We start from the raw sequence: 56,658 nt of genomic DNA, 5'->3' as shown, positions 1-56,658 counted from the left end.
ATCAAGGAGGCTGCAGCCGATCTGGATGAGGCCTCCGAGGCGGATCCGCATAACGCGCAGGTCTGGACCACGCGCGGACAGGCCTATGAACGGCTGGGCGACAAGGCCAAGGCGGCGGCCTCCTACACCAGGGCCGTCGCGCTTCGGCCACGCGACGACACCGCACGCAGCGGCCTTGCCCGCGTCGGCGGTTGACGGCTCGGGCGCAGCGCAGGCGCTGTCTCAGTCGGGGGTGGCGCTCTTCGGCAGAACGGAGTGGAACATCGACTTCATGCCCGACAGCATCTCGTCGGCCACATTCGTCTTCTTCGGCCGCGGCAGGGCGGCGCCGGCATCGGCGCGCAGATCGAGCGGCGGCGCGATCACCGGCACGGGAATGTCCGCCGGCGGCGTGATCCGATTCGGGTCGTCGTTGCCGACCGAGGCCGTATAGGACGGCGAGGAACCGCCATTGCCATAGCTCTCGGGCGAGGGCGTGGACACCGTGATCGGCGGTGGCAGCGGCCTGACCGCCGAGGGCTCCGTCGCGATGACGCGCGGGGCCTCGGGAACGCGGGTAGCTTCGCGCACCGCTGGCTCCGGAGTCCGCTCGACCGGCTTGGTCTCAGCAGACTTGATCTCGGCTGATTTGGCTTCGGCAGCTTTGCCCTCAGGCGACTTGCGCAGGCGCTCGATGGCGGCGCGCGCCAGGTCGTTGGCATCGGGAGTCGCAGCCTGGGACGCTCCGGCCGGCGCGGCATTGGCCTCCGCGACCGGGACAGCGGCTGGCGGGGTCGCCTTCGCGGCGGCTTTCTCGCGCGCGGGGGGACGGCCATGCGCAGGGGCGTCGGCAGGCGCGACGTCTGCAGCCTTGGCCTCATGCTTGTCGGCGGGCTTCTCGGCCGCAGCCTTGTCCGCCACAGCCTTGTCCGTCGCACCCTTGTCGGAAATGCTCTTCTCCGAGATGCCCCTGGCCTTGACGCCGGGCGCAGGAAGGTTGGCAGTGTCCGCCGGCTTGCCGTCGTTGCCGGCCTGGGAAGGGGCTACCACGGCCGCAGGGGCATCAGCCGCCGGCTTGGCGTTGATGTAGTGGTTAACGATGTACGCCCCGATGATCGTCGCGAGCACCGAGGGGAAAATATCCATCGAAATTTTAGCGAGGTATTTCAGCATTCCGGCCACTCCCCGCGCGATCTGATGCGGGAACTTTGGGGCATTGTAAGGGATCAACTGCGACGGATCGATGGCAAGTGTTAAGGCCGGACTTACGGCTTGAGCTCGATCTCAAGGAACACGATCTCAGTTGAGGTTTCGTTAAGTACGTCGTGTTGGACGCCCGCCTTGCGGAAATAGGATTTCCCGGCCGCAAGCTGCGCCTTGGACCGCTCGCCGTTGGGCGCCACGATGGTCATTTCGCCGGCGACCACGGGAACAATCACGTAATCCATGCCGTGGGTGTGATGCCCGGTGGCGCTGCCCGGATCGAGCCGCCATTCGGTCACCCGCACCTGTTCGTTATCGACCTGAACCTCGGATCTGGCGGCAAGCATCGGGACTCTCCTGGGACGCGGTCCGGCCCGTGAGGGCGGCGGATGCGCAAATGGGTTCAGGGCACGAAAACCATGAAGACGTAGACGGCAAATACCACCATATGGACCAGCCCGAACAGGACGTTTGTTCTGCCCGTGCCGAAGGTCAGCATGCTCAGGAAGAAGGTCAGGAGCAGGAGCACGCTACCCTGGGCACTGAGGCCGAGCTCGAGCTCCTTGTCGAGCGCGTAGGTGGCAATGCCGACGGCCGGGATCGTCAGCCCGATGGTGGCAAGCGAGGAGCCCAGTGCGAGGTTGATGCTCTTCTGGAGGTCGTTCTTGCGGGCCGCGGAGACGGCCGCAAGACCTTCCGGCATCAGAATCAGCAGCGCGACCAGAAGTCCGGTGAAGGCCGGCGGCGCGCCGATCCTGGCTGCGACGGCGTCGACGACCAGCGAGAATTTCTTTGCGAGCAGCACGACCGCCAGCAGCGCGACCAGCAGCAGCACGACGCTGAGCGCCAGCATCCTGCCCGACAGATGCGCCTCGCCGCTGCCGCCGTCTCCCCGATCATGGACGAAGTAGTCCTTGTGCAGCACCGTCTGGGTGTAGAGAAATACCCCGTACAGCGCGAGCGTGACGACGTCGACGAAACCGAGCTGAGCTGCCGAATAGACCGGCCCCGGCGTGCTGGTCGTGTAGTTGGGCAGGATCAGCGTGATGGTCGCGAGCGCGAACAGGACGCTGAGATAGACGTTGGCGCCGGAGAGCTGAAAACCCTGCTCGCGATAGCGCAGGCCGCCGATGAAGATGCAGAGCCCGACGAGGCCGTTGCAGACGATCATGACCACGGCGAACACGGTGTCGCGCGCCAGCGCCGGCGCGGGCTTGTCGCCGAGCATGATCGTGGTGATCAGCGCCACCTCGATGATGGTCACCGAAAGCGTCAGCACCAGCGTGCCATAGGGCTCGCCGACCCGTTCGGCGATCACTTCGGCATGATGAACCGCGGCGAACACCGTCCCGAACAGGATGATGAGCAGCACGGTCGCGAAGACGAGCCCGCCCAGCGACAGCGTGAACACGTAGTCCGTCGCGCTGACGGCTGCGAACAACAGCACGGCCAGCGCCGGAAAGATCCAGGCCGACCGGGGCATCGGGTTATGCGCGCTCATCCACCAATTCCATCTGCTCGGATGAGCAGTAGCAAATCAGGCACGAGATTCAATGCCAGTGCAGGATCGGCGAGACCGGCAGCAGCGTCAGCAGCACGAACAGCGGGATCAACACTGCGCCGGCGCGCAAGAAATAGCCGAAGAAGCTCGGCATCTTGATGCCGTTCTCGCTGGCGATGCTGCTCACCATGAAGTTCGGTGCATTGCCGATATAGGTGAGCGCACCCATGTAGACCGCGCCCATGGAGATCGAGGCGAGCGTGCCCGAGAGCTGATTCATCAGCACCTGCGGGTCGCCGCCGGCGAGCTGGAAGAACAACAGATAGGTCGGCGCATTGTCGAGGAACGCGGACATCAGGCCGGTGAACCAGAAATAAGCGACCTCGCGCGGCGCTCCATCCGGCCCCGTTACGGCCGACAACAGCCACGCGAAGGCGCCACGATGGCCGGCGTTGAGCATGGCGATGACCGGGATGATGGCGACGAAGATGCCCGCGAACAGCTTTGCGACCTCGCGGATCGGCTCCCAGGTGAAGCCGTTGGCCAGCCTGTGCTCGTCCGGCGTCAGCCACACCGACAGGGCCGCAATGGCGAGCAGCGCCGAATTGCGCGCGAGATCCTCCAGCTCGACCTTCGTTCCGAGAACGTCGAAGGCAATGCCGGGCTTCCACATCGCCGACATCAGCAGGCAGGCGACGATGGCAGCTATCAGGACGAGATTGACGAGGCCGCGGATGCGGACCGGCTCGGCGGAAACGGCCTCCTCGCGCAAAGGCTCGCTGCGGAACCACCAGACGTCGATGGCGACGAAAATCGCGAGCAGCAATCCGGCGACGAGCGCGGTCTGCAGCCAGATGGTCCGTGTGGTCCAGAAGAAGTCGACGCCGTGCAGGAAGCCGACGAACAGCGGCGGATCGCCGAGCGGGCTCAACGCGCCGCCGACATTGGCGACCAGGATGATGAAGAAGACGATGACGTGAGCGTTGTGGCGCCGCGGCCGGTTGGCTCGGATCAGCGGACGGATCAGGATCATCGCGGCGCCCGTGGTGCCGACGATGCTCGCCCCCAGCGTGCCGAGCGCGAGGATGCCGGCATTCATCGCCGGCGTGGCCTTGATGTCGCCGGTGATGAGAATGCCGCCGGCCACGACATAGAGCGAGAACAGCAGCACGATGAAGCCGAGATATTCGGTGAGCATGGCGTGCACGAGCGCCGCCAGCGTCGCCGTGCTGCCGGCAAAGATCACGAGCGAGACGAGCGCCAGGAGCGACCAGGCGGCGGTGATCTTGCCGTAATGATGATGCCAGACTTTCGGATACAGCAGCGGTCCGAGCGCGATCGACAGCAACAGACCGGCAAAGGGCAGCGCATAGGGCCAGCGCATCGCCGCACCATCGAGCCCGGTTGCGGCCCAGGCCGGCTGCGGCAACAAGGTGAGGATGGCGAGGAGGAATGCGCCCCTGAGCCGCGTGACGGATCGTTCAATATCCAATGAAGCGCCTTGCCGTTTCGAGCGCACCGAAACTGTCGAGATTGTCATGTCCGCCGCCCGCAAAGCGCACGAACCGCTTCGGTTCATGCGCGAGCGCGAACAGACGCTCCCCGAACAGGATCGAAATGGCAAGGTCATTGGTGCCATGCATCACCAACAGCGGCACCGTGACGCGCGCGATCCGTTCGTCGGAGCGAAACTGGTCGCGCATGAGCAGGCGCACCGGCACGTACCGGAAGGCCAATGCTGCAACGTCGGCCGTGGACGTATAGGGAGCCTCCAGGATCAACTTTCCGATGGCGTGTTCGGAGGCGAGCGCCACCGCCACGCCCGTCCCGAGCGAAAAGCCCCAGGCGACGATTCGTTCCGCCCCATAGCGCGCGCTGGTGAAAGCGTAGGCGGTGGCCGCGTCGCGCAGCAGGCCCTGCTCGCTCGGCGCGCCGCTCGAGCCGGCATAGCCGCGATAGGACAGCGCGACGAGACCGGTGCCGTCGGCAATCATGGCTTTGAAGCGATCGGTGCGGCCCGCGAGGAAATCGCCGTTGCCAGGGAAATACAGGATCACGGGCCGACCGGGCCTCGCCGGCACGTGCCAGACGATGATCTTCTCGCCATCCGGGGTGGTCAGGACATGCTCTTCTGCCTCGGGCAGACCTGCCGCACCGGGTGCAGCGCGACCGACCGGCGGGATCGGAAACAGCATCTCGCGCTGCCGGACATACAGCACGACGAGCCCGGCGAGATAGACGGTCACGAGCAGGATGACAGTCCACTTGGCGATGGCGATCATGGCGCGTCCGGCCCCGGTTTGAACTCAGGGCTTGCGACGGCTCCGCAGCGATTTCATGGCGTCGGGCCGAAGGCTTGCCGGTACGTCGCGACAGCCGCACGCCGCCTTGTGGGCGGCGTGCCACTTGACGCGCTGCTCGCGCGTGGCCTTGGGCGGCATGCGATGGGACCGGTGCCATTCCTTGTTGATGGCCACGGTCCGCTTCCTTCGCGCGGCTACATCGCCTTGACGATATTCTCGGTGACCTTCTTGGCGTCGCCGAGCAGCATCATGGTGTTGTCGCGGTAGAACAGCGGATTGTCGATGCCGGCGTAGCCGGAGGCCAGCGAGCGCTTGATGAACATCACGGTGCCGGCCTTCCAGACCTGCAGCACCGGCATGCCGTAGATCGGCGAGGTCTTGTCCTCTTCGGCCGCCGGGTTGGTGACGTCGTTGGCGCCGATCACGAAGGCGATGTCGGCCTGCGCGAATTCGGAGTTGATGTCCTCGAGCTCGAACACCTCGTCATAGGGCACGTTGGCTTCGGCGAGCAGCACGTTCATGTGGCCGGGCATACGGCCTGCCACCGGGTGAATGGCGTATTTCACCTCGACGCCTTCCTTCTTAAGGATGTCGCCCATCTCGCGCAGCGCGTGCTGGGCCTGCGCCACCGCCATGCCGTAGCCGGGCACGATGATGACCTTCTGCGCGTTCTTCATGATGAAGGCCGCATCGTCCGCCGAGCCGAGCTTGGCGGGCTTCTGCTCGCCCGTCCCGCCGCCGGCTGCGGCGGTCTCGCCGCCGAAGCCGCCGAGGATGACCGAGATGAAGGACCGGTTCATCGCGTGGCACATGATGTAGGACAGGATCGCGCCGGATGAGCCGACCAGCGCGCCGGTGATGATCAGCGCGGAATTGCCCAGCGTGAAGCCGATGCCGGCCGCAGCCCAGCCCGAGTAGGAGTTCAGCATCGAGATCACGACCGGCATGTCGGCGCCGCCGATCGGGATGATCATGAGCACGCCGAGCGCCAGCGCCAGGATCGTGATCATCCAGAAGTCGAACGCCCCGCCGGTGAGGACGAGACGGACGATGAAGAACACCAGTGCCACCGCGAGCGCGATGTTGATGATGTGGCGGCCGGGCAGGATGATCGGCGCACCGCTCATGCGCGCGGACAGCTTCAGGAACGCAATCACCGAGCCGGTGAAGGTCAGTGCGCCGATGGCGACGCCGAGCGACATCTCGACCAGGCTCGATGCATGAATGGCGCCGGGCTTGCCGATGTCGAACGCCTCGGGCGCATAGAACGCGCCGGCGGCAACCAGCACCGCGGCCATGCCGACCAGCGAGTGGAAGGCGGCAACCAGCTCCGGCATCGAGGTCATCGGTACGCGGCGGGCGATCACCGCACCAATGCCGCCACCAATGGCGATACCAAGGATCACCAGGATCCAGGCGACGCCGTCCGCCGGCGGATGACTGGCGAGCGTGGTCGCGACCGCGATGCCCATGCCGATCATGCCGAACAAATTGCCCTGGCGCGACGTCGCCGGGCTCGACAGCCCGCGCAGCGACAGGATGAACAGCACCCCCGCCACGAGATACAAGAATGCAGAGAGATTGGCGCTCATCTCAGGTCCCCATTGATCCCTTCAGCCCGAGGTGGCCGCTTACTTGGCTTTCTTCTTGTACATCGCCAGCATGCGCTGGGTGACAAGGAAGCCGCCAAAGATGTTGACGCAGGCGAAGATGAGCGCGACGAAGCCGAAGCCGCGCGCCCAACCCGAACCGCTCGAAACCATGCCGACGCCGACCGCGAGCAGCGCGCCGACCACGATCACCGAGGAGATCGCGTTGGTCACGCTCATCAGCGGGGTGTGCAGCGCCGGGGTCACCGACCACACCACGAAATAACCGACGAAGACGGCGAGGACGAAGATCGACAGCCGGAAGACGAAGGGGTCGACGACCTGTGCAACATGCTCCATGGCGATCTCTCCTTATGCCTTCGGCTGGAAGTTCGGGTGGATGACGGCGCCGTCTTTCGTGAGCGCGGTCGCCTTGACCAACTCGTCGTCCCAGTTGACGGCGAGCTTCTTCTCTTTCTTGTCGACCATGGTCTCGATGAAGGAGAACAAATTGCGCGCGTAGAGGCTGGAGGCCGAGGCCGCGACGCGGCCGGCGACGTTGGTGTAGCCGACGATCTTGATGCCATCGAGGTCGACGACCTCGCCCGGCTTCGCGCCCTCGACATTGCCGCCGCGCTCGACGGCGAGATCGACCAGCACCGAGCCCGGCTTCATCGACTTCACCATCTCGGCACTGACCAGCTTCGGCGCCGGCCGGCCCGGGATCAGCGCGGTGGTGATCACGATGTCCTGCTTCTTGATGTGCTCGGCGGTGAGCGCGGCCTGCTTGGCCTGATATTCCTTGGACATTTCCTTGGCGTAGCCGCCGGCGGTCTGCGCGTTCTTGAACTCCTCGTCCTCGACGGCGAGGAATTTTGCGCCGAGCGATTCGACCTGTTCCTTCGTGGCGGGACGCACGTCGGTCGCGGTCACGACGGCACCCAGGCGGCGCGCGGTCGCGATGGCCTGAAGGCCGGCGACGCCGACACCCATCACGAACACCTTGGCCGCGGGCACGGTGCCGGCCGCCGTCATCATCATCGGGAAGGCACGGCCGAAGGCCTCGGCGCCCTCGATCACGGCGCGATAACCGGCAAGGTTCGCCTGCGAGGACAACACGTCCATCACCTGTGCGCGGGTGATGCGCGGCATCAGCTCCATTGCGAAGGCGGAGACGCCGGCATCGGCAATCGTCTTCAGCGCGGCCTCGTTGCCGTAGGGATCCATGATGGCGATGACGAGCGCACCGCGCTTGTACTGCGACAGCTCCGAGGCCTCGGGGCGCTTCACCTTGATGATGATGTCGGCATCTTTCAGCGCGTCGGCGCTGACAATGGCACCTGCGGCGGTGAATTCGGAATCCGGCAGGCCCGATTTGAGGCCGGCGCCCGGCTCGACGGCGATCTCTGCGCCTAACGCCTTGAACTTCTTCACCGTATCAGGCGAAGCGGCGACACGCGGCTCCGATGGATCGATTTCCTTGGCAACGGCGATCTTCATAGGTCCTCCGGCGGCGCGGGACAGCGCGCGCACAAACTTGAGCGTTACTCCCGCGGCGTTCGATACCGGTTTTGGCACCGGCTTGAATGCAAATATTCTGGGCAGCTGCTGCCGCTGGCGTATGCAGCCGCCGATCGGTCAGGTCAGGAAGATCGCCATCAGGATCACGATGAGCGCGACCGAGGCCGTGCCGTACTTCACCAGCTTGATGAAGCCCTCGTAGGTCTGCTCGTGAGCAACGTAGTCGTTGCCGTCGGCGGTGCTGTACGCCACTTCGCTATGGTCAGCCATGGAATGTCCCCAGTCGAAAGTTCAATTCTCGGGCTGGGATACCTTAAAGAATTGGACAGGGCAACGGCACCGAGGCGGGGTTTTCCCGCAAATCGGGTCATTTGGAATTCCAATTGTCCCGAATCCAGCGCGTCAGACTCTCCTCACTGACTTCGCCGGCGGCGAGAGACAGGATGATGGCCGCCGCTTCCGCTTCAGGTACGACGAAGTCGACGCCATTCATGCCGAGAAACGTGTACAACGCCAGCAGGGAGGTGCGTTTATTGCCATCGACGAACGGATGATTACGCGCAATGCCGAAAGCGTATGCCGCCGCCAGTTCGGCAAGATCGGCGCTCTCATAGGCCCATTTGTTTCTAGGTCGATCTAGCGCGGACTCGAGCATGCTTTCGTCTCGAAGCCCGCTTGCGCCGCCATGGATCGCCAGCTGTTCATCGTGGACCGCAATGATGATCCGACGCGTCAGCCAGAACGGCTCATTCACTTGGCAAGCTCAGCGAGGGCATTGTGATAGCGCTTCATGCCTCGCCGCGCGACTTCCATCGCTTTCTCGAAATCGGGATCTCGCGGCGTTAGCAAGACTCCACCGTCAGATTGCTCGACCGGAAACAGCTTGTCGCCCTCTTTGAGATTCAGGCGGGCCGCGAGCTCCTTCGGCAAGATAACGCCGATCGAATTGCCTATCTTGCGCACCTGAAGCACGGTGGAGTCGGTCTTCAATTCCTTCGGGTCAGCGTTCTCGTTCATGGCCTCACCTCGTTATACGTTTGTATAACATGAAACGAGAATCCGTTCAACAAATGTTTTACGGTCGCCACCCCTGCCTCAGCCCATCGCCTCCAGCTCGTCGATCATCCCGGCGATGACCGAGAGGCCGCCATCCCAGAATTTGGGATCCTTGGCATCGAGCCCGAACGGTCGCAGCAGCTCGGAATAATGCTTGGTGCCGCCGGCGGCGAGCATGTCGAGGTAGCGCTCAGCAAAGCCCTCGGCCGCGTTCTCGTAGACGGCATAGAGCGAGTTCACGAGGCAATCGCCGAAGGCATATGCGTAGACGTAGAACGGCGAGTGGATGAAGTGCGGGATGTACATCCAGTAGTTCTCGTAGCCCGCCTTGATCTCGATCGCCGGCCCGAGGCTCTCGCCCTGCACCGACAGCCAGATTTCGCCGAGCCGCGTCGCGGTGAGCTCGCCGTTCTTGCGCTCGGTGTGGACCGCGCGCTCGAAGGAATAGAACGCGATCTGCCGCACCACGGTGTTGATCATGTCCTCGACCTTGCCGGCGAGCAGCGCCTGGCGCTGCTTGGCGCTCTTGGTCTGCGCCAGCAGCCGCCGGAAGGTCAGCATCTCGCCGAACACGCTTGCGGTCTCCGCCAGCGTCAGCGGCGTCGGCGCCATCAGCGCTCCGTTCTTCGCGGCCAGCACCTGATGCACGCCGTGGCCGAGTTCGTGGGCGAGCGTCATCACGTCGCGCGGCTTGCCCTGGTAGTTCATGAGCACGTAGGGGTGCGCGGACGGCGTGGTCGGATGCGAGAACGCACCCGGCGCCTTGCCCGGCCGCACCGGCGCGTCGATCCAGCGATCGGTGAAGAAGCGCTCGGCGATGTCAGCCATTTTTGGCGAGAAGCCGCGATAGGCCGTCAGCACCATGCTTCGCGCCTCCGGCCAGGCGATGACGTCGGTCGCGGCGAACGGCAGCGGCGCATTGCGGTCCCAATAGGCCAGCCGCTTCTTGCCGAACCACTTCGCCTTCAGCGCATAATAGCGATGCGACAGCTTCGGATAGGCCGCGCGCACCGAGGCGACCAGCGCGTCCACCACCTCGCGCTCGACCCGGTTGTTGAGGTGCCGGGAATCCGCGACGTCCTTGAAACCGCGCCAGCGATCGGAGATGTCCTTGTCCTTGGCGAGCGTGTTGGTGATCAGCGCAAAGGTGCGCTCATTGGCCTTGAACGTCTTCGCCAGCGCTTCCGCCGCGCCCTTGCGCTTTGCGCCATCGCGGTCCTGCAGCAGATTCAGCGTCGGCTCGATCGCGAGCTCCTTGGACCCGACCTTGAACCGCAGGCCGGAGATGGTCTGGTCGAACAGCCGGTTGAAGGCGGAATAGCCGGTCTGGGCTTTCTCCAGAAAAAGCTGCTCCAGCTTGTCGTCGAGCTGATACGGCTTCTCCTTGCGCAGATCCTCGATCCACGGACGGTAGTAAGCGAGCTCGGGAGCCTGCATGGCGCGGTTCAAAATATCGTCATCGACGCGATTGAGCTCGAGCGCAAAGAACAGAAGATGCGTCGATGCCGCCGTCAGCCGCTCGGAGACATCGCCGTAAAACTTTGAAATCTCAGGGTCCACGCTGTCGCCGGCATGGACGAGACCGGCATAGGAGCCGAGCCGGCCGGCGAGATCATCGATCGCCTCATAGCGTCGCACGGCCTCCGCGAGCCACTTTCCGCCATCTTCGTTTGCTGTCCCTGTCGCCAGCTTGCCCTTGTAGTCGGTCTCGAACGCGACGCAGTCGGCAGCCATCTTTTCGAGATCGCGCGTCACTTCCGGCGCATCGATCCCGGAATAGAGATCGGCCAGGTTCCACTCCGGAAGCTTGCCGGTCTTGCTCGCGGGCTTTGCGCGTGACGTCTTGGAGGGCTTTGCCTTGGCGACGGACTTCTTGGCGGATTTCTTGACGGCAGATGTCTTGGCGGCAGGCTTGCGGAGAGCAGACTTCTTGAGAGCAGAGTTGGAGCGCGAATTCATTGTGTGGGAAACCTGTGTTCAACAATCGCGGCGGCGGGCGGGGGCATCAAGGTTTAAGAGTGCGTTAATCGGCTTCGGCCAGAGTGCCCCGATTCGAGACAGATAGTAGTAGCGTGCGGGGAACACCATGGCTGCCAGTATTTTGATCGCCGACGACGACGCCGTAGCCCGCCGGCTGGTCGAGAACATGGTGCAGAAATGCGGCTATGAGACGGTCGTCGTGGATTCCGGCGATGCCGCGATCGCCGCCCTCACCGCTCCCGATGCTCCGGCCATCGACGGCGTCATCCTCGATCTCGTGATGCCCGGCCTCGACGGCATGGGCGTGCTGGCCAAGATGCGTGAAGCGGGCCTCAGCGTCCCCGTCATCGTGCAGACTGCGCATGGCGGCATCGACAACGTGATCTCGGCGATGCGCGCTGGTGCGGCCGACTTCGTGGTCAAGCCGGTCGGCCTGGAGCGACTTCAGGTTTCGCTGCGCAACGCTCTCAACGTCTCCGCGCTCAAGGGCGAATTGCAGCGCATCCGGCACAGCCGCGAGGGCCGGCTGACCTTCTCCGATATCATCACCCGCGCCGAGGCGATGGCCCCGGTCATGCGCGCCGCGCAGAAGGCGGCGAACTCCTCCATCCCCGTTCTGATCGAAGGCGAGTCCGGCGTCGGCAAGGAGATGTTCGCGCGCGCCATCCATGGCAGCGGCGAGCGCAAGGCAAAGCCGTTCGTCGCCGTCAATTGCGGCGCCATTCCCGACAACCTCGTCGAATCCATCCTGTTCGGCCATGAGAAGGGGGCCTTCACCGGCGCCACCGAGCGGCACATGGGCAAGTTCGTCGAGGCCCATGGCGGTACGCTGTTTCTGGACGAGGTCAGCGAGCTGCCGCTGACCGCTCAGGTCAAGCTCTTGCGCGCGCTCCAGGAGGGTGCCGTCGAGGCGGTCGGCGGCCGCAAGCCGGTCAAGGTCGACGTCCGCATCGTCTCGGCCACCAATCGCAAGCTGCTGGAGCGGGTGAAGCAGGGACACTTCCGGGAAGACCTGTTCTATCGTCTGCACGTGCTGCCGCTGACGATCCCCTCGCTCCGGGCCCGGCGCGAGGACATCCCGCATCTGCTCCGGCATTTCCTGGCGCGCTTCGCTGCCGAGGAGAATCGCCAGATCGCCGGCATCAGCGGCGAGGCGATGGCGCATCTGGCCCAGCTCGACTGGCCCGGCAACATCCGCCAGCTCGAGAACGCGGTCTACCGTGCCGTGGTGATGAGCGACGGCGACCAGCTCGGCCTCAGCGATTTCCCCCTGCTCGCTTCGCAGCCGCAGCCCATCACGGAGATTCCGACCGCCCCGCTGATGCTCGAGCCGGCGGCCACTCCTTCTGTCGTGTCGGGCAATGAAATACCAATCGCGCCGCTTCCGGCCGCCGGAACTCTCGCCATGCTGACCCCGACGGGCGAGGTCCGCCCGCTCGAGGACATGGAGAACGAGATCATCCGCTTCGCGATCTCGCATTATCGCGGCCAGATGTCCGAGGTGGCCCGCCGCCTCAAAATCGGTCGGTCCACCCTCTACCGCAAACTCGACGAAGCCGGGGTTCCCGGCCATGGCGGGAAAAGCGGCGAGGAGACGCACTGAGCTTCGCTGGGCAATGCGAGGGGCGGCTGTAAGCCGTTCCCACGACGACAGAATTCGACTGCTTGTTGAACCGTGACTTGGAAGTGACAGACACAGGGAAAAGCGCGTGGGGCCAGCGCACAATCCGTTGCCAAGAGGCTGCCTTGAAGTCAGTTTGGCGTGAATTGTCCCGGGTAGCGCTGGCTGCAAAACCGGGGCCTGTATATCGTCTGCGTGGGAATCGTTGCGTGCAGGCGTGCAACTTTCGAGAGGCCGGCGCGATTTAGCCGAAGCTCAATAGGCGATAACGAAGCTGTTCCATGAGGGACAGTTCACCCGAGGGGTGCGACACAATGCGGAACTGTTTGAACCACCGTGCGGGCTTTGACCGCGTCTTGATGACGGTCGCGGCCACCTTCCTCACGGTGTCGGCCAGCTCGGCCCTGGCGCAGGACCAGGCGCGCAGCACCGCGGCCGAGCTCGCGATCGAAGCCGCGATCCCGCGGCCCGAGCCGGCCAACGTCCCGCCCCCGACCGCAGCTGACATCAAGCTCGACACCACCGCCACCGTTCAGGATTCCGCCAAGGAGCCGAAGGAGCCGGTGAAGGCTGACGTCGCCCCCGCGCCGGACAAGGTCGAGACCAAGCCTTCCGAGCTCGCCAACTCGCCCGCCACCGCAACGCCGGCTGCTCCTGCGGCACCCGCTGCGGCTCCGGCCGCCGAACCGGTCAAGGCCGCGAGCAACGTTCCCGCCGCCGACCAGCCGGTCGCCGACAGGCTCAAGGATATCATCGGCGCCAAGACCTCGCGGCACTTTGACCGCAAGAACGAGCGCGCCGCGGTCGAGAAGTTCTACGGCGCACGCGATTTCGCGCCGGTCTGGACTCAAGGCGGCACTCTCACCGCTGCGGCCAAGGGCGTGATCGCGCGGCTCAAGGACGCCGCCTCCGACGGTCTCAATCCCGCCGATTATCCGGCGCCGGATTTTGCGGCCGCCACCACGCCCGATGCGCTGGCCGATGCCGAGCTCAAGCTCACCGCCAGCATGTTCGACTATGCGCGCCATGCCCAGAGCGGCCGCATGCACTGGTCGCAGGTCAGCGGCGACATTCTTTATCCCGAGCATCCGGTCGACCCCAACGAGGTGCTCGCCAAGGTCACGACCGCGGCGGACGCTTCCGCAGCGCTCGACAGCTACAACCCGCCGCACAAGCTCTACAAGGAGCTGAAGGCCAAGCTCGCCGAGCTTCGCGGTCAGGGCAACGGCCCGGCGATCGAGATCGCCGATGGTCCGGCGCTGAAGTATACGGCGGCCAGCAAGAAGCAGGCCGAGATTGTCGTGGAAGATCCGCGCGTGCCGCAGCTGCGCGCCAAGCTCGGCCTCGCCGAGAACGGCAGCGACACCCGCTATGACGCCGCCGTCGCCGACGCGGTGCGCAAATTCCAGAGCAGCGCCGAGTTGAAGCCGACCGGCATTCTCGACGACAAGACCGTCAACGCGCTCAACACCCCGAAGCGCGACAAGCAGATCGACGTGGTGCTGGTGAACATGGAGCGCTGGCGCTGGTTGCCGCGCGACCTCGGCGCACCCGCGCTGGGCGATGCCTATGTCATCCTCAACATTCCCGATTTCACGCTGAAGGTGATGCAGCGCGGCCAGCAAGTCTGGACCACGCGCGTCGTCACCGGCAAGCCGGGCAAGCATGCCACGCCGCTGCTGACCGAGACGATGAAGTACATCACGGTCAATCCGACCTGGAACGTGCCTCCGTCGATCGTCTACAACGAATACCTGCCGGCCTTGCAGCAGGACCCGACCGTGCTTCAGCGCATGGGCCTCAGGCTCGAGCAGAACCGCGACGGCTCGGTGCACATCTCGCAGCCGCCCGGTGAAGCCAATGCGCTCGGCCGTGTCCGCTTCAACTTCCCGAACAAGTTCCTGGTCTATCAGCACGACACGCCGGACAAGCATTTGTTCGCCAAGGAGGAGCGCGCCTTCAGCCATGGCTGCATGCGGGTGCAGAATCCGGATCAGTACGCCTCCGTGCTGCTCAACATCGTCATGCCGAACGAGAAGTACACGCCCGAGCGCATCCGCAGCATGTACGGCAAGAGCGAGATCGACCTGAAATTCCCGACCCCGATCCCGGTGAACATCACCTATCAGACCGCGTTCGTGGATGACGCCGGCAAGCTGCAATTCCGCAAGGACATCTATGGCCGCGACGCGGCCATGATCAACGTCCTGAAGAACAACCGCGGCAAGGACCTCGAGGCCGTCGTGGCCCATTCCCAGCCCAGCTATTCGCGCCCGGCGACGACGCTGCCCTCGGGCGTGGCGGTGGCCAACAATGGCGGGGGCTTCGGCTCGTCCGGGCCGAATTTCTTCGAGCGGCTGTTCGGGGCGCCGACCCAGGCCGTGCCGCCGGCGCCGGTCGGGCGCCGGCCCCAGCAGCAGCGGGTGTTCACCCGCTAAGCCCGTTTCGGCGGCCATTTTTCGAATCCTGCAACGATATCAACGGCCCCGTCCCAGCGACGGGGCCGTTTAACGTTAACCATTCTCCACCTGCATTCTGGCAGCGGGCGTTTTTTTGCCACAGTCAACCGGTTAGGATCGTATTCTGACTTGGTTTGGGGGCGGGAAGGTCAACCTCGAATTAACCTTCTCGCTTTAAGAAAGCGTTCATCCTCTTTCGCACTGCTAACGGGGTTGGCGGGAGAGTCCATTGAACGCTGGTCGACTGGGTGGGCTCATACGTGCTGACTGGTCTCGCACGCCAATTCGTTGTGCTGTCGTTGTCCCATGCGGGAGTGAAGGCCGGTTCGCGGATCGGCCTCACTGCCGCATTGCTGCTTGCGGGCGCAGGCTCGGTTCATGACGCCGCTGCGCTGAACGAGACCAAGACGCTCTCCTTCCACCACACCCATTCCGGCGAAGACCTCACCGTCACCTTCAAGCGTGACGGGCGCTACGACGAAGCCGCGCTGAAGCAGCTCAACCACTTCCTGCGCGACTGGCGCACGCAGGAGGCGACGGTCATGGACCGTCGCCTGTTCGACATCCTCTGGGAGGTCTATCGCGACGTCGACGGCAAGCAGCCGATCCAGATCATCTCCTCCTATCGCTCGCCCGCCACCAACGCCATGCTCCGCCGCCGCTCCTCCGGCGTGGCGCGCTCCAGCCAGCATATGCTGGGACATGCGATGGACTTCTACATCCCAGGCGTGCCGCTGGAGCAGATCCGCTTCGCCGGCCTGCGCCTGCAGCGCGGCGGCGTCGGCTTCTATCCGACCTCCGGCTCGCCCTTCGTGCATCTGGACACCGGCAGCGTCCGGCACTGGCCGCGCATGACGCATGACCAGCTCGCCCGCGTCTTCCCGGACGGCAAGACCGTGCATCTGCCGACCGACGGCGTGCCGCTGAAGGGTTATGAGGTCGCCAAGGCCGAGATCGAGCGCCGCGGCAGCGGCGACGATTCCGGCAGCAAGCCGAGCTTCTTCGCCGCGCTGTTCAAGGGCAAGTCGGCAGCTCCGGCCGCCAGCGACGAGGATGACGAGGGCGCACCCACCCCGGCCGCGAAGCCGGCGGCACCGACCGTCGTCGCAGCCGCAGCCAAGCCCGCCGAGCCGGTGCCGACGCCGCGCGCGAAGCCGCAAATGGCCATGATCCAGCTCGCCTCGGCCGATGCGCAGCTCGTTGCGCCCCCCAAGCCGAAGCCCGCGCCGGTGGCTGACAAGCCCGCTGCCGCCAAATCCGTCGACGGCAAGCCGGAGACCCCGGCCGACATCATCAATGCCCGCGGCTTCTGGGATGATATCCCGGCCACGCCGCAGCAGGCGACGCCGGCCCAGGTCGCCGCACTGAAGGCCCGCCAGGCTCTTGCCGCCGCCACCGATCCGCAACCAACCGCGAGCCTGCCCAACACAGCTCTTCAGGCACTGGCTTACGCGCCGGCCGCCTCCCCGGTCGACCGCGCCAATGTCGTCGCCGCCTCCGCGCCGATCCCGCGTTCGGCCCGCCCCGCATCGCGCAGCCTTGCTCAAGCGACGGAAATCAACACGGTGGTCGGCAAGAGCATCGACGGCATGGTCGCGACCGCGACGCGCCTCTCCGCCGCCAAGGGCGAGAGCGTCTGGCTCAAGGTCGTGATGCTGTCGCCGAGCGCCAGCCATGCGATGTCGGTGACGCTGATGGGCGAGCTCGATACCGCGGCGCTGCGCGCCTATTTCGTCAAGCCACGCGTCGTGATCGCGATGGGCTTTGCCGAGGATCCGATGCAGGGCCTGTCCTGCGATACGTTCTCCGGCAGCGCCACCGCGAAGCTCCAGACGACGTCATTCGTCGTGCGCACCGCCGCGCTGCGCTGATCGAGCCCACGGTTTCCAGAAGCTCAGTTTCGTAAGCTTGGATGAGCGAAGCGACATCCGGGAAATCGGCGCGCGCCAAGACATCCCCGGATATCGCTTCGCTCATCCGGGCCACGGCAGCAATGATTGGGGCGACACGCCTCAGATCATGCCGAGCGCCTGCATGTAGGTCTCGAGGATCGTCTCGGCCTCGGCGCGCTCGTTGGGGTCCTGCTTGCGCAGGCGCACGATGGTGCGCAACGCCTTGACGTCGTAGCCGTTGCCCTTGCTCTCGGCATAGACGTCGCGGATGTCGTCGGAGATCGCCTTCTTCTCTTCCTCCAGCCGCTCGATGCGCTCGATGATGGACTTGAGCTGGTCCTTGGCAAATTTCGTCGCGGGCTCGTCGTCGCGGACGGCGGCGGAGGTGGCCATCTAGGTACTCCCAATGGAACTGGCAAAACGAGGTGACGCCGGCATCCTCACCGCGCGTGCTGGCTAGAACCCTTAGGGTCGGTGCCGACTGCGTTCAAGGCAGCATCGCGCTCGTCCACAGCGCGCCCACACCTTCCTGCTGCGTGGCGCAGAAAGCTGTTGTGTGGTGCGACTCAGGTGTTTCGCGAACTCAGTGGCCGTGCGGATGGACCTTCTTCATCGTCTCGAGCTGCTGCGGCGTCGCCGTGCCCTGGTATTTCGCTTTCCAGGTCTCGTAGGGCATGCCGTAGACCGCCTCCCGGCTCTCGTCCTTGCTCAAGGCGACGCCCTGGGCGTCGGCGGCTTCCTTGAGCCAGTTGGACAGGCAGTTGCGGCAGAAGCCCGCCAGATTCATCAGGTCGATGTTCTGAACATCCGTCCGCGTCTTCAAGTGATCGACCAGGCGCCGGAAAGCGGCCGCCTCGAGCTCGGTCCTAGTTTTGTCGTCGATTGCCATGGCTGTATCCCCTTGGGCCTGCCCCGATCGGGTCACCCTTACGGGATCAGGTGGGCGCTGTCACAGATTTTGCCATATCCCGGCGCAAACCGGCCCGAAGCTGGCCTGCCGCTCTTTGGGGCCGTTCCCGGCCCTACGCCAAATCGTCAATGATCTGGTATAGCTACCGCGACAATGATTGCCGAATCTCCCCGCTCCCCGCTTCGCCTGCTCGCCCGGTTGGTCCCGGTGCTGATGGTCGCCTGGCTGTGCCTTTGCGCCAGCCCGGCCGCCGCCGATTTCCGCCTCTGCAACAACACGTCGAGCCGGGTCGGCATTGCGCTCGGCTACAAGGACGCCGAGGGCTGGACCACCGAGGGCTGGTGGAACATCTCCTCCCGCTCCTGCGAGACCCTGCTGCGCGGAACGCTGGTGGCCCGTTACTATTACATCTACGCGATCGACTATGATCGCGGCGGCGAGTGGTCGGGGCAGGCCTTCATGTGCTCGCGCGACAAGGAGTTCACCATCCGCGGCACCGAGGATTGCCTCGCGCGCGGTTACGACCGGACCGGCTATTTCGAGGTCGACACCGGAGAGCAGCGGGCCTGGACGGTGCAGCTGACCGACGCCAACGAACAGCCGGCGCAACAGCGCGTGCCCGGCCTGCCCGGCCCGGTCGGCCCGGGCGGGGTTCCCGGTTTGCCCAATGGCCCTCCCGGTGCTACGCCCCCCGGCTCGCCCGGCCTGCCACCCCCGTCTGGAAATAAGCCATGAGGCGTCTTCGCCGTATCAAGATTCTTGCGACCCTCGGACCGGCGTCGTCAGACCTCGCCATGATCCGCCGCCTGTTCGAGGCCGGCGCCGACCTGTTTCGCATCAACATGAGCCACACCCCGCATGACAAGATGCGCGAGCTGGTGGCGACGATCCGCAACGTCGAGTCGAGCTACGGCCGGCCGATCGGCATCCTGGTCGATCTCCAGGGCCCGAAGCTCAGACTGGGCGCCTTCGCCGAAGGCTCGGTCCAGCTCCAGAACGGCCAGACCTTCACGCTGGATTCCGACAAGACGCCAGGCGATGCCACGCGCGTCCACTTGCCCCATCCCGAGATCCTGGCCGCGCTCAGGCCCGGCCACGCGCTGCTGCTCGACGACGGCAAGGTGCGCCTGATCGCGGAGGAGACCTCGAAGGAGCATGCGGTGACGCGTGTCGTGGTCGGCGGCAAGATGAGCGACCGCAAGGGTGTCAGCCTGCCCGACACCGACCTGCCGGTCTCGGCGATGACGCCGAAGGACCGCGCCGACCTCGAGGCCGCCCTCGTCACCGGCGTCGACTGGATCGCGCTGTCCTTCGTGCAGCGCGCCGACGACGTGCTCGAAGCCAAGAAGATGATCCGCGGCCGCGCCGCCGTGATGGCCAAGATCGAGAAGCCGCAGGCGATCGACCGCCTCGCCGACATCATCGAGGCCTCCGATGCGCTGATGGTGGCGCGCGGCGACCTCGGCGTCGAGCTGCCGCTGGAGCGCGTGCCGAGCCTGCAGAAGCAGATGACGCGCATGGCGCGCCGCGCCGGCAAGCCGGTGGTGATCGCGACCCAGATGCTGGAATCGATGATCCAGTCGCCGGTCCCGACCCGCGCCGAAGTCTCCGACGTCGCCACCGCCGTCTATGAAGGCGCCGACGCCATCATGCTGTCGGCGGAATCGGCCGCCGGAAAATTCCCGGTCGAAGCGGTCTCGACCATGAACCGCATCGGCGAGGAGGTCGAGCGCGACCCGACCTACCGGTCGGTGATCATGGCCCAGCGCCCGGCGCCGGAAGCCACCGCGGGCGATGCCATCGCCGATGCCGCGCGGCAGATCGCCGAGACGCTCGACCTGCCCGCCTTGATCTGCTGGACCTCGTCGGGCTCGACCGCGGTTCGCGTGGCGCGCGAGCGGCCGAAGCCGCCGATCGTGGCGATCACCCCGAACATCACCGCCGGGCGCCGGCTCGCGGTGGTCTGGGGCGTGCACTGCGTGGTGGCCGAGGACGCGCGCGATCAGGACGACATGGTCGCCCGCGCCGGCCAGATCGCGTTCCGCGACGGCTTCGTCCGCGCCGGCCAGCGCGTGATCATCGTCGCCGGCGTGCCGCTCGGCATCCCCGGCACCACCAACATGGTGCGCATCGCCTCGGTCGGCCCCGAGGGCGACGCGAATATGTAGGCCCGCTTGGGCCCGCCAAGCAAAAAATCGAAAAACAACCCCATGCACAGTAGCCGGAGCGTTCGGCGCGCCTGCTGCGGTTTTGCGAAAAGGCTCGCCACGTCAGCGGCTTGAGCGGAATCAGGCGCCGCCTGCCTCACGCGGCGATTTTACGCGCCCACCAGCGCCTTCGTCGTCGGAAGCAGCGTCTGCTGCACCACCAGGCCGCGGGCGCGGGCGTCCATGACGCCGACCGCGCGCAGCGCCAGCAGCGTCACGGTCTGCACCGCATCGCGCATCTTGACGGGATCATCGAGATTGTCGGGCGCCAGCGGGCCGACCAGCGCCTCATGCAGCGCGCCGAGCAAAGCGGTGGCGGCGAGCGCGGTGTCCTGCGCCGGCAGGTGACCGGCCCGCACTGCGGCGTCGATCCGGGCGGCCATCTCGCCCGCGATCTCGCGCCGGCTCGCCAGGCGCGAGGCGCTGACATCGACATCGACGGGCTCGGCCAGGATGCCCCAGGCCAGCCGGCGCTGCGACAGGGTGTGGACCGCCACGGTCGTCACGGCCGCGGCCAGCGCCGAGGACGGGCCCGGGGCGGCGTCGGCCGCCCGCCGGATCGCCGCGAGCTCGTCGCGGGAGACCTCGGCAATGAGTTCAGAGATCAGCTCGGCCTTGGACGGGAAGTAGCGGTAGACCGTCCCGGCCGCGACATTGGCCCGGATCGCGACCGGCGCTATCTGCACCGCCGCCATCCCGCCTTCAGCCGCCGTCTCCCGCGCCGCCGCCAATATCGCACTGCGCCGCGCCGCGAGGCGCTTCACCACTTGATGCGTCCGCCGATAAACCATGGCGCGCTTCCTGTCCCACACGCCAGCCGCACGCCCCGCGGCCGAACGCGTCGTCACGTCAAAGATGCAAATCGTCCCGCAAGGACTGAACAACTATTCAGGGGAGATGACAAGATGGGAAATGCGTGGAGCGTCGGGGCGAGCGGACTGGAGCGCCAGCCCTGAAGGCGAAGGCTGATCAGGTCTTGCTCGCTCTACCTCGCTGCGAATCCTGCTTCCCGAAAGTAGCCAAGATGCAGCCCGCGGGCTCCCTGGGATTCGCAGGACGAGATGCCTGGCGCGACGGTCCGAAACAAACGCGTGGGACGCTCCCCAAGCGGCCGCCGCAAACACATAAAAGGCCTGTGCAGGGTTGTCAGATCGATAACTGCACTCGTTACCGAGCTCATGAAGCGGGCTCGCAACAGTGCGCAGGCCATGCAACTGGCAGGCCCGACGCACAGTCCCGCCAAAAAGGAAGGAGCCCCGTCAAGGACAGGGCTCTCCGAAATTCCGAGGTCGTCCGGCTTTACTTGAGGCCGGTCGAGATCGCGGTGAACTTGGTGTTCAGCGTGCTGCCGAGATTGTTGACGACGGTGATAATCGCCAGCGCGATGCCGGCGGCGATCAGGCCGTATTCAATGGCGGTGGCGCCGGATTCATCCTTCACGAAACGCGCAACGAGGTTCTTCATGGAGTGCTCCAAATGAGTACACGAGGCTTACAACTGATCTGGTCTTTCCGGCTTCCCAGCGCCGCCGACCATGAAACCGAACGTAGAGGCAAAGAATTGCGCCGCAGTTAATTCGACTGCGTAAACACCGGGCGGATTGCGTGTGTCGGCCGATGGTAAAATCAAATCTAAAACAATCTGTTAAATTGTCGGGACCTGAAACCGGCATGGCGCCGCGGATTTACCCGAAGTTATGACCGCCGTGATCCAATGCCACCCGCTCGAACTGAAGCGCGACGAGCCGAATCCTTCGTCGCGTTTCACCGTCGTTGCTCGGGCGTGATCTCTCGGAAAGCCGCACCACACTTTGCGCGAACGCGGCGCTGCGGGTCCGGATCATGCTCGACCGACAAGGACAACAGGACGACGAGGCGGCATGTCCCTTTCCTTTGCCGACGGCATCGCGGTGCAGAGCCGCGCGAGGGCTCTCGTGCCGCTGTGCGCCGGTGCCGGCGCCTATCTGCTCTTCCTCTATCTCGGCGACACGCGGCTGCAGGATTCCGACACGTTCTGGCAGATCAAGATCGGGCAATGGATCCTCGATCACCGCGCCATGCCCACCATCGACCTCTATTCCTTCACGCGGACGGGCGCGCCGTGGATCTCGACGTCGTGGCTGTCGCAGGTGCTGTTCGCCTCCTCCTATGCGCAATGGGACTGGGCAGGTCCCGTCATCCTCACGGCGCTGGGCGTCGCGCTCGCGGTAGCGATCTTCGTCCATCTGCTCGGCACGCAGATCGAGGCCCCACGCGCCGTGCTGTTCGCGATGCTGGCGCTGCTGCTGTCGGCCCACCACGTGCTGGCGCGTCCGCATATCCTGGCGCTGCCCGTCATGGTGGCGTGGATCGGCCTGCTGATGGCGGCCGCCGACCGCAGGAGCGCGCCGTCCTGGTACTGGCTGCCGCTGATGGCACTCTGGGCCAATCTGCACGGCGGTTTCGTGCTGGGCCTGGCGCTGATCGGCCCGATCTCGCTCGAGGCGGTCGAGCATGCCGAGAAGGGACGACGGCTTCGCCTGTTCATGCGCTGGGTGCTGTTCGGAATCGGCGCGCTGATCGCGAGCTGCTGCACGCCCTACGGCTGGCGGACGCTCCAGGGCGCGACCAGCATCCTCGGCCTCGGCGAGCTGCTGTCGCTGATCTTCGAATGGATGCCGGCGAACTTCGCCACCTTCACCCCGTTCGAAGGCGCCCTGCTCGGCCTGATCGCATTCGGCTATTATCGCGGTCTCGTGCTGTCGGCGCCCCGGATCTTCCTGATCCTGTTCCTGACCTGGAGCGCGCTGACCCATGTCAGGAGCATCGAGGCATTTGCGTTCCTAGTGCCGCTGGTGCTGGCAAAGCCGCTCGGCGAGATGTTCCCGCGCACGGCGGCTGACGGCGCGGGTGCCGATCGCTGGCCGGCCCGCTATGTCACCGCGGCAGGCGCGCTGATGATCGTGGCGGCCAGCTGGACCTCGACGTCGCTCTACATGGCGCACCACCGCTTCAGCTTCACGATGACGCACACCCCGGTTGCGGCGGTCGACCTGCTCGAGCAACGCAAGGTGCAGCGCATCTTCAATGCCTATCAGTTCGGCGGCTATCTGATCTCCCGCGATATTCCGGTCTTCGTCGACGGCCGCGCCGAGCTCTACGGCGAGAAATTCGTGGTGGACTTCTTCAAGGCGACGGAAGGCAAGAAGCCCGAATTGCTGCCGCGCCTGCTCGACGAGTACAAGATCGACGCCACGCTCCTGGTCGCCGGTGCGCCGGGCCCGCAGATCCTCGACCAGCTCAAGGGCTGGAAGCGCATCTATGCGGACGACATTGCCGTCATTCATGTCCGAGACCATGCCGAGGGCGCAACCGCTGCGCCTCCGAATCCGACAGGCCGGCCTTGACCATTCCGGCTGCTCCCGGCTCGGACCGATCGGTGGCGATTGCCGTGCTAGCCATGCTGGCGGCCGTCTCGTTTCTTCCAGTGCTGCTGACCCCCATTCCCGCGATGGTCGATTATCCCAATCACCTCGCCCGCATGTACATTCTGAGCCAGAGCGGCACCCCCGATGCCAATCCGCATTACGAGGTGGCCTGGGCATTCTATCCCAACCTCGGCATGGATCTGCTGGTCCCGCAGATGGCGCGGCTGATCGGCGTCGAGAACGCCACACGGCTGTTTCTGCTGCTGAGCCAGGTGCTGATCGTTTCCGGCGCGCTGCTGCTCGAATGGGTCCGGAAGGGACGGGTGCAGCTTGCCGGCTTCGCTGCGCTGGCTTTCCTCTACTGCCTGCCGTTCAGCTGGGGCTTCGTGAACTTCGAGTTCGGCCTCGGCCTCGCGCTCTGGGGCATCGCCGTCTATCTGCTGCTGGCGGAAGGCCCATGGCCGGCGCGTTTTGTCGCCAATTTGATCTTCGTCGCTGCGCTCTATGTGGCGCATTTCTTTTCGCTCGGCATCTACGGCGCGACGCTTGGCCTTTTCGAGCTGTCGCGCATGCGCCAGCGGCAGGTCGCTTATCCCGTCGCGGCCGCGCGGCTTGGCGCGTTGGCGCTCCCGGCGCTGGCGCTGCTTGCGATCATGCACCTCACTGCAGGTTCGGTCGGAAGCGAAGGCACGAGCTGGTTCCTGGCATTCAAGCCGGTCTGGCCGCTCCGCATCATGAACGGCTACAATTTGACGACGGCGGCAGCGACCGGGCTGGCGCTGGCGATCGGCGTGTTTGTCGCCGCAAGACGCGGCGTCCTCAGGCTCGAGCCATCAGGCATCTGGCTCGCGGTCGGCTTTGCGCTGCTTTATTTCGTCATTCCTTCGAAGCTGTTCGGAACATCGTTCGTCGATCTTCGCATGATTCCCGCCGCGGCTCTGATCCTGCCCGCCTTCTGCTCGCTGTTGCTGCCGAGCCGTGCCTGGCGGATGGCCGCGCTCGCCGGGATCAGCGGCATCATCCTGCTCAATCTCGCCGTCGTTCTTTCGGTGTGGCTGCCTTACCGCGCCGATTACGCGGCGATCATCGCCTCGTTCCAGAAGATCGATCGCGGCTCGCGCATCCTGGTCGGCAGCGCGGACGATCATGGAGACCCGCCCTTCGCCGACCTTACCTCGTATCCGATGTATTATGCGCCGACGCTGGCCGTGCACTACGCAGGCGCGTTCGTGCCCAACCTGTTCACCGAGGTCGGCAAGCAGCCCGTGCGGCCGCGTGAGGCCGTGCGCAATATATCCATTCCCTATGGAGGGCCGGTGCCGGCAGGCCTGCTGGCCGCGATCGCGACGGGCCAGCCACCTGCGGACGTTCCGCCATTTGTCCGCACCTGGTACCGGGATTTCGACTACCTCTATGTGCTGGGATCGCCGGCCGCCAATCCGCTGCCGGAGCGGCTGGAGCTGCTGGAGAGCTCGCAGCGATTTGCTCTCTACAGGATCCGCCGCAAATCCTAGAGCCGAGCCGGCGCCCCCCAAGCGTGGTTAACCGGCTTCCGGCTCTCGGTCCGTCCTCCGCCGATGTCCAGGGCGCTAGACCCTTAACATTTGCGGCAAGGCGACCTTAACCACCGGCTTATAGACTCCCGCCGCTGCAACCCAGTCGGAATCCCTCGCATGGCGGCCAATTCCAGATCGATCCGCTACAGCCTCGTCATCCCCGTGTTCAACGAGGAAGCCGTGCTGCCGGTCCTGCTGCGCCGGCTCGACCAGGTCATGTTCCGGCTCGACGGGCCGGCAGAAGCGATCTTCGTCGACGATGGCAGCAGCGATTCCAGCTCGATCGTGCTGCGGGCGCTCGCCGCGCGCGACTCGCGCTTTCGCTACATCGGCCTGTCCAGGAACTTCGGCCATCAGATCGCGATCACCGCCGGCATGGACGCCGCGCAAGGTGACGCGATCATCGTCATGGATGCCGATCTGCAGGATCCGCCCGAAGTGATCGAGCAATTGATCGCGAAGTGGAAGGAAGGCAACGACATCGTCCACGCCCGCCGCCTGTCGCGCGAGGGCGAAAGCCGCTTCAAGCGTGCGACCGCGCATCTGTTCTACCGGCTGCTCGGCAGGATGTCCTCGGTCGGCATCCCCGCCGATGTCGGCGACTTCCGCCTGATCGATCGCAAGGTGCTGGAGGCGCTTCGGCAGATGCCGGAGCAGGATCGCTTCGTGCGCGGTATGATCGCCTGGCTAGGTTTCCGCCAGGCCGAGGTGGCCTTCCATCGCCTCGAGCGCGCCGCCGGCGAAACCAAATACCCGCTGTTCAAGATGGTCCGGCTGGCGGTGAACGCCGCGCTCGGCTTTTCGGATCTGCCCTTGCGGCTTGCCATCTGGTGCGGATTGACGGTGTCCGGGCTCGCGCTGCTCTACGGCGGCTGGGTTGTGCTGTTGTGGCTGGGCAAGGACAGTCATCTCGTGACCGGCTGGTCCTCGACGATCGTCGTCGTCTCGCTGCTGTGCGGCATCAACATGCTGATGACGGGCATCGTGGGACTCTATGTCGGCCGCATCCATGCCGAGGTGAAACGCCGCCCGCTCTACGTGGTGCAGGCACGAATCGGCTTCGATCGCGACGAGACGGCAGCAACGCCGGCGATCCACGCCGTCAACGAGTAATCCAGCACATGACCGAGCTCTTCGACGGCTATCACGACAATTACCGTGACGTGGTCCAGTCCTCGATCGACTTCTCGGGTCTGCCGCATGATTTCTTCATGCGCGCAAAGGCCGACCTGCTGCGCGATCTGATCACAGGGCGGCTGGACGTCGAGAAGCCCGACATGCTGGACGTCGGCTGCGGCGTCGGCAGCCTTCACCCGCTGCTGCACGGCATGGTCGGCCGCCTCAGCGGCATCGACGTCTCCTCGGCCAGCCTGGCGCAGGCGCGCGCCCGCAATGGCGGGGTCGACTACCGCGAGTTTGACGGCCGCACTTTTCCGTTTGCCGATGCCAGCTTCGATCTGGTCACGACCGTCTGCGTGATGCACCACATCGTGCCGGCGCAATGGGCGCAGTTCATCGCCGAGATGCGCCGCGTGACACGTCCCGGGGGACTCGTCTGCGTGATCGAGCACAATCCGTACAACCCGCTGACGCGGCTTGCCGTCGCGCGCTGTGAGTTCGACCGGGACGCCGTCTTGCTCGGGGCCGGCACGACCCGGAAGCTGATGGCAGCCAGCGGCCTGCGCGAGATCGGCGCGCGGCACTTCCTGCTGCTGCCCTGGGACAGCAAGCCGGCACGGCGCCTCGAAGACGCGCTCAGCGGCGTCTGGCTCGGAGGCCAATACGCCGCCTTCGGGACTGCTTGAACCTAGCGCTGCGGCGTATCCCGCCGCTTGTGCACGACCGCCACATCGTCGCTGTAGACGCGCTGCCACTGCGGCAGCCGGTCGAGCAGCGCGACCGCTGGTGTACGCGGTGCGAGCAGCGTCGCGCCGATCTTGTACTCGTCGAGCAGCTTCAGAAGGTCGTTGAGGTCGATCAGCGCCAGGGCACGATTGTAGCGGTTGATGAACGGCCCGCCGTATAGCTCGCCGCGACCGTCGATGAAGGTGGGAATGCCGGCAAAGATCAGATAGCCGCCGAAGGAATAATCGTTGAGCACGTGTCCCGCCTCGGCGAGGTTGGCCTGGGCGACCGCGGCCTCGGGGGTGATGGCCGGAGCCGGCCGGACGTCGCGCGCCAAGGCCAATCCGCTGACCGCGATCAACACGCCGAGCCCAACCCAGTTCAGGCCGCGCGGCGCGACCGTTGCACCATCCTCGGCCGCTCCGCCGAACCTGCGCCCCAGCGGCGCCGCCAGATAGAGCGGCGCCAGCATGGCCAGCAGATCCGCATTGCGGATTTGCGCCAGCGCGAAATGCAGCAGGCCGATCACCACCAAGGTCCGCACGACCGGCAGCGTGACGCCGCGCGAGAGCGCAAAGATGCCGGCGAGCAGCAGCAGTTCGAAGCCACTGACGTGGCTGAAGTCCTGCGGCCGCCATTCTCCGATCCAGGCGAGCGCGGAGCCGAGGCCGAGCGTCGTCAGCGGCATCAGCAGCGGTTCCGGCCCATGCGGCGTCAGGCAGGACGCGGCGACGGCAAGGGCCACAAACGGCAGCCACCGCAGCAGCACGCGCGGCCATTGGGCGCGCTCTTCGCGCAGCAATGCCTCGAGCACCGCCGGTCCGATCAGGCCGAGCGCCAGCACCACGCTGCCGTGCAGATTGCTCCACAGCACCAGAAGCGGCAGGGCCCAATATGGCGGAGGGCCGCAGCGGTCCATGCAGCGGACCAGCGCAGCCGCCCAGGTCACCATCAACGGCAGCACGAGCACATGTGGCCGCGCCAGCATGTGCGGCGCCAGCAGGACGACGGCCGCGATCACCATGAGCAGCGTCAGGGCTGGCGAAAGCTCGCGCAGCAGGAAGAACGTGAGAAGGGCGAAGGCGAGCGCGATCGCCGCGGCCGCGATGGCGACGACGCCTGGCCAGCCGGACAGCGCGTATATCCCGGCATAGATGACCTCGGAAAGCCATTCGAACGTGATCCAGGGCGCGCCATGCCTGGAAAACGAAAACGGGTCGCTCGTCGGCAGGGTGCCGTGTGCGATGATCCACCGCCCGAGCTCAATGTGAGAATAGCTGTCGGGATCACCGAGCAGCCGCGGCCCGGCGACCAGCAACACAGCATAAACGGCGAGCCCCACGACCCAAGGGAGCGCCGCACGTGCCGAAAGCGGTTGAACCGCGCTGTGAACGACCTGGTCAGTCATGGCGGGCCAAAGTAGGCCGCAAGCGTTAAGTTCTTCTTTAGTGTTTCAGGCATTGCTCCAGCGCGCGGTCAGGAGCGCCGCGTCTACCCCCCGCTTCAGTCGCCGCGTACTTCGTTCGCCGAACCCAAGCGCGCACTATGCGAGGAGATCGATCAGGAGCAATGCGCCGCTTGTGAACAGTCCTGCAATCGGCACCCAGATGGGCACGAGGAACACGCCGGAGGGAGGCTTGGATTCTCTCGTCTTGATGCGCAGGAGCGCCAGGTTGACCAGGACGAAAGCCCCGAGGGTCAGACGTGAGGTCCATTCGGCCAATCCGGTCAGGGGAATGCCGAGGGCGAGGATCAGGATGGCGCCCACGCCGAACAGGGTTGCAACCACCGGGGAGCCGCTTCTGGCGTTCACCCTGGCGAGAAAGGCGGGAAGGCTGCCTTGGTCCGCAAGCCCGTACAGCACGCGTCCGATCATCAGCATGTGAACGATGATTCCGTTGACCGTCGCAACGATCGCAATGACGCTCAACACCGAGAGCGGAAGACCGGTCAACCGCTGAAAGACCAGTGCAAGCGGAGCCGAGGAGTGCGCGAGCTCGGCCGGAGGCACCGCGACCACCGCAACCCAGGCGACGGTCATGTAGAGGAACGCCGTCACGCCCAAGGTAATGAAGAGCGCCCAAGGCAGCGTCCGGGACGGATTCTTCATTTCCTCGGAGATGTTCACGAGGTGCTCGAACCCGATGAATGCAAACACGGCGAGCAGCGACGTCTGTGCGATCCCGGACCACGCCGCTTTATCGCTCAGGGGAGCCAACAGTTCGGGCAGCCGGGAGACCAGGGCGTCGCCCTGAAACAGCCCGGCGCCGACAATGAGCACCAATCCTCCGATCTCCACGACCGTCATCAAGCCGGCGAAGCTGATGGACTGAACCGCGGACAGGCAGGCGACCGCTCCCATCGCAAGCACGACGCCGGCGATGATCCAGCTGGCGGGCAGCGGCACGAACACGCTGATGTAGCCGGCGCTGCCAACGGTGATGGTCGCGCCGGAGATCGTCGCTGCCGCCACCACGAGCAGCCCCGTGGCACCGCTGAGCCATTTTCGGTGAAACGCGGCCTGGACATAGGCGGCCTCGCTCGCCGCAACCGGCAGTCGCGTGCCGAGTTCGGCAAAGCTCCCGGCCGTCACGCCCATCACGACCGCCGCAGCAAGGAACGCCAGAGGTGCATGCATTCCGCTCCGGGCGGCGGCCGCTCCCACCAGGACGTAGATTCCGGCACCGATCGTCACGCCGAGCCCGTACAGCACCGCGTGCGTCAGCGTCAGCGATCTGATCAGTCTTGTAGACCCGGGCGGCGCCACCTCCTGCATGTCCAATCGTCAATGCGAGAACAGAATCGGGATCGGCGGCTTGGACAGCAGGCCCCTGGTCGCGCCGCCGAGCACGAATTCCCGCCATCTCGGCGTTCCGTACGCGCCCATCACGAGGACGTCGATGCCGTGGGATAGCACGTAAGACGTCAGGACCTCGTCGATCGGCTTGCCCTCGGCATCGATCTCGTCGCACACGACCTCGATGCCGTGACGAGCGAGGTTCTTCGCCAGCTCTTCGCCCGAATGTTTGGAATCCAGGGCCTTTTCGTTCGTGACGGTCACGACGCGCACACGTCCTGCGTTCTCGAGCAAAGGAAGCGCATCGGAAACCGCTCGCGCAGCGGTGCGGCTGAAGTCCCAGGCCACGCAAACGGCATCGAGCTGGAATGGACGCGATCGGGGAGCGGCGGGCAGGATCAGCGTCGGCCTTCCGGATTCGAAGATCACCTCTTCTGCGTACCATCGATCATGGGAGTCCGGCACCGCCATGATCGTGAGATCGCGGAGCCTTGCATAATCTGCCAGCAGTGCGGCCTCGCCGGCGGATGCACATTGCTCGAAGATGGTCTCGTGCCGAACGCCGGACTTCGCCGCCGAGGCTTCGAATGCCGCGAGCAGCGCTTGCGCATTCTCGCGGCTCTTGGTTGCCTCGCGCGCAACAAGCGCGGGTATGTCCAGGATGACATCCCCGAGCAGGCTTGCGCGCACTTCCGCATGGACTTCGCAGGAAATGGCTGCGAGGTGCGCATCCAGGACGGCGGCCACCGAAACGGCATCGTCGATCACCGAAACCGGCGTCGGTTCCGGATAGCTCGCCAGGGTCAGCAGAATATCCTTGAAAGCCATGTGTCCCTCCTTTGACGAGTCGGAGCCTAACGCCCAGGCGGGGCTCGTTATTGATCGACCGCAGCGATTCGGCCGGGATGGCTGTGGCAAAACGGCCTAGGCGCGGACGGCGCCGACCGGAACAGAGCGCCCTGGTTCGGCGGTGCTCGCTTTGCCGGAAGCAGCCAGGATGCCGGCTCGCGATCGCGCGCTTGGAGGACAGAAAAAACGCGGCGTTTCCGCCGCGTTCTTCAATTCGGTGTGCCGCTGCTCGATTACGCCTGCGGCTGCGGCTCCAGGCCGGGATCCGCATCGGGCCGCGGGCGCGGCGACTTGCCGGCCGGAGGCACCGCGGAGGCGCGCGGCGTGGTCGGCTCGAGCACAGATTCGCGGTTCGGCTTCTTGCCCTTGAGCAGATCGACGATCTCGTCGCCGCTCAGCGTCTCGAACTCGAGCAGACCCTTGGCCAGCGCCTCGAGGTCGGCATGCTTCTCGGTGAGGATGCGGGTCGCTTCCTTGTAGCCTTCCTCGACCAGACGGCGGATCTCGGAGTCGATCTTCTGCACCGTCGCCTCGGAGGCGTTCTGGGTCCGCGACACCGACATGCCCAGAAACACTTCGTCCTGGTTCTCGCCGTAGGAGACCGTGCCGAGCTCTTCCGACAGGCCCCAGCGCGTCACCATCATGCGAGCCAGCCGCGTGGCCTGCTCGATGTCGGAGGCGGCGCCCGAGGTCACCTTCTCGCGGCCGAAGATCAGCTCTTCGGCGACGCGGCCGCCCATCATGATGGCGAGGCGCGAGGTCATCTGCTCCAGAGACATCGACAGCTTGTCGCGCTCGGGCAACTGCATGACCATGCCGAGCGCGCGGCCGCGCGGGATGATGGTCGCCTTGTGGATCGGATCGGTCGCGGGCACGTTGAGGCCGACGATGGCGTGGCCGCCCTCGTGATAGGCCGTCAAGAGCTTCTCTTCCTCGGTCATGACGAGCGACTTGCGCTCGGCGCCCATCATCACCTTGTCCTTGGCCTCCTCGAACTCGGCCTGCGTCACCATCCGCTTGTTGCGGCGGGCGGCGGTGAGCGCAGCCTCGTTGACGAGGTTCATCAGGTCGGCGCCGGAGAAGCCCGGGGTGCCGCGCGCGATGGTCTTGAGGTTGATATCCGGCGCCAAGGGCACCTTGCGGACGTGAACCTTGAGGATCTGCTCGCGGCCGACGACGTCAGGATTGGGCACCACGACCTGACGGTCGAAGCGGCCCGGACGCAGCAGCGCGGGATCGAGCACGTCGGGGCGGTTGGTCGCTGCGATCAGGATCACGCCCTCATTGGCCTCGAAGCCGTCCATCTCGACCAGCAGCTGGTTCAGCGTCTGCTCGCGCTCGTCATTGCCGCCGCCGAGGCCGGCACCGCGGTGACGGCCGACGGCGTCGATTTCGTCGATGAAGATGATGCAGGGCGCGTTCTTCTTGGCCTGCTCGAACATGTCGCGCACACGAGAGGCGCCGACGCCGACGAACATCTCGACGAAGTCCGAACCGGAGATGGTGAAGAACGGCACGTTGGCTTCGCCCGCGACCGCACGCGCGATCAAGGTCTTACCGGTGCCGGGAGGGCCGACCAGCAGCACGCCGCGCGGAATGCGGCCGCCGAGGCGCTGGAATTTGCCGGGATCGCGCAGGAATTCGACGATCTCCTGCAGGTCCTGCTTGGCCTCGTCGACGCCGGCGACGTCCTCGAAGGTGACGCGGCCATGCGCTTCAGTCAGCATCTTGGCGCGCGACTTGCCGAAGCCCATCGCCTTGCCGGCGCCGCCCTGCATCTGCCGCGACAGGAAGATCCACACGCCGATCAGCGCGATGAAGGGCAGCCAGGAGACCAGCAGCGAGACGAACCACGGCACGTTGTCGCCCGGCGGCTTCGCGGTGATCTGCACCTTGCTGTCGTACAGGCGCTTCACCAGCGTCGGGTCGTTCGGCGCATAGGTCTGGAAGCTGGAGCCGTTGGTGAAGGTGCCATGAATGTCCGGGCCCTGGATCACGACGTCGCGCACATTGCCGCGGTCAACCTCGCTCAGGAGTTGCGAGAACGCGATGTCCTGCGAGGAGGCTCGCTGCCCCGGATTCTGGAAGAGCGTGAACAACGCCAACAGCAGCAAAACAATGATGACCCAGAGGGCGAAATTGCGCAGATTGGCGTTCATCGATCTTCCTTCGTGGTCGCGCGGATCGCGGCCTGGTCCTTCAGGAGTTACTTGGGCGAGCTAGAGAAAATCCCCAAGGAATCCTCTCGGTTACGCATACAATCTAGGTGCCGCCCGGGTCGCTGCCAAGGGAATGAGATGGGACTATTTAGCCCATCTTAGAGCGATTCCCGCTGAAAAAATGGCGCCCGGAGCGGGGTTCTTCGTGCCTGGTTAAGGTGTCCTGACGGTGCGGGGCCGAAATGGCTGGTGTCATGATCCGCCCTCGCCCACGCCTATCCGCCCTTGCGGCGCCGGGCCGGCGCCGGTGCGATGTGGATACGCCCGCCGGCAAGGCTGATCAAGGCTCCCGCAAGGGTCTGCTTCAGGACCGGCTGGCGACCGGCGCGGGCGCGGAGACTTGCCGCAATAGCCTGATCCAGCACGGACATCAGGGTTTCGACCTTGCCGAGTTCCGCAGGCCCTTCATGCCCCAGCGCGTTGATGGCCCGCAGCAAGAGCCGCAGCCGGACCTCATCCGGCAGGGCGGCAAAGGCCGCAGCCTCGAAGCTTCGCGCTCCCGACTGCGGCGCTTCGCCGCGATCCCGCAAACGGAGGAAGCGCTCGGCGCCGTCGGCCAGCACCTCGACCGCCGCATTGGCCCGCGCCAGCCTGGCCGCAAGCCGCGCCAGATTCCTGCTGTCGCCGCCCTCGGCCGCGAGAAGCGGCAGCAGCGCGCGCAGCCGCGGCCGGGTGAAGGCGGTGTCGCGGTTGGTGGGGTCGTCGGCAAAGCCGATCTTGGCCCGCTTCAAGGTCGCGACCAGCTGCGACTTCGGGACGTCGAGCAGCGGCCGCGCCAGCACGATGCCGTCGCGCTCGCTGAGAGGGGCCATGGCCGACAGTCCCGCAAGTCCACTGCCGCGCAACAGGCGCATCAACAACGTCTCGGCCTGGTCGTCGCGGGTATGGGCGGTCAGCACGTGGCTCGCGCCGACGGCACGGGCGGCGTCTGCGAGCAGACGGTAGCGCGCCTCGCGCGCGGCCGCCGGCAGCCCCGTCTTCGGCTTGGCGCCACGCCAGCGCAGGGTCCGGTGCGGCAGTCCGAGCTCGGCGGCGAGCCGCTTGACCTCGCGCGCCTCGCGCCCCGCCTCTTGCCGCAGGCCGTGATCGACCGTGACGACGGTGAGCAGCGGCGCGCGCGGAAGGCTGCGCTGCCAGCGCGCCGCAAGCCACATCAGCGCGACCGAATCGGGGCCGCCGGAGACGGCGAGCACCAGCGCCGGCGCGCTCTTCAGGCCGGCGAAGAGGCGGCTCGCCTCGCGGGTGGAGATCGGAGAATTGTCATCGTCTGACATGGCGCTGCCCGGCAATCGCCAGCGAATGGCGGGCGCAATCTAGCGCAGCGCCATCCGCTTTGTCAGCGATCCGCGCGGTGGATCAGCACTTCACCCGCTTCTGCTCGCGGTCCACCGCCGCTTTGACGCCGGCGGAGGCGCGCGGATATTTGCGGCCGACCTCGCCGAAGGCGGCGCAGGCGGCCTCCTTCTCCTTTAGGGCGCCGAGCGACTGGCCGAGCCGGAGCAGCGCATCCGGGGCCTTGGCCGATTTTTCGTACTTGGTGGTGACGGCGAGGAAGGCTTCCGCGGAATCGCGGTATTGCTGGCGCTGGAAGTAGCTCTCGCCGAGCCAATATTGCGCGTCTCCGAGCAGCGGATCGCTCGGATATTTCTGCGCAAAATTCTTCATGGTCTGCTCGGCGAGGGCATAGTCCTTGCGCTGCATGTAGCCGATGCCGAGGTCGAACTCGTCGCGCGGCGTGGCCGAGGGCGGCAGCGTGGTCAAACCGGGGGCGCCTGCAGGCGCCGGATAACCGGGCTGGGCCGCCGGGGGTGCTCCCGGCGACTGATAGCGAGGGCTGGTGTTGGCGAGATCAAGCGGCTCGCCGGCGCCGCGACCGCCGGGCGAGCCGATCTGGCCGCCGGGCGAGCCAATCTGGCCGCCGGGCGAGCCGACCTGACTGCCTGCCGACATCGGTTGCTGCCCGCCGCCGAGCGCGCGCGGCGCGCCGGGGGCATTCGGGTTCTGGTTGGGATCGAAGGCATCGCCGCGGCGGCGTGTGCCGGGGGCGCCGGGCGCCGGCTGCTCCTGAACGATCGGCGCGGGAGATGCGATCTGCGGCTGCTCGTAATGCGGCTGTACGGCCTGCTGCTGCGGCTGGCGATAGCCCGGCGCGACCTGACTTGGTGCGATCTGGGCGGGCGGCATCGCCGCGGCACTGGGCGCCTGTCCGGGCGCGGCCTGCGCGCCGCCCTCGAGCGCCCGCAGCCGCTCCTCGAGCTGGCGGTTGCGGTATTGCAGCTCTTCGTTCTGGCCGGTGAGCTGGCGCAGCTGGTTCTCCAGCCGCTCGATCCGCATCTCGGGATCGGCATCATCCGATTGCGCGAAGATCGATTGCGCGAGTGCGGGCGAGCACAAAGAGAGCAGCGCGGCGGTCGCCACGGTGCCGGTAATTGCCTTGAATTTCGATGACATCTTGCCCTGACGACGAAAGCGACGTGGCGCGCGGCGGACCATTCGCCGCGCCACACAATGAGAAAGGGAGTACGCCAAAACTGTGACTGCCACCAAGAGGTTTTAGGTCACGGATTGCTGATACGAAACCGGCGCCCGAGAGGGCGCCGGCATAATCGGTTTCTGAAGATGAACGGCGCCTGACCGAACGTCAGGATCTCGGCGTCAGGAGCTCGCGTTCAGCACGGTGACGGCGCGACGGTTCTGCGACCAGCACGAGATGTCGTTACAGACGGCGACCGGCCGCTCCTTGCCGTAGGAGATCGTGCGCATGCGGTTCGGATCGATGCCGCGCGAGGCGAGGAACGAACGCACCGACTGGGCACGGCGGGCGCCGAGCGCGATGTTGTATTCGCGGGTGCCACGCTCGTCGGCATGACCTTCGACGGTGAAGCTGTAGCGCGGATAGGTCTGGAGCCACTGCGCCTGCTTTTCCAGGGTCACGATCGCCTGCGGGGTCAGATCGGTCTGGTCGCTTTCGAAGAACACGCGGTCGCCGACGTTAACGACGAAATCCTGCTGGCTGCCGGGCGTCGCCGCATTGGCCATCGCATCCGTCGCGGCATTCTTGTTGGCGCAGGCGCCCATCGACAGCGCGACGGCGAGCACCGCGACCAGCTTCAATCCCTGGAGGATACGCATAGGATGTTTCATTCCGGAGCCTCCACGCTCACGTTAGTCCACTGCTGTCCGGTCTACAGGGGGTTGGTTAAGCGAACGTTCCGTCAACCTTGACGGAACCTTGCCTCAGCCGATCAAATGCCCCCAACCGGCGAAAAGCACCCGTCATGGTTAATGGGTTGTAAATGTGGCGCGAGGGTGAAGGCAAGAGTCCGAACCGGCGAAACCGGCCAAAAATAAGCCCGGTCCCGGCCTGGCGCTGGACTGCAGCTCGGTTCGAGGGCAGGCCCCGACGGCTCTCAGGAATAGACGACCAGCTTCGGACGTTCGGAGGCCAGTTTCGGCGAGACGCCGCTCAGCGATGACGCACTGCTGGGCCCAAACAGCATGCGTCGCTCGAAGGCACTCGAGCGCATGATCGGAAAACGCGTTAACACCCTTTCCCGCACGGCGCGGAAGTCGGACGCCATCAACGCGACCTTTGCCAAGGCATTCGGGAACAAGCGCGGTTCTGCGATGGTCTCGTTGAGAAAGACCCGGCGATAGAACGCCTCGTGCGCGGGACGGACGAGCGCGAGCCCGGTATCGGCATTAAAATGTTCGCAGGCCAGGAAGACGAGCCGCACCGTCACATAAGGCAGCTCCGGAAAACACTTGGCTTTTTCCGGGCTTGCGACGAAGCGGGCCGGATCGATGAAGACTTCGCCGCGATCGAGGCGGGGGTGAAGAACGTCGCCGAACAAGTCGGTGGTGCAGGACGCCCGCTGTTCTGACGTCAGCACGTGAAGACGGATAGAGCTGCAGAGCTCTCCGTCGACATACACTCCGAAGATCCGGGCATTGGGTGCATCGTCGTAGCTATCGCTGTAGCGCTCGGACTCCGACGGCGGAATCAATCCGCCACGCGTATAGGCCCGATAGCGCATCTGATAGAGCTGATCTTTCTCCTCAGGAGTCTCGATGGATCGGTAGTCGACGCGGTCGAACAGCGCTCCCCCCCGCACAGAGAGCGAAGCGCGCGGTTCGGCTTCGGGCTTCATCCAACTTTCCTCAACTGACAAACAACCCTCGCGGGTGGAATAGGATTAACACCTTCTTAACGCCGGCGCAATTGAAGCGCCGGGTTAGGGTTAACCCTGCCAGTTGCAGAGAACCAGGGATTTCCCGCAGTTTTACGGAGGTGTCAGGCGATCGATCGCGAGGCGACGGTCAGCTGATCGTCGGGCAAGCGGCGGCCGTGCGAGGCATTCAGCAATTGCCGAACCCGGATGGCGGGCACCGGCCGGCTGAAAAGATAGCCCTGTCCTTCGGTGATGGTCCCGTCGGCGCTGATCAGCTCGAGCTGCTCGTTGGTCTCGATGCCCTCGACCACCACCGACATGCCGAGATCGGCAGCCAGCCGCGCCACCCCGCGCAACAGAGTCAGCGGCCGATCGGTATCGATGCCTTCGAGGAAGGAGCGGTCGATCTTGACCTTCTGCATCGGGAAATTGTGCAGATAGCTCAGGCTGGAATAGCCGGTGCCAAAATCGTCGAGCGAGATGCGCACGCCAAGCGCATGAAGCTGCGAGAGGATGTCGTGCGTGAGCTGGGTGTTGCGCAGCAGCGAGGACTCGGTGATCTCGATCTCCAGCCGATGCGTCGGCAGGCCCGAAACTTCGAGCGCGTAGCGGATCTCGCTCAGCACATCGCGCTGGTGGAATTGCTGGGGCGAGAAGTTGACCGCGACGCTGACGCCGTCCGGCCACTTCATGCATTCCATGCAGGCCCGCCGCAGGATCCAGCGGCCGAGATCGACGATCAGGCCCATGTCCTCGGCAACCGGGATGATGTCGACCGGCGAGACCGTGCCGCGCACCGGATGGTTCCAGCGCAGCAGCGCCTCGCAGGTGGTGATCTTGCCGGTCTTGAGGTTGACCAGCGGCTGATAGAACAGCTCGAATTCCTCGTTGGCGAGCGCCTTGCGCAAGTCCAGCTCCAGGATGCGGCGGGCCTCGACGGTCGCCGCCATCTCGTCGCGGAAGAAGCAGAAGGTACCGCGGCCGTCGGCCTTGGCCCGGTACAGCGCCATGTCGGCGTTCTTGAGCAGCGTGTCGGCGCTGGCGCTGCCATCCGGCGAGGTCAGCGCAATGCCGACGCTCGCGCCGATCTCGACGAGGTGGTTGTCGATGCGATAGCGCTCGCTGAGGCGCTCGACGATGCGGCGGGCGAGGCTGGCGGCGTCCTCCGGCGAAGAGATGTTCTGCTGGAACACGACGAATTCGTCGCCGCCGAAGCGGGCGACGAAATCGTCGGGCCGCAGCATCTCGCGCAAGCGATTGGCAACCGCGCACAGCAGCTGGTCGCCGCAGGGATGGCCAAGCGTGTCGTTGACCTGCTTGAACTGGTCGAGGTCGACGAACAGAAGTGCGGAGAGGCGCTCGGCATGATGCGAATTCGCCAGCAGCCGCTCGATCTCGTCGTGGAAGCTGACCCGGTTGGGCAATGCCGTGAGCTCGTCGTAGCGGGCAAGATGGGTGATCCTCGCCTCGGCGTTCTTGCGCTCGGTGATGTCCTCGATCAGCATGACCGTGCCGCCATCGGCCATTGGCTGGAAGGTCCAGGACAGCGCGCGCCCGCGCGCGATATCCGGATCCGAGGTCAGGAGCTCGCGGACCCGTCCGTCCTCGATCTCCCGGAGGATCAGGTTGCCGTTCTCGGCCGAGATGGAGCCGCCGCTGACGCACGCCGCGATGATTTCGGATGCATTGGGGCCGCGCTGGACGAGATCGTCGGGCAGATTCATCATTTCGCTGAAACGATGATTCATCACCGCAAGCTGACCGTCGACACGGAACATGCACAGCCCATGGGGCATGTTGTTCAGCGCGCTGTCGAACTGGCCCGCCAGGGCCGCTTCGCGTTCGCGCGCGACGAGCGCCCGCATGAATATCCTGTGCAGATTGGCCGAGATTTGTATGACGGCCACCAGAAACGCGGCGCACAGGACTGACATGACGATGTAATAGGGCGTGCCACGCCACGCCAGCGCGACCACCGTCGAGCCGAAGCAAAGCGTAGCCTGCAGCTGGTATATCCATTGCCGTCCGTAGGCCCGGCCTGCACCACCCGCCACGAAGCCCGTGGTCGTGGAGAGAGAGATCATATGGGCGACGGCATCGTCGCTGACCAACAGCGTGGTCGTGCTCCAGATGCCGACGGCGGCGGCCTGGATCATCGCCCCGATCTGATGCCGGTTCTTCCATCGCGCCGCTTCGTCGGTGGTCAGCGTCGATTTGCGCATCTGATACCGCCGCAAGTCGAACGCCCGGATAGCGCCGGCGAGGATCAGGAGCGCCACACACGCCCAGATCAAAGGTTCTCCCGTCTTCAGCGCGGTCGCGGCCGCCGCGACGACGCCGAAGACAAGCCCCGTCAGCAAGGGAGCTGGAGTTTCGAACAGCGAATCGATCAGCGCGGCCGAAACCCTCGGCGACGCCGGCTCAGGTTCTCCACTCTGGCTTGCGAACTGCATTGGTGTTTGTACGCGCGTCCTGTTTGGCGCGTAGTTTTACCCGGCTCAGGTGAAGTCTTTCTGAGGGAACATCGTTAAAGTCGAGTTGTTTTTCGGCAATGCCGAACCAATTCCAGCTTAAAAATCAAGCAGTTAGGCAAGCCTTGCCGGGCGCAAGGTGAAGAAAGGCTTACCCGCCTCGTCGAAAGTGAGAAAATCGGCGCGATTTTCGAAAAGATCGCGCGTTCCGAATCTGCGTTCTATTGACCCGCCGTCGAGGACAGCAACGGCGACCAGGCCGGGTCGGAGGCGAAGCCCGGCGTCGGCACCTTGAGCTCGTTGCGACCGGAGATGTCGACGCTGTACAGCGAGGGCCCGCCATTGCCGCCGGGGTCGCGGAAGAACATCAGCACGCGGCCGTTCGGGGAGAAGGTCGGACCTTCATTGTGGAAGCCGGAAGTCAGCAGCCGCTCGCCGGAGCCGTCGGGCTTCATGACGCCGATCGCGAACTGCCCGCCGCCTTGCCTCGTGAAGGCGATGTAGTCGCCCTTCGGCGACCACACCGGGGTCGAATAGCTGGCATTGGTGTCGTCCTTGGAGAAGGAGATGCGCTGCGCCTGCCCGCCGCCCGCCGCCATCACGTAGATCTGCGACCGGCCGCCGCGATCGGACTCGAAGCAGATGCGGGTGCCGTCCGGTGAATAGGACGGCGAGGTGTCGATCGCCGGCGTGTCGGTGAGGCGGGTGGTCGAGCGCGAGCGCAGATCCATCACGAACAGGTTGGAATTGCCGCCCTGCTGCAGGCTCATGATGACGCGCTGGCCGTCCGGCGAGAAGCGCGGCGCAAAGGTCATGCCGGGGAAGTTGCCGACGATCTCGCGCTGGCCGGTCTCGATGTTGAAGAGATAGACCTTCGGATCGCCCTGGCCGAACTCCATGTAGGTGATCTCTTGCGAGTTCGGCGAAAAACGCGGCGTCAGCACGAGGTCGGAGCCGCGGGTCAGATAGCGCACATTGGCGCCGTCCTGGTCCATCATCGCAAGCCGCTTGACGCGGCGCTCCTTCGGGCCGCTCTCGTCCACGAACACCACGCGGCTGTCGAAATAGCCTTTCTCGCCGGTCATCCGCTCGTAGATCTGGTCGGAGATGATGTGGGCGATGCGGCGCCAATATTCCGGCGAGGTGAAATATTGCTGGCCGGCAAGCTGCTGGCCGGAGATCACGTCCCACAGGCGGAATTCGGCCTTGAGCCTGCCATCGGGCTGGCGCGTCATGCGGCCGGTGACGAGGGCCTGCGCGTTCAGCGTCTTCCAGTTCTGGAATTGCGGCGCGACGTCCATGTTGCTGATGCGCTCGATGAAGGCGGCCTGGTCGATCGGCGCGAACAGGCCCGAGCGCTTCAGATTGTTGGTGATGACCTGCGTGACGCCGTTGCCGACGTCGCCATCGGAGGGCGAGCCGGGCAGGAAGTTGGTGATCGCGATCGGAATCGGCTGGAATGCATTTGGGTCGATGCGGATGCGACCGTCCTGGCCTTGAGCGAAGGCTCGCCCGCTTCCGAGCATGGCAAGCGTCGATCCGGTCAGCGTCATGAAGCGGCGGCGGTTCATCGATCGGACGTCATTCATTGCAAAATTCTTTTGTTCGGATGTCACAACATGTCTTTCAGGCCGAAAGTCATCGGAATGAGCTTCCAGCTCTCGTACTGCTGCTTCGGCATGAACGAATAGACCTGACACTGCACGATGGCGCGCTTGGCGCTCTCGGCAATGGCCTGAGCAATCGAGCGTGACGGTCCTCGCACAGCGACGACGATCGGCTCCGAAGCCAGCGATCCGTCGATCTTCATGGGAATGTCGATGTCGGCTTCGTACTGATCGGCATCCTGGCCATTATAGGTGGGCGTGAAGCAGCGCTTGACCGCGCCCTGGAACGCACCGCGCCACGTCGCGACGTTGTTGGCGGCAGTCCCTGTCGCCGCTCCCAACGCGGCCGACGCATTCAGAGCGGAGCCAGTCAGCTCGTGCCGGGTCGCGGCGCGCTTGTCGAGATCGCGCTGGATCTGCGCGGGATCGAAGGTGCGCTCCTTCGGCTTCGGCTGCTGCTGCGGCTGCACCGCCGCGACCTTCTGCTCCACGGGCTTCGGCGGCGGCTTCTTGATGTCCAGCTTCTTCTGCAGCTCGGCGATCGGATCTTCCTTGGCCGGATCAGGCTTCTTTTCCTGCGGCTTCGGCTCTTCCTTCGGCTTCGCCTCGGCGACGGGCTTCGGCGGCTCGGGCTTCTTCTCGACCGGCTTTTCGACGGGCTTTGGCGGCGGCTCGGGCTGCGAATTGGTCTTGATCAGCTCTTTCTTCTCGGTGACCTTGCCGACGGCGTCTTCCTCGGGCTTGGGTTCGGCGATCTTCTCGACCTTGGGCTTCGGCTCTTCCTTCTTGCCGGTCTTCTGCCCGGCCATCATCTTGGCGAGCTGATCGGTGGAGATGATGTCGACCGGCAGCGACTCCTCAGGCGCGATGTAGGCCTTGCTGCTGAAGGTGACGAGCCCCCATCCCAGCACGAGGACGTGGAGGGCAATCGACGCAACGAGTGTCTTGTCGACGTTCACCTTCACCGCTTACCCCTGATCCGCTTCCGTGACGAGGGCGAGCTTCTTGAATCCGGCGCCGGACAACAGGCCCATCACCTTGGCCACCGTGCCGTAATCCGCCTTCTTGTCGGCGCGCAGATAGATGCGTTCCTCGAGCCCGCCGCGCGCGTCCGTGATCGCCTTCAGCTTGGGGACCAGCTCGTTGATGGCGATCTCGGAATCGTTGATGAACACCTTGCCCTTGATGTCGACCGACATCTGGATCGGCTTCTGGTCGTTGTTCTCGAGGCTCTTGGCCTGGGTCTGCGGCAGGTCGAGCGGCACGCCGACCGTGAGCATCGGCGCCGACACCATGAAGATGATGAGCAGCACCAGCATCACGTCGACCATCGGCGTGACGTTGATCTCGGCCACGACGGGCTTGCGCCGGCCTCGGCGGCCGCCGCCGCCGGACGAACTCGCAACGTTCATCGCCATGATCGCGTGCCCAAATTGCCCTTCACACTATACATGCCGCCGGTCAGCCCCGCTCGTCGATCTGACGCGACAGAATGGCGGAAAATTCATCGGCGAAGCCTTCCAGCCGCTGGGCCTGCCGGTTCACCTCGGAGGTGAACTTATTGTAGAAGATAGTGGCGGGAATGGCGGCGATAAGGCCGACGGCGGTCGCAAACAGCGCCTCCGCGATGCCCGGCGCCACCACCGCCAGAGAGGTATTTTTCGACGCCGCGATCGACTGGAAGCTCGACATGATGCCCCAGACCGTGCCGAACAGGCCGACGAAGGGGCCGGCGGAGCCGACGGTGGCGAGCACCAGCAGGCGGCGTTCCAGCCGCTCGACCTCGCGGGCGATCGAGACGTTCATGACCTTGTCGATGCGCATCTGCAGGCCCGCGACCGAGCGGGCATGGCTCTCGAACGACCGTTTCCACTCGCGCATCGCCGCGACGAAGCACGCCGCCATCGAATGCGTCGGCTTGGCCGATAGCGTGCGATAGAGCTCCTCGATCGATTCGCCGGACCAGAACGCCTGCTCGAAGCGGTCCATCGAGCGGCGGGTGCGGGCAAACAGGAAGATCTTGTCGATGGCGATGGCCCAGACCCAGACCGAGCAGGCCAGAAGCCCCAGCATCACCGCTTTCACGATCCAGTGAGCCTGCCAGAACAGCGCGATCAGCGACACGTCCGCGGAAGCGGCAACCGGAAGGGCTGACTGAGCCACGTCGGCCGGATTCATAAGCAGTATCCTCTCAAGGCGATCGTTACCCGATGTGCCGGCCAGCAAATGGCTGCCGGTTCCCCAATGACCGCGCTACAACCGGCGCGGCCGGCAAGCCCGCTCAAAGCCTTGTCTTTCGGGGGTGCAGGGGCTCGTCCAAAGCCGGCCGCCTGCATTCCCTGCCAAGATGTCAAAACTATGGGCCTTTGGCCCCGGGCCTTGACGGGCCTCGGCTTCGGGCTTTGGGCGCGACTGCCCGCCCTTACCAGAGCCCGGCGTTGGTTAATGCGAGGTTACCACGGGTGAATTGGGCGGCGGGAAAGACAGGCCGCGCAGGCGGTTGGCGTCCGGACGAGCCCCGTCCGCCTCCCGGACGCACGGCAACGCCCCTGAATTGCGGTGCTGAACCCGGACCCAGGGGGAGATGGTCTACCGGCATCGCGTCGCGGTGCTGGATGCGCCGGGCCAGACCAGCTCGGAGCCGGTCACGCCGCAGCACGGCGGCGAGAGCCGCCGCCAAGCGGCCTGAATCAAAGGCAGGCTGCCGGGGCAGATCTCGGCGACCATGCCTTGGCTCTGGTCGGGCCGCCCGCCACGCCGCTTGATGTGTTCGCGCCTCAAGCCGCCGGCGCGGGCTCGGGGCAGTTGGTCAATCGCGCGGGATTTCCGACCGCGGTGCAGCCAAAGGGAACGTCGGAGGTCACGACCGTGTCGGCGCCGATCCTGGCGCAATCGCCAATCCGGACATCGCCCAAAATGGTCGCGCCCGCACCGATGAACACGCCGCGGCCGATGCGCGGCGAGCGTGGCGGCAGCTCATTGCTGCGGCCGATGCTGACATTCTGGAGGATGGTGACCTCGTCGCCGATCACGACGTTGGCGCCGATCACGACGCCGGTGGCATGATCGAGATAGACGGACGCGCCGATGCTGGCCGCCGGATGAATGCTGACCTGCAGGACGTTCGACGCCTCGTTCTGAAACAGCAGCGCCGCATCGCGCTGGTCACGATGCCAGAGCCAGTTCGAGACGCGCCAGGCTTGCAGCGCGACATAGCCCTTGAAATGCAGCAGCGGCGCCAACAGGCCGGCGATGGCGGGATCGTTGCGCACGATGGCCTGCAAGTCGCGGCCGGCCGCTTCGGTCAGCTCCGGCGAAAAGTGAAAAGCGTCGCGGGAAAAGGCAGCGAAGCGCGCCTGCCCTGCGGGATTGCCGCCGAGCCTGCGCCCGATGAGATCGGCCAGAGCCGCCGCAAGACCGTCATGCGCGAGGACGGTCTCGGCGAGCGATCTGCCGAGGACCGGATCGGATGCAGCCGCACGCTGCGCCTCACCACGTATCTGCTGCCACAGGCGATCGTTCGTCGCGGTCACAGCTGCCGTCATCGCCGCCTCCGGTGTGGGGCTTCCTTCAGGTCTCAAACATAGTCCGTGCGCCCCCTCCGCACCATGCCGCTGCAACCTGAGCAGCATGCCGCAGCTCCCCGTGAGGCTACGAGCTTGCATGCCAGGCATTCGCAACCATATAGTCAGTTGAATCGTCGGCCGAAGCTGCCTTGGCGGCGATGTCCATGCAAAGCAGCTCGTTCGAGCCCCGTGGTGGTCCGCCATCCGCGGGTTTTTCGTACCCGGCGGCCCTCGCTGCCGACACGAATCCCGCACCCCCAATACCTGAGGTCACGCCAAGACATGTCGCCCAACGCGCCCGCCGACGACCACCACGACGACATCATGTATCCCTCCGCCGTGCCGTTCCTGCTGGTCCATCTCGGCTGCGTTGCGGCGATCTGGTCGGGCGTCACATGGCAGGCCGTCGCAATCTGCGTCTCGTTGTACATCGCGCGGATGTTCGGCGTCTGCGCCGGCTACCATCGCTATTTCTCGCATCGGGCGTACGCGACCAGCCGGACGTTTCAGTTCATGCTGGCGTGCCTGGCGCAAAGCAGCGCGCAAAAGAGCGTGTTGTGGTGGGCGGCCAAGCACCGGCACCATCATCTGCATTCCGACACCGAGATCGACGTGCATTCGCCGCGTCATCGCGGCTTCGTGTACAGCCATCTCGGCTGGATCTTCTACCGCCGGCACGATGCGACCGACCTCGTCAAGGTCGGCGATCTCGCGGCCTATCCCGAGCTGATGTGGCTGCATCGGCTCGAGCTGTTGCCGGCGATCGTGCTTGCGGCGCTCTGCTTCCTGGTCGCGGGATGGTCGGGTCTGGTGGTCGGCTTCCTGTGGAGCACGGTGCTGCTCTATCACGCCACCTTCTGCATCAATTCGCTCGCCCATGTGCATGGACGCAAGCGCTACGTGACCGGCGATGATTCCCGCAACAACTGGCTGCTGGCGCTGTTCACCCTGGGTGAAGGCTGGCACAACAATCACCACGCCTACCAGAGCAGCGTGCGTCAGGGCTTCCGCTGGTGGGAGATCGACATCACCTATTACGTCCTCAAAGTGCTGTCCTGGCTCGGAATCGTCTGGAACATGAAGGCGCCGCCCGAACAGGTGCTGCGCAACGAGCAGCCGCTCGGCGCCCGGGTCATCAAGCGGGCGGCCATCGAGCTCGCCGAACGGTTCGATGCACAAAAGCTGGCGCATGCGATCTCCTCGGCGCGGCGTCGGGCCGATCTCGCCCAGCTGCAACTGCCGACGCTGCACGACATCCTCAATCGCGCGCATGACGGCGTGGACGCACTGACACACCTGCATCTGCCGAAGATACCAACCCGCGATGAGTTTCTCACTGAAGCCAGGGCGATCTTCGCGCGAACACGATCGCTCAACGAGATCGTGGATCACGCCTACGCGCATTTCCTGGCTTCGGTGCAGGCCCAGCTCGTGACAGTGCGCTGAACGCTCGGGGTCATGCGCCTTCGATCAAACGGATCGGGGCCGTGCCCACGTTCCCAAAGCCAAACCGCCCGCCTGCGGGTTGCGCAGACGGGCGGCTCGGGGCCATCAGGACTTTGGGGGCATGCGCCTGAGGGCTTTGAGAGGTGTCAGGCCTTGAAGGTCAGCCCTGCTGCTGGTCGGTCGGCGGCGGGGTCGGACGGGTCTTGTGCTGCGCCATGAACTGGTCGAACTCTTCCTTGTCCTTGGCGTGACGCAGACGGTCGAGGAAGTTCCTGAACTCGACCTGCTCTTCCTCGAGCCGGCGCAGCGTTTCAGAGCGATACTCGTCGAAGGCGCGGTTGCCGGAGGACGGCGGGCCGAAGCCAAAGCCGAAGCCGCTGCGCTCCATGCGGCCGCGCACGCGGTCCATCTTGTACTGCATCCGCTCCATCTTGTTCTGCCAGCGATCCTGGTTGCTCCAGCACGACATTCTTCTGCTCCCGAGTGTGAAAAAGAGAAGGGCAAGCCCGATCGGCCACCAGATGATGAAGCCGAGGATGGTCACGGCGATCCAGCCGGGATGCCAGGGCGTATCGAGCATGCGGGGACGCTCGTACCGTTGGTATTGGTCCGAAGGGCCGCGCCAGCGATTGACGTCAGCGGTGTAGGCCATTTCCCATCTCCATCACGGCACCAGCGCCGTTGTGAATGTAAATAACATTTACATAGCTAGACCATCCACCGATTTTGTCAAGCTGGGCGCCAGACACGCCCGCGTGATTATTGCGTCAGTCTATTTCGGCTTGCCCCAGGGCCCCCCGGGCGGCACTCCGGAACCGGAGGATGCCTCCGGTGGCACCGGCGGCGGCTCGGCGCCTTTCGCCGGCGGGCGGCGATCGGTCGGGAAGCCGAGACCGCGCAGATAGATCAGAACCTCGGCCTCGAGCAGCTCGTCCGGAGACATCGGCAGTTTTCGCCGCGCCGCGTCGCCGCGGGAGAACAGCGAAGCCACGCCATGCGCCATGGTCCAGATGTGCAGCGCCATCATCATCGCCGGCGGCCGCGGCATGCCGGGAGGCGCAAGCGCTGCAAGCCGCTCGGCCGCGGCGCGAATGATGTTGAACGCCCGCTCGCTCGCGGCCTGCAGCGCCGGATTGGCGTCGACCGGCAGACCGGACTCGAACATCGCGTTGTAGAAGGCCGGCTCATCGCGGGCGAAGGCGAGATAGGCCTTGCCGACGCGCTCGAACGCGGTGACCGTATCGGGACGGCCGTCGTCCCAGGCCGCGGTCAGGCGCGCCTCGAATTGCTCGAAGCCGCGCTGGGCGATCGAGGACAGCAGCTCGTCACGGTCGCGGAAATGCCGGTAGGGCGCCGCCGCGCTGACGCCGGCCATGCGTGCGGCATCGGCGAAGGTGAAGCCGGCCGCGCCCTTCTCGGCGATCAGCCCGAGAGCGGCCTGCAACAGGGCCTCCTTCAGATTGCCGTGGTGATAGCCGCGCTCGGCGCGGCGCTGTTCCTTGCGCCAGCTCATGTGAACGAGCTTTACATGAGGCGGGCGCGAAGGTCACTAGCGGCGGCCGAGTTTGATTAACCGTATCCTCCGCAGTCATTCCGGGGCAATGCGCCAGCATCGAACCCGGTGCGCGCTTGCGCACCTGAGAATCTCGTCATTCCGGGTTCGGTCCTGCGGACCGCCCCGGAATGACGATCCACTCGAACCTACATCTGCGGAATCGGCAAGACAGGCATGACCTCGATCGCCTCGCCCGGGAAGATCGCAAAGTGCGGATGGTTCTCGAACAGCTTGGCAGCCTCCTCTTGCGAGGCAGCGCGCACCACCGTGAAGCCGGTCAGTGCGTTGCTGATCTCGGTGATGCCGCTTCCGTCGATCCTGCGGGTCTTGCCGAGCGGGCCGCCCAGCTCGACGATGACGTCCTTGTGCTTCTCGACCCAGCCATGCCAGGCGGCCATGCCCTCGCGCTCTCTGGCCTTACGTTCGGCCTCGGGCATCGCGTGCCAGGCCTTCATCTTTTCGCCGCTCATGCTGCCGAGATAGACGGCGAGGAATTTGTGTTCGGTGCTCATCGGTCTCTCCTTTGGTGATTTGTTGATGACGGCCGCGATCTGATCGCGACCACCGCCGCTATGTCTTCAGGTCGCCGAAAGCGGCCGCCGCGGCCTGCACGTCGGGCGGAAAGTCGGCCAGCTCCTGCACCTGCCGGATCTCGATGATTTCGTTCGGCGAGGCCGGGCACTGCTTTGCCCAGGCAATCGCCTCGGCCCGCGAGGCAACCTCGATCATCCAATATCCGCCCAGGACTTCCTTGGCCTCGGCGAATGGGCCGTCGGTGACGATGGGCTCGCCGGTCGCAAACGAAACCCGTGCGCCCATCGACGGCGGATGCAGGCCGTCGAGCGTGATCAGCACGCCTGCGTTCTTCAGCGCCTCGTTGTAGCGCATCATCGCCGCGACCCGCTCGGGATCAAGCTGGACGTCCGGCGGCGCGGTTTCGTAACCGAGCGGGATCATCAGCATCATGAATCGCATGGAATGTCCTTACGCTTCTTCGTCATTTCCGGAGGCGCCGAAAGGGGCCGCGCTCCCCTGCAAGACGAACGGTCCCTGTCGGAACCGACACCGGGGCGGGAATAATTTTCGTCGGCCAGGTTCCTCATCGAGGCCAAAGCGAAGTAAAAGGAGCCCGCGCTCGCGAGCATTTTTCGACAAAGGACCGATCAGCCGATGCCCCCTGCCCCGCAAAAAGTCGCCCTCGTCACCGGAGCCGCGCGCGGCATCGGGCTCGCGACCGCGAAGAAGTTTCTGGCCGAGGGTTGGCGCGTGGCGCTGCTCGACATCGAGGGCGAGCTGCTCGGCCGGGCGGTCGCCGAGATCGACCAGAGCGAGGCGACGCTGGCGCTGACCTGCGACGTCTCGGACGCGGCCGCAGTGAGCGATGCGATGGCGGAGCTCGAGCGCCGGTTCGGCCGGCTCGATGCGCTCGTCAACAATGCCGGCATCGCGGTGTTCGCGCCGCTGATGGAAACATCCGAGACCGATTGGCGCCGCGTCTTCGAGGTCAACCTCACCGGCCCCTTCGTCTGCACCAAGGCGGCCGTGCCCTTGATGCGCGAGGGCCATGGCGGGGCCATCGTCAACATCACCTCGATCTCGGCGGTACGCGCCTCGACGCTGCGCTCGGCCTACGGCACCAGCAAGGCCGGGCTCGCGCACCTGACCAAGCAGCTCGCGGTCGAGCTTGCCTCGCTCAACATCCGCGTCAACGCGGTCGCGCCGGGGCCGGTCGACACGGCGATGGCCAAGCAGGTGCACACCAGGGAGATCCGCGCCGACTATCACGACGCCATTCCGCTCAACCGCTACGGCCTGGAGGAGGAGCTTGCGGAAGCGATCTACTTCCTGTGCTCGGCAAGTGCGAGCTACATCACCGGCCAAATTTTGGCCGTTGATGGCGGCTTCGATGCAGCCGGCATCGGCCTGCCGACGCTGCGCGGTCAGAGGCGGAACGGGTAGGTACAGATGTTGTAGTTGTAGGGTGGGCAAAGGCGCGCGAGCGCCGTGCCCACCACATCACTGCGGTGGGCACGCTGCGCTTTGCCCACCCTACGAAACTACGAAACCGAGCTGTTGGAGTGCTCCATGCGACGCGCTTTCGTCAAAGCCCTGATGCTCGCATCGGCACTCCTTGCCATCACGCCCGCCGCCGCGGAAATCCGCATCATCCAGTCGCCGGGCGGACAAGTGGGGCCGTTCCTCGATTTGTTCGAGAAGGTGCGCGACAGCGGCGAGCGCGTGGTGATCGACGGCCCTTGCCTGTCTGCCTGCACACTGGTTCTGAGCGTCGTGCCGGAAGAGCGCATCTGCGTCACCAAGCGCGCCGTGCTCGGCTTCCATGCGGCGCGTTCGGTCGACCGGCGTGGGCGCCTTTATGCCGAACCGGAAGCATCGGTCGCGGTGCTTGCCGCCTATCCCGGCCCGGTCCGCGACTGGATCAGCCGCCGCGGCGGGCTCAGCTCGCGATTGCTTCTGCTCAAGGGCCGTGATCTCGCCGCGATCTATCCGCGCTGCCGCTGACGAATTCGCCAGCCGCACCCAGGCGACATGAACAAGTTCTTATGTGAACCGCGTCACATCAAAGGCATTTGGCGTGGCCGGCCCGAGGCCATACGGTGGGTTCCCTGTGCTCGCACCCAAAGTGCGCACCGGGTCTCTACGCCATCACGCTTGGGCTGCCGTCAATAAAGCGTCTGAATCACCGGCCCCAGCTTCATGCTGACGCAGATAAGCATTCCCCACAGGGCAAAATTGATCTGTAGCGCCGCCGCCATCGGTCGCTCCCCTTCAAGTGACGTCCACCCCAGCTTTTTAGATTTTATGAATCACCAATAGCGATTCTGACGTGCAGATTACAGCCCAATATTGCGTCAATTGTTGTGCGATGCAGTTCGTCTGGTTTCACGAAGCGGCCTCACTGCTCGCGCAAAGTAATGCGAATCGTGAGTTCATTGCTCGGCCATGCCGGCCAACTCGTTTGCCTTAAGTTCCAATTGACCGACGCTGTGCGAGTCTCCTGCGCGGGGCTTGCGCATTGCGCGACGAAATCTGGGTCCGGCATTGATGCGAAACGGCTTCATCTTGCTCACTTTCTGCACAGCGCTGCTGGGATGTGCAGTCGCGCCGGCGCAGGAGCGTCGTCCGATCGCATGGGATGGCCTCGGCCCAGATCCGAACAAGAGCGCCAGACGCCCTCATATCGCGAAGCCGCGCGCCACCAATCCCGCGCCCGCGGCAAGCGATCCCAATCAGGAGCGGCAACGTGTGCTCGACACCTTGCGGCCATACTCCGAGGCGTGGTGGGCGGTTCACGACGAGATCGAAGCGGAAAACGACAGGAAGCTCGGCACCAAGCTCGTGATCTGCCCCCGCTGTGTTCAGCCGCGGCAGGACGACGACGTAACCGGATCGACCCGCTGAGCGAGTTCACGACGGGTTCGATCATGACGAGCCCGTGCGTCCCCTCTCCCGCAGAGATGGAGAGAGGGGATCGCGGCTCAACCGATCATGCATGAAGTCGCGGGCGTCACATTTCTTCCGGACAATTCACCATCCAGGGAATGCCGAACTTGTCGACGCACATGCCGAAGCCCTTGGCCCAGAAGGTCTTGCTGAACGGCATGGTGACGGAGCCACCCTCGGCGAGCGCGTTGAACTTGCGTTCGCCATCGGCGGGATCCTTGACCGTGAACGAGATCGAAAAGCCTTGCGGCTTGCTGAAATGCTCCGGCGGCACGTCGGACGCCATCAGCACGCTGCCGTCGGGCAGCGACATCCGCGCATGCATGATCATGTTCTCGCGGCCGGGCGCCGCGGGCATGTCCGGCGGCGCGTCCGACGAGCGCATCATGGCGTCGATCTTGCCGCCGAGAACCTTGGCGTAATGATTGAACGCCGCTTCGCAAGTGTCCTGATAGAACAGATACGGATTGAGCATCGTTTCTCTCCTCTTCGTTTGCGGTGAGGCCTAGTGCTTCTCGGTCAGCTGCTTCAGGCTGGCGAGACCGGCCTCGAAATCCTTGCCGATCATGCTGTCCATGTTGATGAAGACCTGCATGATCTTGGATATGAACGGGGCCGGACCGTACATCGCCCATGTGACCAGAGTGGCATCGCCTTGCGGCACAAAGGTGAACTCGGCGGTATTGTGCCCCTCGAACGGCCGTTCGAAATCGAGCTTGATGCGAAGCTTGGACGGCCCGTTCGCCTCGAGGATCTCCATGCGGCCGGCGCCGACATTGTTGTTGCCGTCCCAGGCATAGGTCGCGCCCTTGCCTTCCGGAGCTCCACCGAAGCTGCGCTTCATGGCGGGGTCGCGGTTCTCATAGGGGGACCAGCCGGTCCAGCGGCGGAAATCGGCGACCTCCAGATAGATCGCACCGGCCGGCGCCTTCACGGCGAGGCTACGCTCGACGCGGAAGGTGTCGGGCTTCGTCAGCGCGAAGACGAGGACGCCCGCAAGTCCGGCGACGAGCAGGATGGCGATGATGGCAATGGCTTTCAGCATGAGGGGCTCCGTGGATACGGGCCTAGGACGAACGGGGATGGCAAGGGCCGACAATTCGGAAACGGATTTTTTGGCAAAGTCCTCACCCCACGTCATGGCCGGGCTTGTCCCGGCCATCCACGTCTTAGCCAAGAGGCCCGGAGAACGTGGATGCCCGGGACAAGCCCGGCCATGACGATGTGGAGGCAGATGCGCCTATGTCGCCTTCGCACCCTGCCTCGTGCCGCCGTTGGGTTGCTTCGGCTGGCTGTCCCGGATCAGGCGATCGAGATGCATGCGGATATGGGCGGCTTCCGCCGACGTGTTGGCCAGCGCAATGGCGCGGTCGAAGGCAATGCGGGCTTCGTCGTTGCGGCCGAGCTGCATCAGGAAGGCGCCGCGCACGCCGTAGAAATGGAAGTAATTGGCAAGCTTCGGAGCCAGCGGCTCGATCAGATCGAGCGCGGCTTGCGGCCCTCGCACCTTGGAGACCGCGACCGCGCGGTTGAGGGTGACCACGGGAGAGGGCTGCACGACTTCGAGCGCGCCATAGAGCAGGTCGATCTGCGCCCAGTCGGTCTGCTCCGGTGCCGACGCGCGGGCATGCAGCGCGGCGATCGCGGCTTGGATCTGGTAGGGCCCGCTGCGGCGATGGCGCATCGCCTTGTCGATCAAGGCAAGCCCCTCCGCGATCATGGTGCCGTTCCACAATGAACGGTCCTGATCGTCCAGCAGGATCAGCGTGCCATCCCCGGCGAAGCGCGCGGCGCTGCGTGCATGTTGCAACAGGATGAGCGCGGTCAGCCCCATGATCTCCGGCTCGCTCGGAAACAACCGCAGCAGCAGCCGCGCCAGCCGGATCGCCTCCTCGCAGAGCGGCTTTCTGATCTCGGCGGTGTCGCCGCTCGCCGAATAGCCCTCGTTGAAGATCAAATAGATCATCGCCGCGACGCCGGCGAGGCGCTCGGAGCGCTCGACCGCGCCGGGCGCCTCGAACGGCGTCCCCGCCTCGGCGACCTTCGCCTTGGCACGGGTGATGCGCTGCTCCATCGCCGCCTCCGAGACCAGGAAGGCGCGCGCGATCTGCTTCACGGTAAGGCCCGAGACGATACGAAGCGCCAACGCGATCTGCTGCGTCGCCGGCAATTGCGGATGGCAGCAGATGAACATCAGCCGCAGGATGTCGTCGCGGTAGTGGGAGCCGTCGAGCCGCTCGGCCAGCGCACCCTCGGCGTCGTCGAGATCGGAGATCGCCTGGTCGTCCTCCGGCAGCGGCTGCTGCCTGCGCGTGCGTCGCACCTCGTCGATGGCGACGTTGCGGCCGACCATGATCAGCCAAGCCGCAGGATCGCGCGGCGGACCATTCTGCGGCCAGGTCTTCAGCGCGCGCAGACACGCGTTCTGGAAGGCCTCCTCGGCCGTGTCGAGGTCGCGGAAATAGCGCAGCAGCGCGCCGACCGCCTGGGGTCGCGCCGAGGTCAGCGCAGTCTCGATCCAGGCGGTGTCGGCCTCGCTCACGTCAGGTTTCCTCCGGGCCGGAATACGCCGACGGGGCGCACCTCATAGGCACCGCCGGGATTGGCGGCGCCGAGATCGCGCGCGACGTCGAGGGCCTCGTCGAGATTCTTGCAATCGACGATGTAGAAGCCGAGCAGCTGCTCCTTGGTCTCGGCATAGGGGCCGTCGAGCACCAAGGGCGGGTCCTCCTTGCGCAAGGTCGCCGCCGCCGTGGTCGGCAGTAGCCGCGCCACGGGCCCGAGCCGGCCTTGGCTCGTGAGCTTCTCCTGCACCACCGCGAGCTTCTTCATCACGGCCTCGTCCTGCTCCTTGCTCCAGGAGCCGACAAAGTCCTCATCGTGATAGCAAAGGATGGCATAGAGCATTGGGCGGCACTTTCCTCGTCTGTTCTAAAGACGCGCCAATATGCCCCGCTCCGACAGCACTGCGGAAAAAATTTGCAAGAAAAATCCGGCAGATCGTGGCAAGGAGGGCCTTCTTCAGCGGAACCTTGACGAGGCACTTCGAATGACCATGGGCACACTGGCCGTCCTGATCAACAGCACGCAGCAGAACTGGCTGCCGGAGCGCTGGAAGGCCCGGTTCGACACGGTCTGCGGCGGCCGCCGCGTGGTGCTGCTGCCGGATGCCGGGCTCGATCCGGCCGAGGTGCACTATGCCGCGGTATGGAAGCCGGTGCCCGGCGATCTGGCCGCCTTCACCAATCTGCGCGCGATCTTCAATCTCGGCGCCGGCGTCGACGCGCTGATGGCGGACAAGAGCTTGCCTGACGTGCCACTGGTCCGCGTCGCGGTGCCCGATCTCACCAACCGCATGACCGAATATGTCGTGCTGCATGTGCTGATGCACCACCGCCAGGAGCTTTATCTCAGGCAATCACAGCGCGAGAAGCGCTGGGAGCCGAAATATCAGTGGCCGGCGAGCGCGGTGACCGTCGGTGTCATGGGGCTGGGAACGCTGGGTGCCGATGCCGCCGGCGTGCTGCGGCGGCTCGGCTTCCGTGTCGCCGGCTGGAGCCGCAGCCCGCGCACGATCGACGGTGTCGAATGCTTCCATGGTACTGCGGGCATGGATGCCTTCCTGCGCAAGACCGACATCCTGGTCTGCCTGCTGCCGCTGACGCCGGAGACGCACGGCATCCTCAAACGTGACGCTTTCGCAAAACTCAACCGCAACAGCCCGCTCGGCGCGCCCGTGCTGATCAATGCCGGCCGCGGCGGCCTGCAGAACGAAGCCGACATCCTGGCCTGCCTCGACGACGGCACGCTGGGCGCCGCCTCGCTCGACGTCTTCGTGCAGGAGCCGCTCGCAGCGGACAGTCGGTTCTGGACCCACCCCAAGGTGGTGCTGACGCCGCACAACGCAGCCGACACCGATGCGGACGCGATCTCGGCCTATGTCGCCGAGCAGATCGCGCGGTTCGAGGCGGGCGGTGCGCTGGAGAACGTGGTGGACCGGGCGCGGGGGTACTAGACACTCGGGATTTTGCCAACGCTGGCGCGGCAAATTCTGTGTCATCCCCGCGCACGCGGGGATCCATAGTCACAGGCCGAAGTTTTGCGGAAATTCGCAGTTCGGTACTACGAGTGTCCTCACTTGATAGATCCGCGGTATGGGTCCCCACGTGCGCGTGGACGACAGCGTTTGTGGGGCAGGCAGACTGGCGCTCTGACCTCCCTCCCCCACAACCTCCGCGCTCCGCCGGTATCCCGTTCACCCTCTCTTAGCGAGACGTTGATATGAGTCGTTAACCAACGCTCAAACAGCGAGCAGGACATGCGCACGCGCCTCGGCCTCAGGATGCGGATCACGGTTGCCCTCGCGGTGACGGCGGCGGCAACTGCCTTGTTTGCCGTGCTCGGGGCGATGTGGATCATCGCCGGGATCATCGACCGCGCCGATCAACGCGAGCTGCGCAGCCATTATGATGCCCTTCAGTCGCGCATTGCCGAGGAATCCCGCCGCGCCGCCGCCATGAGCGCCGTCGTGGCCGCGATGCCGGCGACGCAGGACGCGATGGCCAAACAGGACCGCAACGCCCTGGTCGGCCTGTTCGGGCCGGTGTTTGCCGCCACCAAATCCGAGTACGGCGTCGATCAGTTCCAGTTCCATGTGGCGCCGGCGACATCGTTCCTGCGCGTGCATCAGCCGGCCAAATTCGGCGACGACCTCTCCGGCTTCCGCAAGACCGTTCTGCTCGCCAATCAGGAGCATAAGGTCGTGGTCGGGCTCGAAGGCGGCGTCGCCGGGCTTGGCATCCGCGGCGTGGTGCCGATCGCGCAAGGGGCCAAGCATCTCGGCACGGTCGAATTCGGCCTGACCTTCGGCCAGTCCTTCCTCGATGATTTCAAGGCGAACCGCCGCGTCGACGTCGCCTTCCATCTTGCCGACGGCTCCGGCTTCAAATTGTTCGGCGGCACCCTGAAGGGCAAGAGCTTCTTCGACGCGGCCGATTATGGCCGCGCCGCCGCTGGCGACTTCACCGTGAGGCAAGCCAAGCTCGACAACACGCCGGTCGCGGCGCTGCTGGGGCCGATCAAGGACTTCTCCGGAAAGCCGCTCGGCGCAGTCGAGCTGGTGATGGACAATTCCGATTACGAAGCTTCGGCCGACCGCGCCTGGCTGCTCGCCATCGGCATCGCCGCGCTCGGCCTCGTGCTGGCCGCGATCGTCGGCTATCTCATCGCCCGCGGCATCTCGCGTCCGATCATCTCCATCACGTCCGTCATGCGCGAGCTGGCCGATGGACACCTCGACGTCGCCATTCCGGCCAGCAAGGCCAATGACGAGGTCGGCGCGATGGTGAAGGCGGTGGCGGTGTTCCGCGACAATGCACTGCGCTTCAACGAGCTTCAGGCCGAGCAGCTGAAGGCCAAGGAGCAATCCGAAGCGGAGAAGCGGCGGACCTTCGCCGCGCTTGCCGACAATTTCGAGGCCAGCATCC

General features: G+C 65.2%; 55 protein-coding genes (2 of these 55 running past the window's edge). 16 read left to right on the top strand and 39 right to left on the bottom strand.

Translation table 11 applies throughout. From position 1 onward, the window contains the following. Window positions 1–195: the 3' portion of a tetratricopeptide repeat protein gene (locus tag WI560_RS05005; protein ID WP_375307112.1), read on the top strand. It extends 456 nt beyond the left edge of the window; only the last 195 of its 651 coding nucleotides appear in the window; the start codon falls outside the window, past its left edge; the stop codon is at window positions 193–195. A 27-nt stretch (window positions 196–222) separates the two neighbouring features. Here WI560_RS05005 and WI560_RS05000 read toward each other — a convergent pair whose 3' ends face one another. From WI560_RS05000 to WI560_RS04940, 13 genes are all read right to left on the bottom strand, one after another. Continuing rightward, window positions 223–1,152, bottom strand: coding sequence for a hypothetical protein (locus WI560_RS05000; RefSeq protein WP_375307111.1), 930 nt, complete (start codon window positions 1,150–1,152; stop codon window positions 223–225). 92 nt (window positions 1,153–1,244) lie between these two features. Beyond that, entirely contained in the window at window positions 1,245–1,529 is a 285-nt protein-coding gene (locus WI560_RS04995) for a cupin domain-containing protein (protein ID WP_028138369.1), read from the bottom strand. A 56-nt stretch (window positions 1,530–1,585) separates the two neighbouring features. Continuing rightward, entirely contained in the window at window positions 1,586–2,683 is a 1,098-nt protein-coding gene (locus WI560_RS04990; RefSeq protein WP_375307110.1) for a calcium:proton antiporter, read from the bottom strand. A gap of 49 nt (window positions 2,684–2,732) precedes the next feature. Next, window positions 2,733–4,067, bottom strand: a complete 1,335-nt coding sequence (locus tag WI560_RS04985) for a sodium:proton antiporter (RefSeq protein WP_375308775.1) — start codon at window positions 4,065–4,067, stop codon at window positions 2,733–2,735. A gap of 97 nt (window positions 4,068–4,164) precedes the next feature. Beyond that, the gene (locus tag WI560_RS04980; RefSeq protein ID WP_375307109.1) at window positions 4,165–4,965 is read right to left on the bottom strand and encodes an alpha/beta hydrolase; all 801 of its coding nucleotides are present in this window, start codon (window positions 4,963–4,965) and stop codon (window positions 4,165–4,167) included. A gap of 24 nt (window positions 4,966–4,989) precedes the next feature. Continuing rightward, window positions 4,990–5,160 (bottom strand): hypothetical protein, encoded by a 171-nt coding sequence (locus WI560_RS04975; RefSeq protein ID WP_375307108.1) that lies wholly within the window; start codon window positions 5,158–5,160, stop codon window positions 4,990–4,992. A 20-nt stretch (window positions 5,161–5,180) separates the two neighbouring features. After that, window positions 5,181–6,578 carry an NAD(P)(+) transhydrogenase (Re/Si-specific) subunit beta gene (locus WI560_RS04970; RefSeq protein ID WP_028138373.1) on the bottom strand — a complete coding sequence of 466 codons (1,398 nt, stop codon included), beginning with the start codon at window positions 6,576–6,578 and terminating at the stop codon, window positions 5,181–5,183. A 39-nt stretch (window positions 6,579–6,617) separates the two neighbouring features. After that, window positions 6,618–6,935, bottom strand: coding sequence for a proton-translocating transhydrogenase family protein (locus WI560_RS04965; protein ID WP_028138374.1), 318 nt, complete (start codon window positions 6,933–6,935; stop codon window positions 6,618–6,620). A 12-nt stretch (window positions 6,936–6,947) separates the two neighbouring features. After that, window positions 6,948–8,075 carry a Re/Si-specific NAD(P)(+) transhydrogenase subunit alpha gene (locus WI560_RS04960; RefSeq protein ID WP_028138375.1) on the bottom strand — a complete coding sequence of 376 codons (1,128 nt, stop codon included), beginning with the start codon at window positions 8,073–8,075 and terminating at the stop codon, window positions 6,948–6,950. A gap of 138 nt (window positions 8,076–8,213) precedes the next feature. Next, window positions 8,214–8,366, bottom strand: coding sequence for an aa3-type cytochrome c oxidase subunit IV (locus tag WI560_RS04955; RefSeq protein WP_018317799.1), 153 nt, complete (start codon window positions 8,364–8,366; stop codon window positions 8,214–8,216). A 97-nt stretch (window positions 8,367–8,463) separates the two neighbouring features. Continuing rightward, window positions 8,464–8,850, bottom strand: coding sequence for a type II toxin-antitoxin system death-on-curing family toxin (locus WI560_RS04950; protein ID WP_375307107.1), 387 nt, complete (start codon window positions 8,848–8,850; stop codon window positions 8,464–8,466). Then, complete coding sequence (locus WI560_RS04945) at window positions 8,847–9,113, bottom strand: AbrB/MazE/SpoVT family DNA-binding domain-containing protein (protein ID WP_375307106.1); 267 nt, start codon at window positions 9,111–9,113, stop codon at window positions 8,847–8,849. Before WI560_RS04945 ends, WI560_RS04950 begins: the two co-directional genes overlap by 4 nt. A gap of 78 nt (window positions 9,114–9,191) precedes the next feature. Continuing rightward, the gene (locus WI560_RS04940) at window positions 9,192–11,111 is read right to left on the bottom strand and encodes a M3 family oligoendopeptidase (RefSeq protein WP_375307105.1); all 1,920 of its coding nucleotides are present in this window, start codon (window positions 11,109–11,111) and stop codon (window positions 9,192–9,194) included. A gap of 127 nt (window positions 11,112–11,238) precedes the next feature. Between WI560_RS04940 and WI560_RS04935 the strand changes: the two genes are divergently transcribed. The 3 genes from WI560_RS04935 (at window position 11,239) to WI560_RS04925 (ending at window position 17,083) form a co-directional block, all read left to right on the top strand. Continuing rightward, window positions 11,239–12,735, top strand: coding sequence for a sigma-54-dependent transcriptional regulator (locus WI560_RS04935; RefSeq protein WP_375307104.1), 1,497 nt, complete (start codon window positions 11,239–11,241; stop codon window positions 12,733–12,735). 332 nt (window positions 12,736–13,067) lie between these two features. After that, the gene (locus WI560_RS04930; RefSeq protein ID WP_375307103.1) at window positions 13,068–15,191 is read left to right on the top strand and encodes a murein L,D-transpeptidase; all 2,124 of its coding nucleotides are present in this window, start codon (window positions 13,068–13,070) and stop codon (window positions 15,189–15,191) included. Window positions 15,192–15,460: 269 nt separating this feature from the next. Beyond that, a complete protein-coding gene (locus WI560_RS04925) occupies window positions 15,461–17,083 on the top strand; it encodes a DUF882 domain-containing protein (RefSeq protein WP_375307102.1) in 1,623 nt (540 codons plus the stop codon). Between the two features lie 141 nt (window positions 17,084–17,224). Here the strand turns inward: WI560_RS04925 and WI560_RS04920 are convergent, their stop codons facing one another. Both WI560_RS04920 and WI560_RS04915 read right to left on the bottom strand, forming a co-directional pair. Beyond that, entirely contained in the window at window positions 17,225–17,497 is a 273-nt protein-coding gene (locus tag WI560_RS04920; protein WP_008546273.1) for a DUF2312 domain-containing protein, read from the bottom strand. Between the two features lie 190 nt (window positions 17,498–17,687). Then, the gene (locus WI560_RS04915) at window positions 17,688–17,993 is read right to left on the bottom strand and encodes a DUF1244 domain-containing protein (RefSeq protein ID WP_257176750.1); all 306 of its coding nucleotides are present in this window, start codon (window positions 17,991–17,993) and stop codon (window positions 17,688–17,690) included. Window positions 17,994–18,167: 174 nt separating this feature from the next. Between WI560_RS04915 and WI560_RS04910 the strand changes: the two genes are divergently transcribed. Continuing rightward, complete coding sequence (locus tag WI560_RS04910) at window positions 18,168–18,749, top strand: DUF1036 domain-containing protein (RefSeq protein ID WP_375158784.1); 582 nt, start codon at window positions 18,168–18,170, stop codon at window positions 18,747–18,749. Then, the gene (gene pyk, locus WI560_RS04905) at window positions 18,746–20,182 is read left to right on the top strand and encodes a pyruvate kinase (RefSeq protein WP_375307101.1); all 1,437 of its coding nucleotides are present in this window, start codon (window positions 18,746–18,748) and stop codon (window positions 20,180–20,182) included. The genes WI560_RS04910 and pyk overlap by 4 nt, the downstream gene beginning before the upstream one ends. Before the next feature lie 149 nt (window positions 20,183–20,331). Here the strand turns inward: pyk and WI560_RS04900 are convergent, their stop codons facing one another. Continuing rightward, on the bottom strand, window positions 20,332–21,012 hold the full coding sequence (locus tag WI560_RS04900) for a helix-turn-helix domain-containing protein (protein WP_375307100.1): 681 nt from the start codon (window positions 21,010–21,012) through the stop codon (window positions 20,332–20,334). 508 nt (window positions 21,013–21,520) lie between these two features. Further along, window positions 21,521–21,685, bottom strand: a complete 165-nt coding sequence (locus tag WI560_RS04895) for a Flp family type IVb pilin (protein WP_126258786.1) — start codon at window positions 21,683–21,685, stop codon at window positions 21,521–21,523. A gap of 415 nt (window positions 21,686–22,100) precedes the next feature. Between WI560_RS04895 and WI560_RS04890 the strand changes: the two genes are divergently transcribed. From WI560_RS04890 to WI560_RS04875, 4 genes are all read left to right on the top strand, one after another. Next, entirely contained in the window at window positions 22,101–23,606 is a 1,506-nt protein-coding gene (locus tag WI560_RS04890; protein WP_375307099.1) for a hypothetical protein, read from the top strand. A gap of 32 nt (window positions 23,607–23,638) precedes the next feature. After that, entirely contained in the window at window positions 23,639–25,141 is a 1,503-nt protein-coding gene (locus tag WI560_RS04885) for a hypothetical protein (RefSeq protein ID WP_375307098.1), read from the top strand. A 159-nt stretch (window positions 25,142–25,300) separates the two neighbouring features. Continuing rightward, window positions 25,301–26,296, top strand: coding sequence for a glycosyltransferase family 2 protein (locus WI560_RS04880; protein ID WP_028138388.1), 996 nt, complete (start codon window positions 25,301–25,303; stop codon window positions 26,294–26,296). Between the two features lie 8 nt (window positions 26,297–26,304). Further along, window positions 26,305–26,988 carry a class I SAM-dependent methyltransferase gene (locus WI560_RS04875; protein ID WP_375307097.1) on the top strand — a complete coding sequence of 228 codons (684 nt, stop codon included), beginning with the start codon at window positions 26,305–26,307 and terminating at the stop codon, window positions 26,986–26,988. Window positions 26,989–26,990: 2 nt separating this feature from the next. Here WI560_RS04875 and WI560_RS04870 read toward each other — a convergent pair whose 3' ends face one another. From WI560_RS04870 to WI560_RS04805, 14 genes are all read right to left on the bottom strand, one after another. Next, complete coding sequence (locus tag WI560_RS04870; protein WP_375307096.1) at window positions 26,991–28,370, bottom strand: hypothetical protein; 1,380 nt, start codon at window positions 28,368–28,370, stop codon at window positions 26,991–26,993. A 201-nt stretch (window positions 28,371–28,571) separates the two neighbouring features. Further along, window positions 28,572–29,804: an APC family permease gene (locus tag WI560_RS04865; RefSeq protein ID WP_375307095.1), complete on the bottom strand. Its 1,233-nt coding sequence runs from the start codon at window positions 29,802–29,804 to the stop codon at window positions 28,572–28,574. Between the two features lie 9 nt (window positions 29,805–29,813). Then, window positions 29,814–30,653 carry a universal stress protein gene (locus WI560_RS04860; RefSeq protein WP_375308774.1) on the bottom strand — a complete coding sequence of 280 codons (840 nt, stop codon included), beginning with the start codon at window positions 30,651–30,653 and terminating at the stop codon, window positions 29,814–29,816. Between the two features lie 254 nt (window positions 30,654–30,907). Then, complete coding sequence (gene ftsH, locus WI560_RS04855) at window positions 30,908–32,833, bottom strand: ATP-dependent zinc metalloprotease FtsH (protein WP_097659839.1); 1,926 nt, start codon at window positions 32,831–32,833, stop codon at window positions 30,908–30,910. Window positions 32,834–33,108: 275 nt separating this feature from the next. Beyond that, a complete protein-coding gene (tilS, locus tag WI560_RS04850; protein WP_375307094.1) occupies window positions 33,109–34,167 on the bottom strand; it encodes a tRNA lysidine(34) synthetase TilS in 1,059 nt (352 codons plus the stop codon). An 82-nt stretch (window positions 34,168–34,249) separates the two neighbouring features. Next, on the bottom strand, window positions 34,250–35,344 hold the full coding sequence (gene ybgF / locus WI560_RS04845) for a tol-pal system protein YbgF (protein WP_375307093.1): 1,095 nt from the start codon (window positions 35,342–35,344) through the stop codon (window positions 34,250–34,252). Window positions 35,345–35,548: 204 nt separating this feature from the next. Then, a complete protein-coding gene (gene pal, locus WI560_RS04840) occupies window positions 35,549–36,037 on the bottom strand; it encodes a peptidoglycan-associated lipoprotein Pal (protein ID WP_018317777.1) in 489 nt (162 codons plus the stop codon). 266 nt (window positions 36,038–36,303) lie between these two features. Then, window positions 36,304–37,044, bottom strand: a complete 741-nt coding sequence (locus tag WI560_RS04835) for a hypothetical protein (protein WP_049820397.1) — start codon at window positions 37,042–37,044, stop codon at window positions 36,304–36,306. A 143-nt stretch (window positions 37,045–37,187) separates the two neighbouring features. Continuing rightward, window positions 37,188–39,518 carry a putative bifunctional diguanylate cyclase/phosphodiesterase gene (locus tag WI560_RS04830; protein ID WP_375307092.1) on the bottom strand — a complete coding sequence of 777 codons (2,331 nt, stop codon included), beginning with the start codon at window positions 39,516–39,518 and terminating at the stop codon, window positions 37,188–37,190. A 239-nt stretch (window positions 39,519–39,757) separates the two neighbouring features. Further along, window positions 39,758–41,107 (bottom strand): Tol-Pal system beta propeller repeat protein TolB, encoded by a 1,350-nt coding sequence (gene tolB, locus WI560_RS04825; RefSeq protein WP_375308773.1) that lies wholly within the window; start codon window positions 41,105–41,107, stop codon window positions 39,758–39,760. Between the two features lie 41 nt (window positions 41,108–41,148). Then, a complete protein-coding gene (locus WI560_RS04820; protein ID WP_375307091.1) occupies window positions 41,149–42,108 on the bottom strand; it encodes a protein TolA in 960 nt (319 codons plus the stop codon). Window positions 42,109–42,111: 3 nt separating this feature from the next. Continuing rightward, window positions 42,112–42,561, bottom strand: coding sequence for a protein TolR (gene tolR / locus WI560_RS04815; protein ID WP_220008967.1), 450 nt, complete (start codon window positions 42,559–42,561; stop codon window positions 42,112–42,114). A gap of 43 nt (window positions 42,562–42,604) precedes the next feature. Continuing rightward, a complete protein-coding gene (gene tolQ / locus WI560_RS04810) occupies window positions 42,605–43,321 on the bottom strand; it encodes a protein TolQ (RefSeq protein ID WP_028138400.1) in 717 nt (238 codons plus the stop codon). A gap of 599 nt (window positions 43,322–43,920) precedes the next feature. Continuing rightward, the gene (locus WI560_RS04805; protein ID WP_375307090.1) at window positions 43,921–44,688 is read right to left on the bottom strand and encodes a serine acetyltransferase; all 768 of its coding nucleotides are present in this window, start codon (window positions 44,686–44,688) and stop codon (window positions 43,921–43,923) included. Between the two features lie 303 nt (window positions 44,689–44,991). Between WI560_RS04805 and WI560_RS04800 the strand changes: the two genes are divergently transcribed. Then, window positions 44,992–46,155: an acyl-CoA desaturase gene (locus tag WI560_RS04800; protein ID WP_375307089.1), complete on the top strand. Its 1,164-nt coding sequence runs from the start codon at window positions 44,992–44,994 to the stop codon at window positions 46,153–46,155. A 160-nt stretch (window positions 46,156–46,315) separates the two neighbouring features. Here the strand turns inward: WI560_RS04800 and WI560_RS04795 are convergent, their stop codons facing one another. The 4 genes from WI560_RS04795 to WI560_RS04780 form a co-directional block, all read right to left on the bottom strand. Further along, the gene (locus tag WI560_RS04795) at window positions 46,316–46,807 is read right to left on the bottom strand and encodes a DUF2852 domain-containing protein (protein WP_375307088.1); all 492 of its coding nucleotides are present in this window, start codon (window positions 46,805–46,807) and stop codon (window positions 46,316–46,318) included. A 120-nt stretch (window positions 46,808–46,927) separates the two neighbouring features. Further along, the gene (locus WI560_RS04790) at window positions 46,928–47,668 is read right to left on the bottom strand and encodes a TetR/AcrR family transcriptional regulator (protein WP_375307087.1); all 741 of its coding nucleotides are present in this window, start codon (window positions 47,666–47,668) and stop codon (window positions 46,928–46,930) included. Window positions 47,669–47,856: 188 nt separating this feature from the next. Beyond that, the gene (locus WI560_RS04785) at window positions 47,857–48,222 is read right to left on the bottom strand and encodes a YciI family protein (RefSeq protein ID WP_257176733.1); all 366 of its coding nucleotides are present in this window, start codon (window positions 48,220–48,222) and stop codon (window positions 47,857–47,859) included. 58 nt (window positions 48,223–48,280) lie between these two features. Further along, complete coding sequence (locus WI560_RS04780) at window positions 48,281–48,685, bottom strand: YciI family protein (RefSeq protein ID WP_375307086.1); 405 nt, start codon at window positions 48,683–48,685, stop codon at window positions 48,281–48,283. Between the two features lie 195 nt (window positions 48,686–48,880). Here WI560_RS04780 and WI560_RS04775 point away from each other — a divergent pair, with 195 nt between their 5' ends. The 3 genes from WI560_RS04775 (at window position 48,881) to WI560_RS04765 (ending at window position 51,130) form a co-directional block, all read left to right on the top strand. Then, window positions 48,881–49,669, top strand: a complete 789-nt coding sequence (locus tag WI560_RS04775) for an SDR family NAD(P)-dependent oxidoreductase (protein ID WP_375307085.1) — start codon at window positions 48,881–48,883, stop codon at window positions 49,667–49,669. Between the two features lie 126 nt (window positions 49,670–49,795). Further along, a complete protein-coding gene (locus WI560_RS04770; RefSeq protein ID WP_375307084.1) occupies window positions 49,796–50,230 on the top strand; it encodes a hypothetical protein in 435 nt (144 codons plus the stop codon). Between the two features lie 540 nt (window positions 50,231–50,770). Then, window positions 50,771–51,130 (top strand): hypothetical protein, encoded by a 360-nt coding sequence (locus WI560_RS04765; protein WP_375308772.1) that lies wholly within the window; start codon window positions 50,771–50,773, stop codon window positions 51,128–51,130. A 106-nt stretch (window positions 51,131–51,236) separates the two neighbouring features. On the opposite strand, the gene WI560_RS04760 is transcribed toward WI560_RS04765, so the two are convergent. From WI560_RS04760 to WI560_RS04745, 4 genes are all read right to left on the bottom strand, one after another. Beyond that, complete coding sequence (locus WI560_RS04760) at window positions 51,237–51,647, bottom strand: VOC family protein (protein WP_257176729.1); 411 nt, start codon at window positions 51,645–51,647, stop codon at window positions 51,237–51,239. A gap of 30 nt (window positions 51,648–51,677) precedes the next feature. Continuing rightward, window positions 51,678–52,217, bottom strand: coding sequence for a K(+)-transporting ATPase subunit F (kdpF, locus tag WI560_RS04755; RefSeq protein ID WP_375307083.1), 540 nt, complete (start codon window positions 52,215–52,217; stop codon window positions 51,678–51,680). 195 nt (window positions 52,218–52,412) lie between these two features. After that, on the bottom strand, window positions 52,413–53,714 hold the full coding sequence (locus WI560_RS04750) for an RNA polymerase sigma factor (RefSeq protein WP_375307082.1): 1,302 nt from the start codon (window positions 53,712–53,714) through the stop codon (window positions 52,413–52,415). Continuing rightward, window positions 53,711–54,079 (bottom strand): YciI family protein, encoded by a 369-nt coding sequence (locus tag WI560_RS04745; protein ID WP_028138414.1) that lies wholly within the window; start codon window positions 54,077–54,079, stop codon window positions 53,711–53,713. Before WI560_RS04745 ends, WI560_RS04750 begins: the two co-directional genes overlap by 4 nt. Window positions 54,080–54,221: 142 nt before the next feature. Between WI560_RS04745 and WI560_RS04740 the strand changes: the two genes are divergently transcribed. Beyond that, the gene (locus WI560_RS04740; RefSeq protein ID WP_375307081.1) at window positions 54,222–55,187 is read left to right on the top strand and encodes a 2-hydroxyacid dehydrogenase; all 966 of its coding nucleotides are present in this window, start codon (window positions 54,222–54,224) and stop codon (window positions 55,185–55,187) included. Window positions 55,188–55,490: 303 nt separating this feature from the next. Next, window positions 55,491–56,658: the 5' portion of a cache domain-containing protein gene (locus tag WI560_RS04735; protein WP_375307080.1), read on the top strand. Its footprint extends 800 nt past the window's final position; only the first 1,168 of its 1,968 coding nucleotides appear in the window; the start codon lies at window positions 55,491–55,493; the stop codon falls past the right edge of the window.

The organism is Bradyrhizobium sp. A11, from assembly GCF_042077125.1.
In the GTDB taxonomy this organism is placed as follows: domain Bacteria; phylum Pseudomonadota; class Alphaproteobacteria; order Rhizobiales; family Xanthobacteraceae; genus Bradyrhizobium; species Bradyrhizobium japonicum_B.
This window is presented reverse-complemented; position numbering and strand designations above follow the sequence as displayed.

Coding starts and splice junctions, on each gene's coding strand:
- WI560_RS04965 (WP_028138374.1), bottom strand. CDS start 6,935: ATGGAGCATGTTGCACAGGTCGTCGACCCCTTCGTCTTCCGGCTGTCG.
- WI560_RS04760 (WP_257176729.1), bottom strand. CDS start 51,647: ATGCTCAATCCGTATCTGTTCTATCAGGACACTTGCGAAGCGGCGTTC.
- WI560_RS04915 (WP_257176750.1), bottom strand. CDS start 17,993: ATGGCAATCGACGACAAAACTAGGACCGAGCTCGAGGCGGCCGCTTTC.
- WI560_RS04890 (WP_375307099.1), top strand. CDS start 22,101: ATGTCCCTTTCCTTTGCCGACGGCATCGCGGTGCAGAGCCGCGCGAGG.
- tolQ (WP_028138400.1), bottom strand. CDS start 43,321: ATGAATCCGGCCGACGTGGCTCAGTCAGCCCTTCCGGTTGCCGCTTCC.
- kdpF (WP_375307083.1), bottom strand. CDS start 52,217: ATGCTGAAAGCCATTGCCATCATCGCCATCCTGCTCGTCGCCGGACTT.
- WI560_RS04900 (WP_375307100.1), bottom strand. CDS start 21,012: ATGGTTTATCGGCGGACGCATCAAGTGGTGAAGCGCCTCGCGGCGCGG.
- WI560_RS04745 (WP_028138414.1), bottom strand. CDS start 54,079: ATGCTCTATGCCATCCTTTGCTATCACGATGAGGACTTTGTCGGCTCC.
- WI560_RS04985 (WP_375308775.1), bottom strand. CDS start 4,067: ATGCGCTGGCCCTATGCGCTGCCCTTTGCCGGTCTGTTGCTGTCGATC.
- WI560_RS04785 (WP_257176733.1), bottom strand. CDS start 48,222: ATGAGCACCGAACACAAATTCCTCGCCGTCTATCTCGGCAGCATGAGC.
- WI560_RS04740 (WP_375307081.1), top strand. CDS start 54,222: ATGACCATGGGCACACTGGCCGTCCTGATCAACAGCACGCAGCAGAAC.
- WI560_RS04995 (WP_028138369.1), bottom strand. CDS start 1,529: ATGCTTGCCGCCAGATCCGAGGTTCAGGTCGATAACGAACAGGTGCGG.
- WI560_RS04875 (WP_375307097.1), top strand. CDS start 26,305: ATGACCGAGCTCTTCGACGGCTATCACGACAATTACCGTGACGTGGTC.
- WI560_RS04945 (WP_375307106.1), bottom strand. CDS start 9,113: ATGAACGAGAACGCTGACCCGAAGGAATTGAAGACCGACTCCACCGTG.
- WI560_RS04990 (WP_375307110.1), bottom strand. CDS start 2,683: ATGAGCGCGCATAACCCGATGCCCCGGTCGGCCTGGATCTTTCCGGCG.
- WI560_RS04955 (WP_018317799.1), bottom strand. CDS start 8,366: ATGGCTGACCATAGCGAAGTGGCGTACAGCACCGCCGACGGCAACGAC.
- WI560_RS05000 (WP_375307111.1), bottom strand. CDS start 1,152: ATGCTGAAATACCTCGCTAAAATTTCGATGGATATTTTCCCCTCGGTG.
- WI560_RS04775 (WP_375307085.1), top strand. CDS start 48,881: ATGCCCCCTGCCCCGCAAAAAGTCGCCCTCGTCACCGGAGCCGCGCGC.
- pyk (WP_375307101.1), top strand. CDS start 18,746: ATGAGGCGTCTTCGCCGTATCAAGATTCTTGCGACCCTCGGACCGGCG.
- WI560_RS04800 (WP_375307089.1), top strand. CDS start 44,992: ATGTCGCCCAACGCGCCCGCCGACGACCACCACGACGACATCATGTAT.
- WI560_RS04860 (WP_375308774.1), bottom strand. CDS start 30,653: ATGGCTTTCAAGGATATTCTGCTGACCCTGGCGAGCTATCCGGAACCG.
- WI560_RS04795 (WP_375307088.1), bottom strand. CDS start 46,807: ATGGCCTACACCGCTGACGTCAATCGCTGGCGCGGCCCTTCGGACCAA.
- tolR (WP_220008967.1), bottom strand. CDS start 42,561: ATGGCGATGAACGTTGCGAGTTCGTCCGGCGGCGGCGGCCGCCGAGGC.
- WI560_RS04920 (WP_008546273.1), bottom strand. CDS start 17,497: ATGGCCACCTCCGCCGCCGTCCGCGACGACGAGCCCGCGACGAAATTT.
- WI560_RS04910 (WP_375158784.1), top strand. CDS start 18,168: ATGATTGCCGAATCTCCCCGCTCCCCGCTTCGCCTGCTCGCCCGGTTG.
- WI560_RS04895 (WP_126258786.1), bottom strand. CDS start 21,685: ATGAAGAACCTCGTTGCGCGTTTCGTGAAGGATGAATCCGGCGCCACC.
- WI560_RS04790 (WP_375307087.1), bottom strand. CDS start 47,668: ATGAGCTGGCGCAAGGAACAGCGCCGCGCCGAGCGCGGCTATCACCAC.
- tolB (WP_375308773.1), bottom strand. CDS start 41,107: ATGAACCGCCGCCGCTTCATGACGCTGACCGGATCGACGCTTGCCATG.
- WI560_RS04930 (WP_375307103.1), top strand. CDS start 13,068: ATGCGGAACTGTTTGAACCACCGTGCGGGCTTTGACCGCGTCTTGATG.
- WI560_RS04865 (WP_375307095.1), bottom strand. CDS start 29,804: ATGCAGGAGGTGGCGCCGCCCGGGTCTACAAGACTGATCAGATCGCTG.
- WI560_RS04780 (WP_375307086.1), bottom strand. CDS start 48,685: ATGCGATTCATGATGCTGATGATCCCGCTCGGTTACGAAACCGCGCCG.
- pal (WP_018317777.1), bottom strand. CDS start 36,037: ATGAAACATCCTATGCGTATCCTCCAGGGATTGAAGCTGGTCGCGGTG.
- WI560_RS04970 (WP_028138373.1), bottom strand. CDS start 6,578: ATGAGCGCCAATCTCTCTGCATTCTTGTATCTCGTGGCGGGGGTGCTG.
- WI560_RS04805 (WP_375307090.1), bottom strand. CDS start 44,688: ATGACGGCAGCTGTGACCGCGACGAACGATCGCCTGTGGCAGCAGATA.
- tilS (WP_375307094.1), bottom strand. CDS start 34,167: ATGTCAGACGATGACAATTCTCCGATCTCCACCCGCGAGGCGAGCCGC.
- WI560_RS04980 (WP_375307109.1), bottom strand. CDS start 4,965: ATGATCGCCATCGCCAAGTGGACTGTCATCCTGCTCGTGACCGTCTAT.
- WI560_RS04880 (WP_028138388.1), top strand. CDS start 25,301: ATGGCGGCCAATTCCAGATCGATCCGCTACAGCCTCGTCATCCCCGTG.
- ybgF (WP_375307093.1), bottom strand. CDS start 35,344: ATGTCATCGAAATTCAAGGCAATTACCGGCACCGTGGCGACCGCCGCG.
- WI560_RS04935 (WP_375307104.1), top strand. CDS start 11,239: ATGGCTGCCAGTATTTTGATCGCCGACGACGACGCCGTAGCCCGCCGG.
- WI560_RS04830 (WP_375307092.1), bottom strand. CDS start 39,518: ATGCAGTTCGCAAGCCAGAGTGGAGAACCTGAGCCGGCGTCGCCGAGG.
- WI560_RS04770 (WP_375307084.1), top strand. CDS start 49,796: ATGCGACGCGCTTTCGTCAAAGCCCTGATGCTCGCATCGGCACTCCTT.
- WI560_RS04835 (WP_049820397.1), bottom strand. CDS start 37,044: ATGAAGCCCGAAGCCGAACCGCGCGCTTCGCTCTCTGTGCGGGGGGGA.
- WI560_RS04940 (WP_375307105.1), bottom strand. CDS start 11,111: ATGAATTCGCGCTCCAACTCTGCTCTCAAGAAGTCTGCTCTCCGCAAG.
- ftsH (WP_097659839.1), bottom strand. CDS start 32,833: ATGAACGCCAATCTGCGCAATTTCGCCCTCTGGGTCATCATTGTTTTG.
- WI560_RS04960 (WP_028138375.1), bottom strand. CDS start 8,075: ATGAAGATCGCCGTTGCCAAGGAAATCGATCCATCGGAGCCGCGTGTC.